This is a genomic window from Olleya sp. ITB9 (assembly GCF_001315805.1).
Taxonomy (GTDB): Bacteria; Bacteroidota; Bacteroidia; order Flavobacteriales; family Flavobacteriaceae; genus Olleya; species Olleya sediminilitoris.
This window is the reverse complement of record NZ_BCBW01000027.1, coordinates 1-50,910: the sequence shown is the minus strand read 5'-3', so window position 1 is coordinate 50,910 and position 50,910 is coordinate 1. Positions and strand designations below refer to the sequence as shown.

Sequence of the window (50,910 nt, the reverse complement as noted above, 5' to 3'; positions counted from 1 at the left end):
ATTGGGATTTTTTTAGTGATGCTATAAATAGACTTCTATTAGTTTAGCTGCTTTTGCTTGTATAGTGATATGGTTAATACAAGCAGGAATAATAATAGTTTGTCCCATTTTAAGACTGTAATCCATTGTGTCATTTTTGGCTCTAATTATAACCTCACCTTCAACACACATATAAATAACAAACGAGTCCAAAGTTGTTAGGTCTCTAGTTATAGTTTTATTAAGCTCAATAATATTGGTTTCAAAATATGGAGATTTAACTAAAGGACTTGGTGCATTAGTTGTAATATTATAATTAGTTTTATAAGTGTCGTATACATTATAATCTATAGCATCTAATGCTAAGTCTGTATGCAATTCTCTTTTTTTTCCTGTTTTTTTATCAACTCTATCATAGTCATAAATACGATAGGTAATATTAGAAGTTTGTTGAATTTCTGCTAATAAAACACCAGCTCCAATAGCATGTACACGTCCCGTAGGAATATAAAAGGTGTCTCCAGAAGTTACGGTTTCAATATTTAAAATCTTATTTAAAGTATTGTTTTCAAGATTATTGATGTATTGATCTTTTTCTACATCTTGATTAAAACCAACAATTAATTCAGCATTTTTTTCAGCTTTCATGACATACCACATTTCATTTTTTCCAAATGAGTTATGTCTTTCTTTAGCTAGCTCATTACTTGGATGTACCTGAATGGATAATGGTGTCTTGGCATCTATAAACTTTATTAATAAAGGAAAATCGTTACCAAAAGCATCGTAAACCTTTTGTCCAACAAAATCAGCTTTATAAGTTTTAATTAAATCTTTTAAAGTTTTACCTTCTAAGTTACCACTGTTTACAACCGTTTGATTGTCTTTAACGTCTGATATTTCCCAAGATTCACCAATACTATCTTGTGTGTAGGATTTATTTAAAACTGTTTTTAGTTTATCTCCTCCCCAAATTCGATAACTATAGACAGGATTAAAAGTTAAGGGATATAATTTCATATTAAGCTAGTTGTTTGATATGGCTAATAAATTTTTTAGTAATAGCTTTAAGATGAATGCGAGTGTTTTGCATAGCATCATCCAAATTTTTTGATTCAGTTATAATTTGTGAGGCATAATTAATACCCATGGTGTTTAATTGTTTATCATTAATATCAATTGCACCACAAAAAACTGCGACCTTAATATTATTTTGTGTTGATACATCTAACACACCTTGAATAGTTTTACCTGCTAAGGTCTGATTATCTAATTTACCTTCACCAGTTATTATCCAATCTGCATTTAAAATTTGATTGTCAAAATTAGATAATTTTTTGATTAATTTATTACCACTTTCAAGATTTCCGTTTAAAAATATTTTAGAAGCAATTCCCATTCCTCCTGCAGCACCAGAACCTGGTATTGTTTGAGGGTCTATTTTAAATATAAGACTAATTAATCTAGAAAAATCCTTAAGACCTTTATCTAATAGTAATATGTCTTGTTTGTTAGCACCTTTTTGAGCTGCGTAAACATATGAAGCTCCTTTTTTTCCGTATAAAGGATTGGTAACATCACATGCAATTTGAAATTCTGTTTGAAAAATTTTGGGGTTAACTTGAGAGATATCTATGGATTTGATAGAGGATAAATTTTTGCCAATCGGGTTAACGGTTTTAAATTTTTTATCTAAAAATCGGTAACCTAATGCAGTTGCCATACCAATGCCACAGTCGTTGGTAGCACTTCCGCCAATACCAAGTATGATTTTTTTTGCACCTTTATTTAAAGCATCTAAAATAAGTTCTCCAGTACCAAATGTTGTCGTGATTTTACAATCTAATTGTTCGGGTTTTAACAATTTTAATCCAGAAGCTTCTGCCATTTCTATAAAAGCAGTTTCATTTTTTGAAGCGTAAATATAACTGGCTTCAATTGCAGAAAATAAAGGATTGCTAACAGTGGTTTTAATGGTTTTTCCGTTTAGATAATACTTAACAATATCTATCGTGCCATCACCACCATCTGCTAATGGAAGTTTAATAATATTTGCATTTGGGATTTCTTTTTTGATCTGTTTTTCTACAATATCACAAAACTCTAAACTTGTTAAAGAGTTTTTAAATTTATCAGGAGCAATTACTATTTTCATATTGTTTTTTAGCTTAAAAGTCTACCAATATACGTGGCAAAAAAGACAATAAAAATAAAGTAAGATAGTAAAATTATAACTTCTTTTTTACCTGCTTTATAAACCGTTATGTCTAAACCTGGTTTGGTTTCTTTTTTAATAATTTTACTTACAATTAATGCAATAATTATAGTGATTATACACCCAATGGCATTCCACCAAAACCAAAAGATGCTTGGTACATATAACCATAAATAAATATTAAATAATACACCAGCTACAATTCCTAAATTAGCACCTAATGCATGTGTTTTTTTAGTTAAAATAGCTAAAATGAATGCTGCTAAAATAGGACCATAGAACACAGAGCTAATTTTATTAATAACCTCTATAACTGTACCTTCAATACTTCCAGCAAAAAAGGCAAAAAACAAACAAACCAATCCCCAAAAAACGGATAGAAACCTAGAATATTGGACATATTTATTATCTGGCATGTCAGGTTTAAATCGTTTAATAAAATCTTCTAAAGTGACTGCTGATAAAGAATTAACTGTAGAACTTAAAGACGACATTGCTGCAGACATTATTGCTACAATTAAAATACCTATTACGCCATTAGGTAAGTATTTAATTATAAAAACAGGTACCATTAAATCGGCTTTTTTACCTTCTAAACTTGTAATGTTACTTTGATAAATAGAGTTTAAAAGTTCTTGAAAACTAGCATCCTGAAGGATTAAAGTACCTAAGACTAGTCCCATTATACAGTAAGTCAAAGTTATAGGAAACCTAAATAGACCATTAGCTAATAATAGCCTTTTAATAGTTGGTAGTCCTTTTGCAGATAATAAACGTTGCGATTGTGTTTGATCAGTTCCGTAATAGGACGCATATAAAAAGAAACCTCCAATTATCATAGGCCAAAAACCAAACTCATCATTTTTATCGGCATTATTAAATCCCCATTTAGAAAAATCAACAGCTGTTAATCGGTCTTTATCAACTAGAGTTATAAATTTATCATAACCACCTAATTCGCTTAAACCATAAAATAGGCAAATTATTATTCCGAAAAATAGAATACACATTTGTATAACATCTCCCCAAATTACAGCTTTCATACCACCTTGAAATGAATAAATCATGGTTATAACTCCAATAATTAATATTGAAATCCAAAACTCTATTCCAATAGTGGCCTGTAATATTAGAGCCATAGTGTAAACCATTACACCTGTTGCTACAGAGCGACTTATTTGAAAAACAAAACTTATTAATAATCTAGATGAAGCATCAAAACGACGTTCTAAAAACTCGTAAACACTTACAATGCCTGACTTATATAATGTAGGTATAATAGCAATTAATAAAAATGCCATTGCTAATGGTACGCCAAACTCGTAAGTTAACCATTGTAATCCTCCACCATCTTTTAGACCTACAAAGGCTGGAGCCGAAATAAAACTTATGGCAGACAATTGGGTAGCCATAGTTGATAAACTTAACGGAAACCAACCCATAGATTGACCACCTAAAAAGTAATCTTTAGAGTTTTTGTTTTCTTTAAAAAAATAACCAATCCCTAAAAATCCTATTAAGTATAATACAATTATGATGTAGTCTATATAATTCATCTGGTTTTAATTAGTTGATTGTTTATTGGTTTATTAAATCTAAAAATAATGCAGCACTCCATGAAAAATTATGTCCTCCATAACCTGCTTTACCATCTTTATGAGCTTCTTTTCTTGGGTCAAAATATTCATAAAAGCCATTATTTTTAATAATTTCAATGGTATCTTCTTTTATTCGTTTTGCAACATCATCAAAACCATTTTGTTTTAAACCATAGTATAACATCCAGTTTAGATTAACCCATACAGGTCCTCTCCAGTATTTTTTAGGATTAAATCTGTCGCTTGTAGGATCAAAAGAAGCACAAAGGTATTGGTCTGAATCCCCAAATTTAGCCATCATAATGTCAACCATTTTTTTAGCTCTTTCTTTACTAGGTAAGTTGGCGAAAAGTGGTGTAAAAGATGAAGATGATATGTGCCTTAATAATTTTTCGTTTCTTAAATCATAATGCACGTATACACCCAATTCTGAATCGTAAAGTTTGCTATTAATAGATTCTGTTCCTTTTTTCTGCCATTTTTGAAGTTGTTCAATTTTGTCTTCATTGTTACCAATGATACCGTATAAATCAATAAGACTTTGATTAGATTTAAGTAAGACTGCATTAAACAATGGGTCTTGAATTAAAAACGGAGAAAGTTGGGCTATTTTTTGATCGTTATAATTATTTTGTTTTGCTATTTCGATGATATGTAAATAGTGATCGTATTCTCTTTTAGAGGGTCTTTGTGTAGCATCTACATGGGTTGTGTCTCGTCTTTCAAAAGTATATTCAGGAGGATTCATGGTGTCCCAAATATCGTCCCATATAGGGGAGTTGTCAGTACCTGATTCCCAATTATGGTAGATATAAACTAGACCTTCATTTTGAGGATCACGTTGGTTGTAAAAGTATTCGTGGTTTTTATACACTTTATCAATTGTACTTTCAATAAAACTTAACGTTGCTTTTTTGTTTTTACTAATACGGTATAAATCCTGAAGCACAAATCCTGTTACAGGTGGTTGAGTCATACCTGTAGATTTATATTTTTCTGAGGATTGAGGATGTAAATCTGAACGATGAAAATCTGGTCCAGGAAAATAAGAATCACTTTCTGTATGAAAAATAATATGTGGTATAAACCCATTACTCCATTGAGCGTCTAATAATGTCTCTATTTCTTTTTCTGCTTTAGGCATATCAAAATGTGCAAAACCAATTGCAATTAATCCTGAATCCCAGAACCATTGAAAAGGGTATAGTTTGGCACATGGTATGCTAAATTTGTCTTTCCAGTTATTGTTTAATACTGTAATAGCGTTGTTTTGTAAATCCTTCATATACTTTAAAGATTGTAAGTTTTTTTGATTTCGGAAAAAATAACCCATCATTTTTATAATTAAAATGATGAGTTATAAGACTAATTAATAGTGTAAATTAAAAGTTGAATGTTGCTGTTAAAAATAGACGTCTAGGTAATATTGGTCTTCCTACAAAAAACTCTCCATCTGCAGATTGACCCGCAATACCAGCTCTTGGATTACCTTCTGTAATACCAGAACTATTAAATAAATTAAATACTGATAATCCAAAACGTAACGAAGTGTCTTCGTTGGTTTGCAGTGTATATCCAGCGCCTAATCTTGCAATTGTAATAGCGTCTAACTCTACATTATTAGTATCGTCTGTAAATTTTTTACCTGTGTGGTTGATTGCAAAGCTTGCGTCAAAGACTTTATTGTCATAATTAATACCAATGTTTCCTAATAGGTTGGGTTGTCTACCAATTTCATTACCTTCATTAATCGTACTTGTTGTACCATTAACTAAATCTTCAGTTTGATTAGTTGTAATCTCGTGGTTCTGGTAAGTTAAGGTAGCAGATACATTTATATAATCTGTAAATTTATATTTACCAGTTGCTTCTAAACCTATTGTTTGTGTAGATTGTTCGCTTTTAGCTTGGTCTACTAATTGACCACCAGAAATGGCTTGATCTATTCGAATACGATCACTCAATCCAACGTAATAAGCAGCTACTGATCCTGAAAATTTAGAAACCCCAAATTTAGCACCAATTTCACCTTGTAAAATTGTTTCAGCCTCATAATTTGTATCTCTTATTCCTGGAGTAGGACCAAAGCCACGTTGTTGTGGGAAAAAGTAACCTTTAGAAAAGTTAGCATATAAGTTTGTAGCATCAGTTAATTTGTATAAACCAGCTAATGATATTGCCCAATCTGTATCTTTAATTTCACCTGTAGTAAAAGTACCATCAGCAAATTGTACGTTTTGTAAGTTAGTTGTTAATTCGGCATCTTCATAAACCTGAGTTTCTTCTAAACCACCTCTACTGAATGTTCCAGTAGTTGATTCTATTCTAAAACCAACATCAAAACGCCATCTATCAAAAACCATTTCATCTGTCAAATAAAATGCAGTTCTGCTTTGTGTTAAGTAATTATTAGCAGTCATACCAATTCTGTTATACAAGCCACCTTCAGAATAAATTACATTATTTCCTCCAGCATCTGTGTAGCTTAGGTTTACAAGTTGTGGGTTGTTATTAAATTCTGATAGTACTCTGTATTGATAATTTACATCTTCGGCTTCTGTTCTGGCTAAAAACGTTCCTGCTGTATAAGTATGTATTCCATCATCAGATTTTAATATAAAACTAGCTTCACCAGAATAGTCTGTCATTGGTCTTAACCTGTCAACGTGTAAGTTTTCTACCACCAAATCATTATCATTAATTTGGTTACCAGCTCCACCTTGATAGCTTGCACTAAAAGCGGTATTATCTGGCGCGACAGCTGCAACATAATCATTTATAGTAATAGGGTTACCATAGTCACCACTACCACCTACATATAATGCAAAATTGTGTTGGTAGCTAGCGTACTTGACTTTAGATTTAAATTTAAGATTATCGTTTAAGTTATAATTAAAATCAGCTAAAAGATAACCACCTTTAGTGTATACACCATCTTCAATAGGACTTTCATAAACTCCTCCAGGTGTTAAAAATGAAGTGTTAGCAAGTTCACCAGATAGTAATTGGCTAACCTCTTCGCCATCATTACCATTTAATCTTTCTCTTAACCCTCCATCAAGAGGTAATGGTAAGTAAAATTGTGCTTTATCATTAATGTATTGACCATGAACAGTAAAAGATCCATTCTCAAATTTTTGTTTTATGTTTCCTCTAAATTGAACTCCTTTTGTAGCTAGTCCAGTTTCAATTGGTCCATCATCTTTTCTTACAAAACCAGTAAAAGCATAGTAGGTATTAGAATCTTCACTGCCTACTTGTCCACCAGTATAGAAATCGGTTTTTAGTCTTCCATTATTTCCCCATTCAACGTTAATTAAATTTTCGTCATTAGAATCTCCTGTTTTACTAGTGTAATTAATAATACCAGCAACAGATCCTGCTCCATATAGTACAGCAGATCCACCTCTAACAAATTCTACCCCTTTAAAACCAACATCTGGTCTTGCATAAACATCGTGTGCAGATGAGTTTAAACCAAACGTGCTCATAAGTGGCATGCCATCATATTGCAAAGGGTTAAAAACATATTGTCCACCAGAGGGAAGTCCTCTCACAAAAAGGTTGGTTGCTGTTTCTCCACCACCACCTTCAGCAGTAATACCTGGTACATCTCTTAAAATATCTGCTTGACTATTGGCAGATAATCTAGTAATTTCTTTAATTCCTTTACTACTTATTGACAAAGGCGCTTGTTTTTGTGATCTAAAAGTAGAAGAAGCAGTAAGTACAATTTCATCCAAATTATTACCTTCTTCTAAAATAATATCAAGTATAATTGGGTTACCGTTTAAATTTATTTTTTTTATTAAAGTAGTATATCCAATGTAAGAAACCTGTAACTCTTTACTACCTGTAAGGTCAGATACTGTAAACTGGAAATTTCCATCAAAATCAGTTGAAGTTCCTACATTTGAGTTAATAATTAAAATGTTAGCATTAGGAATAGGTAATCCAGAATTATCTTTTACTGTTCCTGATATTTCTGTTTGTGCAAACATCGAAAAACAACAAAATAATAATAATAGAGTGGTCGTTAGTTTTTTCATTTTATTAAGAATTAGTTAATGTTATGCTAATATAAATACGAATTAATCATTTTTGTATGTAAAAAAGTATGATATTTACACGCAAACGTTTGCGAAAACGTTTGAAATTTTATTTTAAATGAAGAAAGAAGTCACAACATTAAAAAAATTAGCGCAAACGTTAGAGTTGTCAATATCAACAGTATCAAGAGCATTAAATGATCATCCAGATATAAGTATAGATACTAAAGAAAAAGTAAAAGCTTTAGCCTTAAAACTAAATTACGTTCCAAATATTTTTGCAAAAGGATTTAGAAAACATAGATCTAATATAATTGGTGTTATAGTGCCAAATATTACGCATTATTTTACCACCACTATTGTAAGAGGTATTATGGAAGAGGCAGAGAGTAAGGGGTTTAGAGTTATTATATCAGAGTCAAATAATGATATTGAAAAACAAAAGGAAATGTTTAATACAATGATTCAGTTTGGTGTGGATGGTATTTTAGCATCATTAACCAAACGCACCAGAGAGGTAGATCATATATTAGCAACCTTAAATAATATTCCAATTGTTTTATTTGATAAAGTGTCTAATAAAATTCCGTGTACCCAAATTACTATTAATGATGAGGAAGCAGCTTATAATATTGTTGAGCATTTAATTAATATTGGTAAAAAACGTATTGCAATAATTAAGGAAAGCGAATATTCTTATAATTCTGAAAAACGTTATTCAGGCTATTTAAAAGCTTTAAAAGAGCACGATATAGCGTTGGATCCTAAAATGGTTATTAGTGTTGAAGATATATCAATAAAAGAAGGAAAACGAATGACTAATATTTTATTAAGTTCTAAAGAGCGTCCTGATGCTATTTTTGCAATAACTGATGGAGCAGCAATTGGCGTGATACAAACTCTTAATAAATTTAATGTCAAAATTCCGGAAGATATAGCAGTTGTTGGATTTAGCAACTCAGTTTACTCAACTATAATTGAACCTAAATTAACGACAGTAGATCAGCCAGGAGAAAAAATTGGTCGTACAGCAGTTAAATATCTTATAAATGAAATAAATCTACCTGAAGATAATATTACCAGTAAATTAGTTGAAATAAAAAGTAATATAGTAATTAGAGATTCATCTTTTAAATCATAAAAAAACGCTATAAATGTTTTGTTTATAGCGTTTTTTGTGGAGTCGGAGAGAATCGAACTCTCGTCCAAACAAGTAACCAAAGGGCTTTCTACACGTTTATTCTTTTCTTAGGTTTTCGATTAAAAGCTGGTTAAAGACAACCCACTTTTAACTTATCTTTTTTAGTTTCGAAAAAGTATCAAAGCGCTACTTAATCTATATTGACATTTTCGATGCCTCAAAATGGAACGCCGTCAATCAAGGCTTTCCGGAGACATAAAGCTTGCTCACCTTGTGAGCCGAGGCTTAATCCTACTATAATTCAGATTAGGCAGCTAAAGCGTAGTTATTCTCGCCGATTAAAAAGTTGACTTAGCGTTTAACGAGTTCAAAATCATTACTCGACGTGCTTACCGTTTAATTAATCTCGCTGTCAAAACCAGTCGACCCCATTTTTAATTAAATTATAAGAATGCAAAATTACTAAAAAGTTTGTTTAACCATGCATTAACTCTTAATTTAGTGCAAACTTTATACCAATTATATTTAAATGAAATTCGCAATTATAAAAGAACGTAAAAATCCACCAGATAGACGTGTGGTATTTTCTCCTAATTATTTAAAGCAATTAAAAACGAGTTACCCTGAGGCTGAGTTGGTTGTAGAGGCTTCAGATATAAGAGTGTTTAATAATGACCAATATAAACAAGAAAATATTACTGTTTCTGAAGACGTTTCGGATGCAGATGTTATGTTTGGTGTAAAAGAAGTGCCAATAGAGGCACTGATTCCTAATAAAAAATACTTTTTCTTTAGTCATACAATAAAAAAACAACCATATAACAGAACATTGTTACAGGCTATTTTGAAAAAAAACATTGAGCTTTATGACCATGAAACTATAGTTAAAGAGAATGGAGCACGTTTAATAGGTTTTGGACGTTACGCAGGTTTAGTAGGTGCTTACAATGGATTTAGAGCATTAGGTTTGCGTGATGGATTATTTAAATTACCTAAAGTTGAAACTTTAAAAGATTTAGATGAGGTAAAGTCAGAACTAGATAAAATAAAGTTACCTAACATGAAAATACTATTAACAGGATCCGGAAAAGTAGCTAAAGGAGCTAAAGAAATTTTGGACCATTTAAAGATTAAGCAGGTTAGTGATGCGTTGTATTTGACGTCTCAATTTACTGAGCCTGTGTATTGCATGATAGATGTTATGGAATACGCTAAACGTAAAGACGGTAAAGTAGGAGATAAGTGGGCTTTTTATAAAGATGCATCTGGTTATGAAAGTAATTTTATGCCTTATGCAAAAGAGACAGAATTTTTTATTGCAGGTCATTTTTATGGCGATGGAGCTCCTTATTTATTTACGCGTGAAGATGCAAAGCATCCTGAATTTAAAATAAATTTAGTTGCAGATATTTCTTGTGATATTGATGGTCCTGTAGCGTCAACATTAAGAGCCTCTACAATTGCAGACCCATTTTATGGTTATGACCCAATTAGCGAAACAGAAGTTGCTTATGATGCTGAAAACGCAATAACTGTTATGGCAGTAGATAATTTACCATGTGAGTTACCTAAAGATGCCAGTGAAGGTTTTGGAGATATGTTTTTAAAACACGTTATACCTGCATTTTTTAACAACGACGAACACGGCGTTTTAAAACGTGCTAAAATGACAGAAGCTGGTAAATTAACTAAACGTTTTAGTTATTTACAAGATTATGTGGATGGTAAAGAATAAAATTTTAAGATAGGAGTTTTAATACTTGAGATGTTCTATTACTACAATAACCAAAACGATATAAATGAAAAATCTTAGATGTTTACTACCAATACTATTGTTAGTATTTGTTTTTGCTTGCGAAAAAGATAATAACACACCCTTAAATCAACAACAAGTTGATGGTGCAACTGGTAACCCCTTTTTAGAGAATTTTGGAGGATCAATATCTGCTCGTTTTATGGGTAATGTTATAAATGAAGCTGGAAATCCAATTTCGGGAGTACAAATTTCAATAGGAAATTCAATAACATTTACAGATGCTAATGGTGTATTTTCGATTGAAGAAGCTACAGTTTATGAAAAGTTTGCCTACATCAAAGCTAGTAAGTCTGGATTTATAGATGGATCAAGGTCTTTAGTACCTTCAGATGGAGTTAACCAAGTAAAAATTATGATGCTTGATGCAGAGCCTTTAACGACTATATACTCTGGACAAGAATTTAATATTGGTTTACCTGATGGAACATCAATAGATTTACCAAGTACGTATGAATACCAAAATGGGTTTGCCTATCAAGGAGAGGTTTCGGTTGTATTAAAACATCTTAATCCAGATGATGATACTATGGATTTACAAATGCCAGGAACATTAATTGCTGAAAATGAAAGTGGAGATTTACGCGTTTTAGAAACCTACGGAATGATTGCTGTAGAGTTAATTGCAAGTGATGGAGAAAGTCTTAACATTGCTGATGGTACAGAAGCAACAATAACTATACCTGTTCCTGCTAATGCTGTAAATCCTCCTTCAACAATACCATTATGGTATTTTGATGAGGTCTATGGTTATTGGGTAGAAGAAGGTTTTGCAACTTTAGAAGGTGATAAATATGTTGGTCAAGTCACTCATTTTAGTTTCTGGAATTGTGATGATCCTTTTGCTTCGTCAGAATTGTGTGTTAATTTAGTAAACCAAAATGGAGACCCATTACAAAATACTTATGTGCAATTACAACGTGAGTTAACAGACTGGAATTCTTCTTCCTCAGGTATAACTAATCAAAATGGTAGTGTTTGTGGCTTAATACCAAGTGATGAAACCTTAACGTTAGTACTACCAGATTTTGGTTGTATTGGATATGATTATATACAAAACATTGGACCTTTTTCTGAAGATACTACAATTACAGTTACTGTTGAAGATACCAATGTTATGACTACAAACCTAACAAGTGTTTTTAATAATTGTTCAGGGGAAGTAGCTACCAATGGTTATGTACAATTGTTTTATAATAATTCATCAAGTATTATACCTGTCACTGACGGGAATTTAAATTTAGTTATTGATTATTGTGATACAGATCTTGGTTTTAGTGCGCAGTTTTTTGATCTAGAAAACGGTCAAAGTTCTGATGTGGTTACAGGTACATTTACTGATCCATTAACGGACTTAGGTACAGAAATGTCATGTACAGATCTAACAGATAGCGATGCTGATGGTGTATTAGATTTTAATGAAGATTTAAACGGAAATAATAATCTAGATGATGACGATACAGATCAAGATGGTATTGCAGATTATTTAGATGAAGATGATGATAATGATGGTGTAAATACTATTGATGAAGATTATGATAACGACGGAAACCCAATGAATGAAGACAGTGATGCAGATCAAATACCAGACTATTTAGATCCTGTAGATGTGGTTGTTTTTGGTACAGAGATTTGGGCTAATAATTGTGATAGCTCTAATTTACAATATGATTTAACTGAAACTTATGGAGCGACGTATCCAAATACAGTATTTACTTATTTTGAAACTGAAGTAGATGCAGAAACAGGTGCAAACTCTATAATAAATCCTAGTTATTACAATGATTCAAATATGCTTGATGTGGTGTTTGTAGTATCTACAAATACTATTTCTGATCAATCTTATATTGGACAAATTGATTTATTAGGAATAAATACTATAGATAGTGATCAAGATGGTTTATCAGATTGTGAGGAGTTGACAGGAGTTAACAATGTTAATTCTAATTGTGATCCAAATGGTAATATTACAGATCCTAATGCAGCAGATAGTGATGGAGACGGAGTTGATGATTGTCAAGAGGCAATTAATGGAACCGATCCTAACGATCCCTTAGATTTTTAAAGGTTAAATAAGAATAAAAAAGCGTCCTAATTTAGGACGCTTTTTTTGTTTTATAAGCTGATGAGTTTGAAATGTAATAACCAACATACAAAGTTGCTCCAAATACAATCGAAAATATCCAGGCATAATTATATGTTATTGGATGTAAAATTATGGACATAATGGTTTCAATTATAGTCCAAGGTTTATTTATTATTTCCCATGAATTAAATCGTAAAAATCTACCTAAGTATACTCCAAAACCAACTAACATGAATAGTATTGGTAGACTGAATGTAACAACTCTCTTTTCGACGTAAGTCTCAAAAATTAAACACATTGTTTTTATCGATTTGTAAAACAAAATTAGTCCTGTTATCGCAAATACTATAATGATAAGTGTGTCTATCCAAAGTAAATCTTGATGGCTATATTTTAAATGAAATAAATCTGTAACTATATAAGGAGCATTAGGTAAAAATAGCAACCAAACAAAACTAATAGTCAAAAGCGACATTTTATTTATAATGTTATAAGTTGACAAATAACTGCTTATTAAATAAGGGATTCCTGCTAAAAATAAATTCCAAATTAAAAATATGAAATAATATGTGTTGGTTAACTTTATCCTAAGTAGTAGTAATAGTATGCTAAATGTTGTTAGTATAATTACTGATTGTATTGTTTTGTATTGGGTAAGTAAAATGTGCCTAATAGTTTTCATGAGTCGTGATGTAATTAATGTCAACAAAATAAATAGTTATTATACCAAGTGCATAAGCAATTAAATCTTGAACACTAAAATGACTACCAAGTATTATGGAAGTTAGTGTGTTATGTCTTAGGTCTAAATAATCTAGTAGATTTGCTAGTTGGGCAAACTCGATACTAAATGAAATTATTAATGCAATAATAGCTACAGTAATTGTGGACGTTTTAAAAATTGTTTTTATAGCGCAATACACAAGTATTGATGATAGAAAATCGCCTAGTGTAAAACGGATAAATCCACTGTTTAAGAAGTAAGCAATACTAATTTCTGTAACTAATAAAGTTATTGTTAGGGCAAAAAATATAGGGTTAAATTTTAAAGACATTATAGTTCTATTTTAGGGCCTAAAAATTTAGGCTGTTTGTTTATAATAACATCTATAATGGCTTTTGTTCTGGCTAAATATTCTCTTGCTTTAGTGCGCAATCCATATTTACCTTTTATGTCTTTTGCGTTAAAAGCAATAACATTTAGTTGGTTATTGTTGGCTAAGTAAATGGCACGTTCATTATGAAATTGTTGTGATATGATTGTAAAATTGGTTAAACCAAATACTTTATGAGCTCTGACAATAGAATCTAAAGTTCTAAAACCTGCATAATCTAATACTATTTTGTCTTCCGGAACTCCTAAATGTATTAAGTCCTGTTTGAAGGTTGAAGGCTCGTCGTAATCAATGCTACTATTGTCTCCACTAATTAAAATAAGGTCTATTTTCTTGTTTTTAAAGAGTGAAAAAGCAGCCTCTAAACGGTATTTGTAATATAAATTAACACGACTACTTTCTCCAACATATTTGCCAGCACCTAAGACTAAACCCACTCGGTTTTTAGGGATATCTTCAATATTATTAAACAGTTTTCCTTGTGCGCTATATTCAATATGAAAGTTTGCCAATATTACAGCAAGTATCATTAAAATGGTTAAGGTTAAAAAACGTTTGATGTAAGTTTTCATTCTGTTATGTTATTAGGGTTTTTAAATATGGTACTTTTTAATGTTGTTAAAGAGGTGTTTAATAAACCTTTATAGTCTAAGTTGTAAAAGGAATTAGCCTTTTTGCCAATACTATAAGATTGCTTATAATACGTCCAGTAATCTGGTAATATTATTGTTCCTATAATTATTACACCAAACAAATACAAACTGCGTTTACCATTGCCAAAGCACAGGTATTGTAAAGCAATTTCATCTTGTTCATTACTATTGTAGCCAGTTAACACGTGATAGGCATCATGACGTTCTGCTTTTGGGATTAATTCAAATCCATTTGTATCTAAAAATGCACCCAAATGGTAACCAAAGCTATGCTGAGGTAATTGTAATAATTGCTGTTTTTTGATATTCCATGGTGCATTGCGTTTAAAGTATTTTGTATATACATATTGAGTGACTTTAAATAGCCAAGCGATGATTTGTTTACGTTGTTTTATCATTTTAAAGTACTTTGTTTTTCAAAGTTAAAAGTTAAAAAAAAGGATTATTGTTTTTTAATTAGTTTTTCAAGCGCATTAATATGCTTTTTAAATTCGGCTTGACCTAATTGGGTTACACTATATCTTGTATTAGGTTTTCGATCTATAAATTGTTTTTCAACAATTATATATTCTGCTTTTTCTAAAGCTTTAGTATGACTTGCTAAATTTCCATCTGTTGCGCCAAGTAGTTCTTTTAGTGTTTTAAAATCTGCATACTCGTTAACCATTAAAACAGACATGATACCAAGTCTAATTCTGTGGTCAAATACTTTATTGATGTTAGTAATTATGTTCATTTATTTAATTTCTGCCTCCGCTAAAATATTACTTATTTTTTACATCATATTTAAAGTGCATATATGTACCGTAAACAATATGCATTATTCCAAAACCAATAACCCATAACCAAAACCCATAACCAGGATAAAGGGTTGCGGTTAGTCCTAAAATAATTTCGGCAAAGCCCAAATACTTTATTGTACCAATGCTATATTTTGATGCGCTAACTAATGCTAAACCATAAAAAATAAGCATTAAACCACCAGTTTGTCCATAGCGTCCTTGACTAAGTATTATTAAAATATATAATCCTCCAGCTATTAACGGAATTAAAAAATTAAAGATTAACCGTTTTGAGGAGCTATCCCAAATACTTTCTCCGTTTTGTTTTGCCTTTTTTGTAGTTAGATACACTCCAGTTATAAAGCTTAAAACAGCTACCATTATTAAAATTAAAAATACACTTCTAAATACCCAACCATCTAATATTAACGTTCCGTAGCTATATTTTGTAACCAAATAGTAAGTAGCTGCAGCACCAATTAATGCATATATACCTGCTAGAATCCCAGAAAGACCGCTTAATGAAATAAATCTTGAAGATTTATTCATTAAATTTTTAATCTCGCTAATGTCTTTTAAATAATCTGTATCGCTCATGGTAAAAGTACTTTGAATTGCAAAGTAAATTTAATTTGTTTTAATACACAAGTTAAAAGTTTCTTAATATTCATTTTAACATTTGTGCTTTTGTGCGGTTTATTTTCATAAATTTATCCTTTAACCAATTAAAAAAATAAATTATTATGGCATTAACAGGATTACTTTTAGACATCGCAAACATCTCAGGAGGTGTGTTATTAGGATTAGCAACACTTGATAAATGGGATGGTGACGCTAACTTTTTTAATAAAATTGCAGGTGTTTTAGCTCCTTTTCAGACGGTAATTGGAGGCGCATTAATAGTGCTACCAATACTTGGGCTTTTATCTGGCGGTTTTAGTATTTACGGGATTGTAAGTATTATTGGTGGATTATTATTGTTAACTCACGTGTTTGGAAAAGTACCAGCTTTAGAAGAAACCTTAAAAAAAGTATCTGGAAAATTAATGCCTTTTAAAGCTATTATTGGAATTGCTTTATTAGCTATTGGTGTGTTAAGTTTACTACATATTTTATAGTATAGCTATTGAATCCTGCTGAAGATTATATAATAAAACAACCAAAACCGTATCGTTCTATTTTGTTGCATTTGCAGGTTATTATAGAATACACAATAACAGATTTTGAATTAAAATACAAATGGAGCATTCCGTTTTACTATGTAAACGGAATGCCTTTTTGTTATTTAAACGCTAGTCATAAAAAGCAATTTGTAGATTTAGCTTTTGTAAAAGGAACACAAATTACTGCATATAAGTCTCATCATATTACTGAAAACAGAAAGAAAATGATGTCTTTAAGGTATCAATCTGTAGATGAAATAAAGGATACTGTAATTATTACTGTTTTAAAGGATGCATTGACTTTGTATTAGTTTTTATAATCTAAAACGTCCACCAATTGAAAATACACGTTGTAAAAACCAAAAGTGTTGTGAAGCACTTTCATTAGCATTACTAGTTGTTCTAATATCTGGCATGTTTATATAGCCACCTCTTAAATCGGTTTGAATAAAAAAGTATTTAAAAAAGGTGAAGTTTAGCCCTATACTTGCTGAAACTCCGTAACCAGATAAATGAAACTCATCATAAGTATCTTTACCTAAAAGCGTCGTATTGGTTTTTGGATACAAAGCACCTGCACCAAGACCTTCTGTTATATTTAATTGAAACTTGTCTGTATTATTTATTTTAAATATAGACGATATATCATCAAATCTATTGACTTCTACATACACATAATTTAATCCATTGGTGTGTTCAAACTTTAAGAAGTCCTCAGATACAACATATTCACTGCCATCAAATTCTTGGTTAAATACACTCCCTTCTTCATCTGCAGGAAGGTTAACATAACCGGTTACATTTTGGTTTCGGTTTCTGTTCATTACATATTTCATATGATCCACACCAAGTGATATATTGTATTTGTCAGAAATAAAATACCCAGCTTTAAAATTGGTTTGTGGTATGGTCATTCTAGTTGGATTAATATAGTCTACATGCCAACCTTTAGGTTTGTCTTCTGCAGTAGCGTTTTTAATAGTAAAGTCGTAACCATCACCTTGAAACCTGATGTCAGATTCAGAAAACGTCTCTCTGTTTCCTCCCCAACTGATATAAAATTTTCCTTTATTATTAGCAGTGTATCTCTGCGTGTCGTTGTTATTTTGGGCAAACGCTAGTGTTGAAAATAGCGTAAGACTTAGTAATGCTAAATGTTTTAGCGTTAAATTTTTCATTATTTAAAAAAGAAATTTTGGTAATTATAAACTATTAATAGTTTTTCTGATAGCTACTAGATTGCTTAGTAAATTTTCAAGATTATCTAAGTGTAACATATTTGCTCCGTCACTTTTAGCATTAGCAGGATCAAAATGTGTTTCTATAAACAAACCATCTACATTATTTACAATTCCAGCACGTGCAATAGTTTCAATCATGTCTGGACGTCCACCAGTAACACCAGCACTTTGATTTGGTTGTTGTAAAGAGTGTGTTACATCTAAAACAGTAGGAGCAAATTGACGCATTGTAGGTATACCTCTAAAGTCTACAATCATATCTTGATAACCAAACATTGTACCTCTATCAGTAATCCAGGCTTTGTCACTTCCAGCATCTTTTACTTTTTGTACTGCATGCTTCATAGCTTCAGGACTCATAAATTGACCTTTTTTAAGGTTAACAACTTTTCCTGTTTTTGCAGCAGCAACAACAAGATCTGTTTGTCTAACTAAAAAAGCTGGTATTTGTAATACATCTACATATTGTGCAGCTTTAGCAGCATCACTAGCTTCGTGTATGTCTGTAACCGTTGGTACATTAAATTTTTCTGAAACTTTAGCTAATATTTCTAAAGCTTTTTCATCACCAATTCCTGTAAAACTATCAATTCTACTTCGGTTTGCTTTTTTAAAACTACCTTTAAATACATAAGGGATTTCTAGCTTATTGGTAATTGTAACTACTTTTTCAGCAATTCTAAAAGCCATGTCTTCGCCTTCAATAGCGCAAGGTCCACATAGCAAAAAAAAGTTTTTACTATCAGTATGTTTTATTTTTGGTATATCTTGAAGTGTCATTATTTTAAATAAATTAGGCAACAAAGATACGTTAATTTTCAGTAGTTAATAAGCTTGTGTTTGGTCTTAACATTTGCTGGATTTTACTATTGGTATGTTTACGATAATATACAGCCAAACCAATAAAAATTATAATACTTATAATAATAAGGTAAGCAATGGTAATTAATGTACTGTCAACTTGTAAAATTTCTAAATAAGGAGCAATCCAAAACTTACATCCAATACTGATTAGTAAAGCAATGATAATTGAAATACCTAAGATTTTAAAAGCTATTTTATGATATACTTTAGCTATCTGAACTTTAGAATATCCTAAAAAATGAAGCTGTGTTATGGTCTGTTTGTTTTTTAATATCAGTAGGTTAATGTTAGTAACTACTAAATAAATGGATAAAAATGTGATTAACAATCCAATTGCTAAAACCACGCTTAATATTAATTTTAATACATAGCCTAATTTTGAGTTTTGTACATCGTTTGATAAATAATTGTAGTTTTTTGATGCTAAAAACTCTAGTAATTTTGGGTCAGATGGGTTGATAACATCTAATATTATTCGAGAAATTTTGCTAGCTTTATTTGGACTTAGCGTTTTATTAGTATGATTTAAAAACGATTCTGGTACTAATATCGAATTTATTTTTTCTGATGCATCTAAAATGTAAGCTGGATACATTTTGGTTTGACTTGTACCAGTTAGTTTAAGTTCGATTGGGATTTGTCGTATAATTTTTTCATTAATTTGAGGCATTCCAGTACTTGCTGCATATCCAAAATTATAAAGGTTTATATAATTTTTAGGAATTATAATAGGGACTTCTCTGTCTCCTGGTTGCCACGACCAATCAGTACTTTTGATGTCAATAAATTGGTCACCAACAGCTTCTAAAAACATTTCGGTTGAAATACCAGTGTAATTAGGCAGTGTTACACTTGCTAAAACACGGTAAGTGCCATGTGTAAAGCCACCTGTTTTATTAATAAAAGGTTGTTGTTGTAATTCTTTTATTTCTTGGTCTGTAAAAGCATTATCACGTCCTAAATCTTTATAAATTATTAGATTTTGATTGCCTAATAAATCGTTTTCAGAATTAAAAACTGAGCGTGTATCAATAAATAATTGAATAACGATTAATAAAATTGCTAAGCCTAAGCTAGAGCTTAAAGCAAAAAAGATAAGTTGAGATTTATCAACTTGTTTTTTTAATAATGTATCAATCATAATAATAAAGTTTTAGTATAATTGATGTTATAAGTGTCTCCTAAACTAGCTACAATAAGGGTTGCTTGATTGGCTTCTACTTGTTGGTTAACCAAATTAACTGCATTTGTAATTTGTGCTTTATCAATATGACTAAAAGGCTCATCAAGTAGTAATAGCTCAAAAGGTTGGCATAAAGCTCTAACAATTGCTACACGTTGTTGCTGTCCATAAGATAACGTGTCTGCTTTTTTATTAGCTAATTGATCGATGTCTAATTGCGCTAACATTGCTAAGATTTCGGTTTCAGTTTTATGATTAGTTAAAGTGTTTTTAAGTTGAATATTCTCCATAGCTGTTAATTCTGGAAACAAACGTAAACCTTGAAACACAATTGCTATTTTGTTTCGTCTTAAAGACGTCCAGTCGTTTTCTGATAATGAAGCTATAGCCGAATTATCAAATTGTATGGTACCCGAAAATCGATTATTTAATCCATAAAGGAAGTTAAAAAAAGAACTTTTCCCGCTTCCTGAAACTGCTTTAACTAGATATTTTGAATTTGGAAGTAATTCAAAATTTTTACTCCAGACTTCTGACGAAGCTGGAGTAAAAAAATCTGGTGTAATAGATTGTATGTTTATATGCACTTAGGCTTGTGTTAGTTAGTTGTTTCTTCAACTTCTTCTATCTCAATTATCTCTTCAATAACCTCTTCATTCACTTCTTCTTCTTCTTCTTCTTCTTCTTTTAGGTCATCTTCAAATGTACTCATAGTTTTAGCCAATTCGTCACCATATTTGATAGATTGTATTAACGAGTTTTTACCACCTTTGGTGTATAAGAAAGATTCACTACCATCAACATCAACAAAATAATGAATTTCACCATAATATTTTTCATATAGTTCATTACTTGTTTCTGATAATTTACTCATAGCATTATTACTATCATAGGCGTTATAGCGACCATAAGGATTGAACATGTTAGTTAATGAACTTGAAAAGTCATTAGTAATTGCTCCAATGTTTCCTTTAGAATACACATACATTGAGTGTGATAATTTGTCTTTATGTTTAAAATCTGACAAGTTATTAGTTAACTGACCATTGTTTTTCATTTGGCTAGCACGTTCTTCATCATTAGTAATCAAAATTAAATCGTCAGTAATTACCACAAAAGCTTCGTTGTCTACTCTATAATAATCTTTACTAATTTCTTGTAAAGGCGCTCCTTTTTCTTTAATAAGGCTTAAAAAGTTTGAAACTTTAGATTTATCTTTAATAGCAATTGCACCATACATATTTGGTACTTTTTTTTCTATTAATTTATAAGACTCTTCTCCTGAATAATAATCATAACTGTAAACCGAATCTTTTACTGTTTTACCTTCTGTTAAGGCAAACATTATTGTTTCGTCAAATAACGCAGTAAAGTCAGAAGTAGTCATACCAATTTCTTTGGACGCTTCACGATCTGATCTTTCCATGTTTTTTTTAAGTTCTTCTCTAATTTGAACTGGTAATAATTTATTGTCTTGAAGGCTAACAATATGCTTATAAAACGCTTCAAAATCTATTGACATTTTTGTTACAACCAATGGGTCGTTAGGTAATGCATTTAACATAGATTTGCTATATGATGTAGTCATCCACTTGTCATAAGCTATTAAAGATTTAATGTCATTATTTAATTTTAGCTTAGTGTCTGTATGTAAGTGGTCGTTTTCAAAACTTCCGTAGTAAGTAATGTTATTGTTTTCTAAATCAATATCAAATCCAGAAAAAGCATTTAATATACCATCAAAAGTATCTCCTAAAGGTGTAGATGTTACATGCACACCAATGTCTTGCTTTGTGTCAAAAAAGTCATCAAAATAGTTGGTTGCCAAAATAGACTCTTGTCTTTCTAGGTCTGTTAGATCTTTTAATTCTGCAGCAGCATAATTATTAGCTCCAATAATTAAAGCAGTTTTATCATTATAACCAATAGCAAACTCTCTGTCAGAATACACTGTGTAAGCATTGTCTTTACCAACATTGTCTTCTTTTTCTAGATTACCTAATTTGTCTATCATTGGCTTAATAAAGGCTTCAAATGATGCAGCATCTTTGATAGGTAATATTAAACCACCAACTCCAGACATTCTTTTAAAAGACCCAAAACCTAAGATGTATTCTTTTCTAAAAGTGTTGTTAATATTGTCTTGCGTCATTAACTGATTTACAAAGTCTTTGATTTCTTCAGGTGCTTTGTCTTCAATTATTGTGTTTATACTTAGTTTGCTAAAGTCTAAATCTTGACTTTTTTTAGATAAAGACTCTAAGTTAATATACATTACACCAATAGCGTCTTTAGGTACAAGGTAAGCTTCGTCAATGGTTTTGCTACAACTTGCAAATAAAAAGGTGATGGTAAGAAGGGATAATAGTTTTTTCATTTTTTAAGAATAAAATTTGGATATTGATTAATATGTCAACAAAGCTAATGATATAATATTTTTAACAAAATAAATATCAAACCATTACCTTAAGTTAACATAACTATCTGTGTGTCTTCTTATAAAAATGTTACATTTATTTTTAAAAATTTATCAAAAAAAAAATTAAGCTGTTTTTTCGATAAAAATTAAGTACATTTGCACGCTTAAAATAAGGCACAATTATGGCTAATATCAAAAACATTGCAATTATTGCACACGTTGACCACGGAAAAACAACGTTGGTTGATAAAATTATGTACCACTGTCAATTGTTTCGTGAAAACGAAAATACAGGAGACTTAATTTTAGATAATAACGATTTAGAACGTGAAAGAGGAATTACAATTACTTCTAAAAACGTTTCTGTTATATACAAAGACACTAAAATTAATATTATTGACACACCTGGTCACGCCGATTTTGGAGGAGAAGTAGAGCGTGTATTAAACATGGCAGATGGTGTTGTGTTATTAGTTGATGCTTTTGAAGGACCAATGCCTCAAACGCGTTTTGTATTACAAAAAGCGATTGACTTAGGTTTAAAACCATGTGTGGTTGTAAATAAAGTAGATAAAGAAAACTGTACTCCAGACGAAGTACATGAAAAAGTATTTGACTTAATGTTCGAGTTAGGAGCAGAAGAGTGGCAGTTGGATTTTCCAACAGTTTACGGTTCGGCTAAAAATAACTGGATGAGTGAAGATTGGAAAGTTGAAACTGATAACGTTGAGCCATTATTAGATATGGTTGTAGAGCATGTACCTACACCTAAGTTTGATGAAGGAACAACACAAATGTTAATTACATCTTTAGATTTTTCTTCTTTTACAGGTCGTATTGCGATTGGTAGATTACAAAGAGGTGAATTAAAAGAAGGGCAACAAATCTCTTTAGTAAAAAGAGATGGTACTGTTGCTAAAAGTAGAGTTAAAGAACTTTTTATATTTGAAGGTTTAGGACGTAAACGTGTAGAAAGCGTACAAGTAGGAGATATTTGTGCAGTTGTAGGTATTGAAGGTTTTGAAATTGGAGATACTATTGCAGATATTGAAAACCCAGAAGGTTTAAAATCTATTGCAATTGATGAGCCTACAATGAGTATGTTGTTTACTATTAACGATTCTCCTTTCTTTGGAAAAGACGGTAAATATGTAACTTCTAGACACATTAAAGATCGTTTAGAAAAAGAATTAGAGAAAAACTTAGCGCTAAGAGTAGGTGAAACTGATACTGCTGATAAGTTTATGGTTTTTGGACGTGGTGTATTACACTTATCTGTTTTAATCGAAACAATGCGTCGTGAAGGTTATGAGTTACAAATTGGACAACCACAAGTAATCATTAAAGAAATTGATGGTGTTAAATGTGAACCAGTTGAAGAATTAACTATTGACTTGCCAGAAACAGTATCTGGAAAAGCTGTAGAATTTGTAACATTACGTAAAGGAGAATTATTAAGTATGGAAACTAAAGGAGATCGTATGATCTGTGAGTTTTTAATTCCTTCTCGTGGTATTATAGGTTTACGTAACCAATTATTAACAGCAACTGCAGGTGAAGCTATTATGGCACACCGTTTTAAAGAGTACCAACCATTAAGAGGTGATATTCCTGGACGTATATCAGGATCATTAATTTCTATGGAAAACGGTAAAGCAATTCCTTATTCTATTGATAAATTACAAGATAGAGGTAAGTTTTTTGTTGAACCAGGAGAAGATATTTACGAAGGTCAAGTAATCGGAGAAAACTCTCGTCAAGATGATATGGCTGTAAACATTACTAAAGCTAAAAAGCAAAGTAACGTACGTAGTTCTGGAGCAGATGATAAGGCTAAAATTGTACCAGCTATCAAGTTTAGTTTAGAGGAAGCTTTAGAATACATACAAAAAGATGAGTATGTTGAAGTTACACCAAATCACTTACGTTTACGTAAAATCTGGTTAACAGAAAACGATCGTAAAAGAAACAAGATTGCATAACATTTGAAACCAATACAGTTACCAAATCCAACACTTAGACGTGTAGTACACTCTAAATATATTGATATTGTTGGTGTGGTTTTGGTAACTGTTATCTGTTTTTACAGAGGTTTTCATGAAACTATATATTATCAAGGAGGTATCCAATTTGGGATACCTCTTTCTAGTTTTAGTGACTACATATCTAAAGGCGCTTTTCCAATTGGTTTATTATCTACATTAGGAGCTGTGGTGTCTTTACTAGCAGCAAGAATGATTGTTAAACAACAAAATCTAGGTAATTTAATAGGTGTTTTTACAACCGTCAATTCCGGAATAATAGATTATTTGTTTGGTAATCACTCTGCTATTATTACCTATCCATTAACTTTTATTATTGCTATTTTAGCTACAAAAAAATGGAGCGAAGGTGAACAAGTAAAAAAAGCAGATGCTAAGTATTGGCTGCTAATTGCTTTGGCTTTTATAGTGTCTTATACACTTGTATTTTTAGGTTTTTATTGGTTTGGAACTAATATTAAAAATCAGTTTTTTAAGCATACAGTAGCTATAATATTTGGTATATCATTGGTTGGAAATATAAGTACAGCCTTTAAATATGAGCAAACCTTTTTAACTTGGTCCTTTTATAATTTAGCACAAATTATAAAAAATGTAATTCAAGGTAATATTGCAAATATTGTAAAATATGTATTTTACATTATAAACTCAACCCTTACTTTTTTTGATTGGCGTTTAAATGGAGATATAAAACAAAATCCAAACGTTAAATAGTATCTATTTTTTAAAAGCACTATTACATTGTTTATATTTACAAAAAACAAACAATGTATAGTCTTTATTTTGATCCAGGTTTAGGTGCAATGATTATTCAGTCTATTGTGGCAGCAGTAGCAGCAATCCTGCTATTTTCAAAAAACATTTTGTATAAAGTTAAAGCCTTTTTTGGGTTAGCTAAAAAAGATAATGATGATTTGTTTGACGATATAAATGTTAAAGAATCTGATACAGATAACACAAGTAACTAGTGACCAATATAATTAATCATACTGCGTCCTATAAAGATCCTTCTGGTTTTATTTTTGTTGAAGAAGGAGTTGTTAAAAGACAAATTAACCCTATTTACTTTAAGCAATATCAAGCCTTAAATGAATCTGGTTTTTTTAAACAGTTATTTGATAATCAATTACTAGTTAAACACGACGAAGTTTTTTCGTCTTCAGAAAAGATAGTTTTACAGCCAGAGCACATCTCTTTTATTACCTACCCTTATGAGTGGAGTTTTAATCAATACAAAGCTGCAGCATTATTAACTTTAAAGCTTCAAAAATTTGCTATTGAGCATGGATTTACTTTAAAAGACGCTTCTGCATTTAATGTTACTTTTAATAAGGGTAAAGCTGTTTTTATAGACACGTTGTCTTTTGATTTTTATATAGAAAACTCACCTTGGAGAGCTTACAAGCAATTTGTAACTCATTTTTTAGGACCATTAGTTTTAGCACATTATCATGGCTCACAGTCTTTAAAACTTCTTAATAGTTTTATGGATGGCATTCCTCTTAAAATGTTAGCTTCTATGCTTCCGTTTAAGACTAAATTGAATCCTTTTTTGTATTCAAATATTCATCTTTTAGCCAAGTTTGAAGATAAGCATAACCAAGATTATAAAGGAGAAACAAAAGCAAGCACATTAAGTAAAAAAGCACAGTTAAATATTGTACAAAGCCTGTTTGATTATATAAGAAAGCTGAATTTAAAAGAAAGTAGCGAATGGGGTAATTACTATAACAAGATTAATTATAGTGATAGTTCATTCGACTTTAAGTCAAAAATAATTAACCAATGGGTTGATAATTTAAACACTAAAACACTTATAGATATTGGTGGTAATGATGGCACTTTTGTTAGAAAAATAAAAGCATCATTGCAACATGCTTTAGTTTGTGATATAGATAATAATGCTGTAGACCACAATTTTAAACTTATAAATACAAATAAAGATAGTTACATCACGCCTTTTGTTTTAGATGTTTTAAATCCTTCAGCAAGTATAGGTTTTAATAATTTTGAGCGATTTTCGTTTTTAAAAAGAATCAAAGACTTTGCTCCTGATACGACGTTGGCTTTAGCTGTAATACATCATATGTCATTAAGCGGAAATGTTAGTTTTGACATGTCTGCTAGGTTTTTTGCTTCGTTTTCAAAAGATTTTATTATTGAATTTCCTAAAAGAGAAGATTCTTGGGTACAGCGTTTATTAAACAGCAAAACCGATTTTAAAGCGTATTTTGATTTTTATAATGAAGATAATTTTGAAAATAGTTACAAAAATTATTTTCAAATTATTGAAAAACAACACATCACAGGCACACATCGTGTACTGTATTTAATGAAAGTTAAATGAAAAAACGTATTCTGAAATTTGTAAATAGTGAAGCAGATTACCCTGTTATTACAGGTTTAGCTTCAGGATTGTATCCAATGTTTTACTATTATAATTCAAATTTCACTCAGGTTAATTCATTTTATCAATTTTTCTTTTTTTTGCTAGTTTATTTGGTCATTCCAGTAATTGTAATGCTAAGTATTTCTTTTCTTTTAACAAAAATAACTTTTTTAAAGACATATAAAAAGCAGTTATATTTAGGGGTTAATATCTCATGGTTTGGCTATTTATTAATGATTAGTACGATTGGGATTAGTGCTAAATATTTGTTTTTTATTGCTTTTTTATCAATAATTTGTGCAATAGCTTTTTATAATTTTTTTAAAAAAATAGTAGTGTTTCAATTGCTATTAGGATTACTGTCAAGCGTTATGTTAGTGCCAATACTATTCAGACATTTTTCTTATAGCAATCAGTGGTTAGATCAACCAGATGCTATTAAAAATGTGATTTTTAAAACTAAGCCAAACATTTATATGATTCAAGTGGATGGTTATGTAAATGTAGAGGTTTTAGATAAAGGGTATTATGATTTTGATAATTCAAATTTTAATAATTATCTAAAAACTAATGGTTTTAAAAACTATAAAAATTATAGGAGTAATTATTTCTCTACTCTAAGCTCGAACAGTTCTCTTTTTGCAATGAAACATCATTATTATTCTGAACCTGTAAAAGCCTTTAATGAATTGATTAATGCTAGACAGGTAATAGTGACTGATAATCCTGTTTTGCAAATTTTTAAAAAGAACAATTATAAAACTCATTTATTGTTGGAGCATCCTTACTTTTTAGTAAATAGACCAAAAATGGGATATGATTATTGTAATATTAATCCTAGTGAGATTGCCTACAATGACAAAGGTTTTTCAGTTAAAAAAGAAGTTTTAAAAGATTTGCAGCAGGTGTTGTCCCAAGAATTGGTGTCACCAAGTTTTTATTTTATTGAAAAACTTTTACCATCACATATAACTAATATGTCTGCAGATTGGGCTAATAAAAAGTCAGAAAGAATAGCTTATTTAAATCGTTTAGAAGAAACTAATCTTTGGCTAAAAAATGCTATTGAAATAATAGAAAACAAAGACAAAAATGCATTAATTATAATTAGTGCAGATCATGGAGGATTTGTTGGCTTTAATAATACCAAGGAGTCAGCAACAAAGATGGAAGATAAAGGGTTAATTTATTCTATTTATAGCGCTATGTTGTCAATAAAATGGAATGATCAATCACCTGATTTTGATTATAAATTTAAAACACCAGTTAATTTTTTTAGAATATTATTTTCTCATTTAAGTCAAGATAAAAAATATCTTAATTCTTTAGAAGAAGACAGTAGTTATATAATTATAGATAAAGGCGCTCCATTTGGAGTCTATAAATATATTGATGCAAAAGGAAATACCGTGTTTAATCCATTATCTAACTAAAAGTGATTTAAATGAAGATTAATTAGTATTTTCGATTACTTAAAAAAAACAGCTATTATTTACAATATACAACCATATAATCAAGAGCACTATGCAATTTGGAATAGGTTTGTTTCAAAGTCAATAAATGGAACATTTCTTTTTAATCGTGACTTTATGGAATATCATAAAGATAGATTTACAGATTTTTCTTTAATGATTTATAAAAACGAAACACTAGTAGCATTACTTCCTGCTAATAAAAGTAATGATAGTATTTATTCTCATCAAGGTCTAACTTATGGAGGCTTGGTGTTTGCAAATAAAACTGAGATGAATTTTGTTTATGAGGTTACAGAGTCATTAAAAACGTATTTTAAATCACAACAAATTAATTGGTTTTATTGTAAATTAATTCCTCAAATATATTATAAAGTTTCAGCTAAATATTTAGATTATGTATTGTCTAAAAAAGCGATGTTAAAAAATAGAGCGTTAGTATTGGCAATAGACTATTCTCAACCATTACAAATACATAAAACTAAACTTAAACATTATAGAAAAGGTGAAATTTATAACTTTGATATTGTAGAAACAAAATCATACACCTCGTTTTGGAATACAGTTTTGTCGCCAAGATTAATAGAAAAACATAATGTAAAACCTGTTCATACATTAAAAGAAATTGAAAATTTAAGTAATAAATTTCCTGATAATATCAAGCAGTTTAATATAATTAAAGACGGAGAATTATTAGCAGGAATAACAATTTTTGAAACACAAACTGTGGTTAAATCTCAATATGGAGCAACTACAGTTTTAGGTGAAAAATATAGAGCGTTAGATTATCTTTTTTTGTATTTAATTAAAAAATATAAAGTCGAAGGAAAGCAATACTTCTCAATGGGAACTGTAATGGATAATAGTGTACTTGGTGTAAATGAAGGACTTTTAAAACAAAAGGAAGAGTTAGGTTGTCAGATATATTTTCAGGATACTTTTAAGATGAATTGTAATGATTAAATTTTTAGACTTGCATAAAATTAATCATCGATTTGAAACCGATTTTAAAAAACAATTTACATCCTTCTTAAATTCTGGACATTATGTTTTAGGTGAAGGTGTTTCAAATTTTGAATCTCAGTTTGCAACGTATTGTAACACTAAACACTGTGTAGGTGTTAGTAGTGGTTTAGATGCTTTAATATTAATTTTCAAAGCCTATATTCAATTAGGAAAATTACAAGTAGGAGATCAGGTTTTGGTACCAGCCAATACGTATATAGCATCAATAATTTCAATTTTAGAAGTTGGATTAACTCCTGTTTTTGTTGAGCCAGAATTAGCAACGTTTAACTGTAGTGCTAATCAATACAAACAACACATCACAAAAAAAACAAAAGCTATTTTGATGGTTCATTTGTATGGACAATTAGCAAATGCTAAAGCTATTTTAGAATTAACAGAAAATAATAATTTATTATTAATTGAAGATGCTGCACAAGCACACGGAGCAAAAGACAGTAAAGGAGGTTTAGCAGGCAGCTTAAGTCATGCTGCAGCATTTAGTTTTTACCCAAGTAAAAACTTAGGTGCTTTAGGTGAAGCAGGTGCAATAACTACAAATGATAACACATTAGCTGTTGTAGTTAAGCAACTTCGTAATTATGGCACAATATCTAAATATAATAATGAAAGATTAGGTGTAAATAACAGATTAGATGATGTACAAGCACGATTTTTGTCTGTTAAATTACAAGCCTTAGATCAAGACAATCAAAATAGAAAAGCAATAGCAAAACGTTATTTAGCTAATATCAAAAACAGTAAAATTACTTTGCCTTATTATGATGGTTCAGATAATCATGTATTTCATTTGTTTGTCGTTTTAGTGGAGAATAGAAAAGAGTTTATGGACTATCTTGAAGCTAATTTAGTACAGTCAGCAATACATTATCCAGTGCCACCACACAAGCAAAAAGCACTTGGTCGATTTAATGATTTAAAACTTCCAATAACAGAAAAAATTCACGACACTTGTGTTAGTTTACCAATTAGTCCAGTGATGAGTGAAGATCAAGTCAAAAAAGTAATAACACTAATTAATAATTATTAATTGAAAAAAATCCTAGAATACATAAGTAATAATGTTCTGGTTAGAGTTGCTTCACTTAACTCAGTATCTGTTATTATAAAAATAATAGCTGGATTTTTAACTTCTAAGTTTATTGCAATTTATGTTGGGTCAGAGGGTATGGCTTTGGTCGGTAACTTAAGAAACTTTGTTGGATCTGTACAATCATTATCTATTTTGGGTTTGTACAAAGGGGTTGTAAAATATATAGCAGAGTTTAAAAATGATGTTGTACAACTTAGTAAAACCTTATCGACTGTTTTTTACTTGGGATTTATAATGTCCCTGTTAACTTGTTTTGTTGTGTATTTTAAGGCAGACTATATAAATGAGTTAATATTTACAGAGGATAACAATTATGCTTATGTCATTAAGATTTTTGCGGTAGCATTACCGTTTTATGCGTTAAATATGTTTGCTTTTTCAATACTAAACGGGTTTTCTAAATATAAATATTTAATAATATTCAATATTTTCGGTCAAGTTTTAGGAGCAATAGTTACAATATTATTGATTTGGTTAGAGCAGATTGATGGAGCGTTAATAGCTGTTGTTACAACTGAATCCTTAATATTTTTAATTACTTTAGTGGGTATTTTAAATCGACGTAATGTGGTAAAATTAATTAGAGCTAGTAACTTTAGTTTTAGTTTTGCTAAAAAATTAGGGTCTTATTCTGGTATGGCTTTGTTTTCTGCAATAATATTGCCAGTTGTCGCTATTTTAATTAGAACTTATATTATAGATAATATTGGTTTGAAAGAAGCTGGATTTTGGGAAGCAATGAACCGTATATCTAAGTATTATTTATTGTTTATCAGTTCGTTATTAACTTTATATATTTTACCAAGATTTTCTGAAATTGATAATATTAAGGAATTTAGAAAAGAAGTTTTTAGTTTTTATAAAACAATTATTCCAATTTTCGCATTAGGGTTAATTGTAATTTACTTTTTGAGACATTTTATTGTTAGAGTTGTTTTAACAGAAGAATTTTTGCCTGTTAAGGAATTGTTTTTTTGGCAATTATTAGGTGATTTTATTAAGGTGTTGTCTATTGTTATAGCCTATCAGTTTTTAGCAAAACGTATGTTTTGGCATTATATAATAACTGAAGCATTTTCAGTAGTAGTGCTTTATTTTACAAGTAAAATTTTAATAGACGAGTTTGGATTAGTTGGTGCTAATATGGCACATTTTGTAACTTATGTATTGTATTATGCAATCATATTATTAATATTTTACTCGTCGTTATTTGGTGTTATACCAGAAAAAAATGAATTATAATACGTTAAGCATTTTTCCAAGTCTGTACGTATTGCTTAGCTATAGTTTTATAGTCATGATTTTTAAGTACAAAAGCACGTGCGTTTTTTGAAATAGTTTCAATTTGATTAGGGTTTAGTATTAACCATTCTAATTTTTGTACTAAATAATCTACATCAGGAAGTGCATTTATTGCAATTGTGTTAGCTTCAATATTATAATAATCTAACCATTCTTTTTCTGCACCTGTAAAGACAACTTTACCTTTAGCCATAGCTTCTAATGCGTTGTAGCCTTGATCAAAACCAAACACTTGATCTAAAATAATGTGTGCACTATTGTAAGTGTTAATATAAGTTTTGTAGGGTACGTTTTCACTAGATAAGATTGTTACTTTATCAGGGTATTTGGATTTAATAATAGTTAGTGCTTTTTCAAAATAAATATTTCCTTTTTTAATTTTTGATAATTTATTTATACCATGAAAAATCACAATTTTACCTTTAGTATTTATAGGATGATAATTAACAATATTTATGTTTATAGGATTAGGAATCAATCCTAAATAATGTTGATGAGATTGCATGGGTAAATGATAGTCAATATCTGTTGCAATAGTACCATAGCTATTTTTTATAATAAAATCATGTAATTTTTTATAAGAATCTGAAAGGTATTTAAGTGAGTAATTATATTTTCCTTTCAACGATTTATCTTCTAAATATGGCGTTAAAATAGAATATTTAATTGTGTTTTGTAAGTAATACTTTATAGTAATATAATCATCTCCGCAGCAGAGTAAAAACAGTTTTTTATTTTGATTTTTTAATTGCTTTAAAAGTCTAATTTGTTGTTTAGGATTGATATGCAATGCGTCTTCATTAATTAACTGTACTACATCGTAGTTTTTTAATTTTGGAAGTTGTTTTTTAAAACGATAAGCATTTTCAATTGCTATAAAATTGAGTCTAAAGAATCTGGTGAACATTTTATTTAAAAATGAAAATAGTCGTACATTTTTAAGTTTTGAAGAGATGTCAATATCAACATCATAATTTTTAAATCCATCACCAGAAGCAATTATTGTAACTTCATGCCCTAAAGCGACCAACCCTTCTTTTAAAGAGTTATGGAGTCTACTGTATTCCCCAACTAATAAAATCTTCATTTATATTTTATACATTTGTTTCAAAGATAATTTTTAATGGGTAATGCTGAAATAAAAGATGTTAATTTAGAGTTGCTAATTGCAACAATGAATCGGTCCTCTTTACATTTTTTGGTAGATTTGTTTCCGTTTAGTGACTACAAAAAATTTAATATTTTAATAGTTAATCAAACTACCGAAGCTAACCTATTACACTCAGATATAGAAAACATAAAGGTTGTTAATAGTTTTGAAAAGGGTTTGTCCAAAAGTAGAAACCTTGCAATTTTAGAGGCAACAGGAGATATTTGTTTGTTTGTAGACGATGATGTTAAATTCAAATCTAATTTTGATTATTTGATTTTAGAAGCTCATATACAAAATATGCAAGCTGCTATTATAACTTTTAAAATGGAAAACTTTGATGGAGAGTTGTTCAAGGCTTATCCAAAAGTTTTGAAACATGATTTGAACTCTATTCAATCCGTAAATTCTGTAGTGATTTCCTTTAAAAGAGAAAAAATATTAGCAAGTAATTTATTGTTTGATGTCAATTTTGGTTTAGGATCAGTATTTGAAACAGCAGACGAGTACATCTTCATGCGTGATGCTTTAAAACTTAATCTAAAACCTCGATTTAAACCTGAATTAATTTTATCGCATCCAGTATTTAGTTCCGGACAATTAGATGCTACTGATAAAAATATTTTTGGAGTGAGTGCCCTATTTTGTAAGTATTATGGAGTTTTTTCATATTTTAAATTAATACATCACCTATATTTACTTTTTCATCAAAATAAAATTAATACTAGTCAAATTTTTAGAAAATTTAAAGTAGGTTTATCAGGAATAAAAAAATATAAATCGCTAAAAAAATAAATATGGCTAATAACGATGATGTTGTTGTAATAGAAATTCCTAAAGTGAAAGACGCTAGAGGAAACTTAGCTATTGTTGAAAAAGATATTTTACCTTATAAAGTAAACCGTGTTTATTATTTATATGATGTACCTAGTGATGCGTTTAGAGGAGGTCACTCTCATAAAGCACAATATGAGTTTTTAATTCCTGTAAGTGGTAGTTTTGATGTTATTTTAAAAGATGGTAGTACGACCAGAACTATAACTTTAAATAAGCCTGACAAGGGGTTGTTAATAGTACCTGGTATTTGGAGAGAACTTGAAAATTTTTCATCAGGATCCGTTTGTCTTGTATTGGCTTCTGATGTTTATGAAGAGTCCGACTACATAAGAGATTTTAATCATTATTTATCACTTGAAGGCTGATAAATAAATGTTGTTTTTTATTAATAAATCTTGAAAACGTTTTAGCACTATTAATATAAATCTAGGACATTGTAATACCAAACGTTGCTTTATGTTAAGATGGTTTTTATCGATGTTTTTAATTAGCATTTGGGCTTTGTCGTAATCTTTATTAAATCTGTATCTTATAGCTAATGCGTAGCGTTTTATATCTAAATAGCTTTTTAAATCTGGGTTATTTTTTTCATTCTCTTTATACTGATTTATTAAATATAACCTATTGTCATTTAAGTTGCTGTTTGATAGGCTATTTGGGTCATAAAAATTATAAAGCATTGTAACAGTAGGATTAAATGCAATTTTTCCGTTTAGACCAAATCTAATCCATAAGTCTATATCTTGACCAGTTATTAAAGAATTGTTATATGCGCCTATTTTAAAAAAGACCTCTTTTTTAAATGCTACAGAAGACGAGTGAGGTATATAATTAATAACATTTGCCTCGAAAAAATTATCGATTAACAGGCAGTCAGTGTCGTATTTAAAATTAAATCTTGCAGGTGTTATAAATCCGTCATTTCTTTTTATTTCATAATTATTACAAAATAGAATGGCATCTTTATATTTAGTAATTGTTTGTTTTAATGCCTCAAGATGATTATTTCTCCATAAATCATCAGCATCTAAAGTTGCTATGTAATTCCCCTTTGATAATTTTATCGCATTATTTCTAGCAACAGAAACACCTTGTTTTTCTTGATGTATCAACTTAATTTTATCGTTGGCTAGGTTATTTACAATATCAACGCTATTGTCTGTTGAACCATCATTTACTATGATAATTTCAAAGTCTTGAAACGATTGGTTTAATACGGTTTTAAGGGTCTTTAAAATGTATTTTTCTTTATTATAAAGCGGAATAATAACAGAAAAGAAAGGACTCATTTTTTACGATTTATATAACAAAAATAGCTAATTCTAAATAAATCAAATAGAAATAATGAAGGGTGTTTGGACGTTAAATTACGTTTTGTAATGGTTTTTATTAATGGGAAGCTATAGGCTAATAGGTAGTTGACTTTAAGACGATTTAAAGTTGTGTAATAATTTAAAAACGGAATAAATTCTATTTTAATCAAATCTGTTTTGTAAATATAGTTAAGATTTTCTAGCCCTTTTTTTGTTTTATCTATAAATACGTTGCTAATATCAACATCGCCATGTAAAATAGGGTTGTCTATATGCTTTATGTTTGCTTTTATTAAGCTTGCTTTATAAGCAAACAGTGTGTCTTCATGACCATATTGTGATAATGTTTTTTCAAAACCAATAGCTTTAAAAATAGTTTTGGTCATTAATGTATTGTTACAAAACATACATTTGTATTGGTTTTGACTTCTTTGTTTTGCAGTTAAATCTTCTCGTTGTTTACCGTATTTCCATCTTAATTTACGTTTGTTTTGGACTTGTTCTGGATGTATACGTCCACCATAAATAATATCTGAATTGTCACTTATACTTTTGTAAAAGTTTACGATGTACTGATCAGAAATGATTAAGGAATCTCCATCAATAAATAATAAGTATTCATATTGTGCAGCCTCTGCTAATAAATTTCTGTTGTTGCTTAAACCTACATTAGTAACAAGACTTTTAAAAGTAACATTTTCTAATGTATTTAGGGTATCATTAATTAATATTGTTTTACCTTTAGATCCATCATCATAAATAATAATTTCAAAACAATTTTTATGTGATATAAGTTGTTGGTGTAAGCTATTAACCAACTTTGTGACATCGTAATTATAAGTTGGGATTAATACAGATAACATGTAAACTTTAATTAAGATTTACGTTGTACAACCTCATAAACCTTATTGTCATCACATTTTAAAGTCTTACTTGGGTATTTTAGCAATAATGCATAATCATGAGTCGCCATTAAAATGGTATTACCATTTTTATTAATGTCTTGTAGTACTTCCATAACTTCAATACTAGTTTGTGGATCAAGATTACCAGTTGGCTCATCAGCCAAAATAAGCTCAGGATCATTTAACAAAGCACGTGCAATAGCAACACGCTGTTGTTCTCCACCAGATAATTCATGCGGAAATTTAAAACCTTTGGTTTTCATATCTACTTTATCCAATACAGAAGTAACACGTTCATTCATTTTAGTTTTATCTTTCCAACCAGTAGCTTTTAAGACAAATAATAAATTATCGTTTATTGTACGATCTGATAGAAGTTTAAAATCCTGAAATACAATACCAAGTTTTCGTCTCAAAAACGGAATTTCTTTTTCCTTTAATGTCGGTAAATCAAAGTCTACAATATACCCTTTACCTTGTGTTAGTTTTAAATCACCATAAAGTGTTTTCATAAAACTACTTTTTCCAGAACCAGTTTTACCAATTAAATATACAAATTCTCCTTTTTTAACTTCTAAGTTAACATCAGATAATACAAGACTTTTACCTTGAAATATTGAGGCATTTTTTAATTCTAAAACTGTGTTTGACATAAAGTGAGTTATTGTTTGGTAACGCTTTTTTGAAGCAAAAAATTGTATCTGCCAAAGTAAACAATTAATAAATAATAAGGAAAATAATTAGCATCATTTATGACTTAATTAGCATAGTTAATTTAATTATTAACATCATATTTAGTAGGTCCATTTATAATTATTAGTTAAATCTAACGTTAGACTTATAGATTAATTTATATTTGATTTTGAATTTAAAAATAGTATCAATGTCATTAAAAAAACAGTTTACATTTTTTATTACATTAGCCTTTTGTCTACAATTATTTGCACAGCAAACCGCTGTTTATACAAGTGATTTAGCAAATTACCAAAAAGCTCTTCAGCTTTATAATAGCCAACAATATTTGGCTTCTCAAAATTTGTTTACACAAATTAAAAAAGAATCTCAAGATCCTAACATACAAAGTAATTGTGCGTTTTATATTGCTAATGCAGCTATAAGATTAAACCAGCAAAATGCTGATGTGTTAATAGAGCGATTTGTGGAAGATTATCCAACAAGCACAAAAAAAAATACTGCCTTTGTAGATGTTGCAGAGTATTACTTTGTAAATGGTAAATATGCTTATGCTCAAAAATGGTATGCTAAGGTTGACGAGTCTTCTTTATCAAGAACAGATCGTGAAGGCTATAATTTTAATAATGGTTACGCATCATTCGTTACTAAAAACTATAAAGACGCTAAAAAATATTTAACACGTGTAGAGACGTCTCAAAAATATGGGTCTCAAGCCAAGTATTATTTGGGTTTTATGTCTTATCAAGGCGATGACTATGATGGTGCAAATAAATATTTTGAGCAAGTTAGTGATCAAGAAAAGTACAAAGAAAAACTAAGCTATTTTCAAGCAGATTTAAACTTCAAACTAGGTAAATTTGAAAAAGCTATTCAATTAGCCAAACCTAAATTAGAAACCAGTGATCGTAATGAAGTTTCAGAACTTAACAAAATAATAGGAGAAAGTTATTTTAATTTAGAACAGTACGATAAAGCTATTCCGTATTTAACGGAATATAAAGGAAAAAAAGGAAAATGGAGTAATACAGATTACTACCAAATTGGTTATGCTTATTACAAACAAAAAGAGTACGATAAAGCAATATCAGAGTTTAATAAAATTGTAAGCGCAGATAATAGTGTAGCCCAAAATGCTTATTACCATTTAGGAGAAAGTTATGTAAATGTAGGTAAAAAACAAGAGGCATTAAATGCCTTTAGAAATGCATCACAAATGGATTATGATTTAAAAATTCAGGAAGATGCATGGTTAAATTACGCTAAAATTAGTTACCAAATTGGTAACGCATATCAATCTGTACCTCAGGTTTTAAATACTTATTTAGAAAAATATCCTGAAACCGAGTATAAAGATGAAATAGAAACACTATTAATTGACTCTTACATAACTTCAAAAAACTATAAGGAAGCTTTAGTGCTACTAAAAAATAAAAATAGTTTTGAAAGTAAAGTAGCTTATCAAAAAGTAGCGTTTTACAGAGGTTTAGAATTGTTTAATGAAAGTAAATATCAAGATGCAGAAGCAATGTTTGATAATTCTTTAAAAGAACAACAAGATCAAAAGTTTACTGCAAGAGCAATATTTTGGAAAGCCGAAACGGATTACAACCTAACAAATTATGACGACGCTTTAATTGGTTTTAAACAATTTGCACAACATAGTGAAGCTAATGTGACTACCGAATATCAAAACCTTGACTACAACATCGCATATACCTATTTTAAGCAAAAAAACTACGATCAGTCAACCACGTATTTCAATCAGTTTATTCAAAAAAACGCAACAGATAAAGTTAGATTAAACGATGCGTATTTAAGATTAGCCGATGGTTACTTTGTGTCAAGTAGTTATAACAAAGCTATTGCAGCATATGACCAAGCCATGCAAGTAGGAACTATAGAGAGTGATTATGCCTATTTCCAAAAAGCCATGAGTTATGGTTACATTGGTAATCAAGACACACAAACCAGTAAATTAGAACAATTTATTGCTAAATATCCAAAATCTAAATTACGTGATGACGCTATGTATGCTTTAGGTAATAGCTATGTAAAAGCAGGTCTTGATGATAAAGCAATTGGTATTTATACACAATTAAAAAAAGAATATCGTACAAGTCCATTTACAAGCAAAGGTCAATTGCGTCAAGGTCTGGTATATTATAACGCAAATCAAAACCAGCAAGCTTTAACCGTTTTTAAAGCAGTAGCAAAAGACTATCCAAACACACCAGAAGCCAATCAGGCAGTATCTACAGCACGATTAATATATATAGATTTAGGTCAAGTAGATCAATATGCAACTTGGGTAAAAACATTAGATTTTGTTGAAGTTACAAATGCCGACTTAGACAATGCAACTTATCAAGCAGCAGAAATCCAGTATTTAGATGAAAACGTTAATTCTGCAATCAAACAATTTAATGGCTATTTAAATCAATTTCCAAGTGGCTTACACGCAACACAAGCGCATTTTTATTTAGCTCAGTTGTATTTTAAAAAGGATTTAAAATCTAATGCAAAACCTCATTATGCTTATGTCGTAACACAAACACAAAGCGAGTTTTCAGAAGAAGCATTACTGCGTCTATCACAAATTCAGTTAGATAACAATAATTGGACAGAAGCTATTCCGACTTTACAACGTTTAGAAACCGAAGCTAATTTCCCACAAAACAGCTTGTTTGCACAATCCAATTTAATGCAAGCCAATTACCAATTAGATAATTATGATCAAGCAGTCGCTTACGCGGAAAAAGTGCTTGCTAAGAATAATTTAGACAATAAAGTTAGAAGTGATGCCTATGTGATTATTGCAAGATCAGCAATTAAAACTAATGATATGGCTAAAGCTAGAACTGCCTACACACAAGTAGAAACTTTTGCGACAGGCGAAACAGCAGCCGAAGCTTTATATTACAATGCTTATTTTAAAAATAAAGACGGTTTGTATGCTGAGTCAAACACAGTAACACAACGTTTGGCTAAAGATTATTCAGGTTACAAATACTATGGAGCCAAAGGATTGGTAATTATGGCTAAGAATTTTTATGCTCTTGGTGATGCCTTTCAGGCGACCTATATTTTAGAAAGTGTAATTAAAAACTTCAGCAATTTTGAAGATGTTAAAACAGAAGCAAAAACCCAATTAAACTTAATCAAAGCAGAAGAAGCTAAAACAAACTCTTCAGTAATCACTGAAGACTAAAATACATCAATCCAGACGTCGTAATTCATAAATATAAATTATGTTTAGAACAAAAAAACAAATCATATTAACAGTAATATCATTAGTAGTAACCCTAATTACATTTGCTCAAGAGCGTGAAGGAGATACTATTCAAACAGGAGTGATAGACGTTGTTAAACCATATACACCAACCATTTCAGATGCGTTTAAAGTAAAAGAAACGCCATCTTTAGATGACAATGAAACTTCTGTGAAAAAAGAAGTAAAATATAATATTTTTTCATTTCCAGTTGCTTCAACCTTTACACCTGCAAAAGGTAAAGCAGCAGTTGTAGATAAAGCAAAAAAAGTAAAATTGTATAATAATTATGCGACTCTTGGTTTTGGTACTTATACCACTATTTTAGGCGAAGCATATTTAAATCAGCAATTAGGTCGTGATGAGGTTGTAAGTGCTTATTTAGGACATCATTCATCTATTGGAGATGTAGAAGATGCTTTAACAGATAGTGGATTTTCAGATTCAAAAATTAATTTAAACTATACAAAAACAGATCGTGATTATACTTGGTCAGCATTAGGCGGTTTTCAATACCAAACGTTTAATTGGTATGGTTTACAACAGCCTCTGTTTGATCAAGAAATAGCAGATGCTTTGGATGTTGGACATAGCTTTATAAACGGATATATTGGAGGAGATATTATGTTTGAAGATGCCACAATAACATCAGCTAATATTTTGTTTAGACATTTTGGTGACGATTATGGATCTGGAGAAAATAGGTTAAAAGCTGTTGCTACAGGAACAATAAATATTCAAGATAATGATGTGGATATAGAAGTTTTTGCAGACTATTTAGGAGGTAGTTTTGAAAAAGGATATTTCTCAGATCAAGCTTTAGATTATGGTAATTTCTTATTTGGTGTCTCTCCAAAATTTCAGATAAAAGAAGATGACTTAACTGTAGATTTAGGTGTAAAAGCTGTCTATTTTAATGATACAGAAGCTGGTAAAAGCAAATTCTTTATTTATCCAAATATTGCAGCAAGTTATAGATTGGTAGACGAAGTTTTAATTGTTTTTGGAGGTGTTACTGGTGGATTAAATCAAAATTCGTATTACGATTATGCACAAGAAAATCCGTTTGTTTCGCCTAACTTATTTATAACTCCAACAGATCAGCAATATAAAGCATTTGCTGGATTAAAAGGGAAGTTAACAAATACAATGAGTTATTCGGTAAGTGGTAATTATAGTTCAGAAAAAAATAAAGCTTTATTTGTAAATAACGATATTACTCAAACAACAGAATCTTATACCTTCGGAAATTCATTTGGAATAATATATGACGATATTACAACTTTAAGTGTGTCTGCAGAGCTTAATGTAGACGTAAACCGTAACATCACTTTAGGTGTCAAAGGAGAATATTTTAATTATGACACTAATAACGAAACTGAAGCTTGGAATTTACCAAATTTAAAAGCTTCTGTCTTTTTAGATTATCAAATTACAGAACAGTGGTTTGCAGGTGCTAATTTATATTTTGTAGGCGAGCGTAAGGACCAATTTAATGTGCCAAGCTTAATAACACCAACGTCTGGAGAAGTTACATTGGATAGCTATTTTGATGCCAATGCACATGTAGGATATCATATAAACGATCGTTTTTCAGTTTTTGCAAAAGCTAATAATATTGCTGGAGAAGAATATAACAAATGGCAAAACACACCTGTTCAGGGTATTCAATTTTTAGCAGGAGCTACTTACAAATTTGATTTTTAGTCTATACTAAATAATTTCATCTTAAGATATAACAATAAAAAGCCTCTGTTTAGAGGTTTTTTTTATTCTTATATTTGTTTAAAAATATCTAACCATGAAATTATTAAAAATAGCATTGTTACTTTGTATAGTAGCCTCATGCTCAACTAACAAAACCGATGTCGACACCATAGTAACTAACGCTAATGTTTATACTGTTGATGCAACGTTTGCTAAAGCAGAAGCGTTTGCAATTAAAGACGGAAAATTTGTAGCTACAGGAACAACAAAAGAAATTACAAATAAGTACTTGTCAACTAATATTATTAATGCAAATGGTCAGACAATTGTACCAGGATTTATAGATGCACATTGTCATTTTTATGGACTAGGATTAAACCAATTAAATGTGGACTTAAGAGGGACGACTAGTTTTGATGATGTCATGAAAAAAACTATTGACTTTTATAATAATAAACCAACTAACTTTATAATAGGTAGAGGTTGGGACCAAAACGATTGGGAAGACAAAAAGTATCCTAATAAATTGTTGCTGGATAAACTATATCCAAACACACCAGTCGCTTTAACTAGAGTAGATGGTCATGCTATGTTATGTAATCAAGCAGCTTTAGATTTAGCAGGAATAACAGTAGATTCTAAAATCGATGGTGGTGAGATTTTAAAAGAAAATGGAAAATTAACAGGTGTATTAATTGACAATCCAATGGAGTTGGTAGAGGCTGTTTTTCCTGAGCAAACAGTTCAGCAACAAATTGACGCCTTATTATCTGCTCAAAAAATATGTACAGATTTAGGTTTAACAACAGTGTCAGATGCAGGATTAGATAAGCAAGTTATTCAGTTAATTGATAGCTTACAAAAAGCAGGTAAATTGGATATGCGTGTGTATGCTATGATTAGTAATAAAAAAGAAAATTTAGATTATTATTTAACTAAAGGAAAAGTAAAAACAGATCGTTTAAACGTCCAATCTGTAAAGGTTTATGCAGATGGAGCATTAGGGTCACGTGGTGCAGCTTTAAAACAAGAATACACAGATCAACATGATCATTTTGGAGCTCTAGTTATTGGTACTGACGCTTATAAGGATTTAGCTGAAAGAATAGCAAAAGCAGATTATCAAATGAATACGCATGCTATTGGAGATTCTGCCAATAGATTTGTATTACAAACCTATGAAAAGACTTTAAAAAATGAAGCAAATAGACGTTGGAGAGTAGAACATGCTCAGGTAATTACTGATCATGATTTTGATTATTTTAAAAACGAAAATATTATTCCTTCTATCCAACCTACACACGCTACAAGTGATATGTATTGGGCGGCAGACCGATTAGGGAGTAAGCGTATAAAAGGCGCTTATGCTTATAAAACATTATTAGAAAAAAGCGGAAGAGTGGCCTTAGGTACAGATTTTCCAGTAGAAAAAGTAAGTCCATTTTTAACCTTTTATGCTTCGGTTTCTAGACAGGATTTAAAACAATTTCCTAAAGGTGGTTTTAATATAGAAAATGGGTTGTCAAGAGAAGAAACATTACGCGGAATGACCATTTGGGCTGCTTATGCTAACTTTGAAGAACAAGAAAAAGGAAGTATAGAAACAGGTAAGTTTGCCGATTTTATTATATTAGATAAAGATATAATGACTGTGGATCAAAATGAAATCCCAAATATAACAGTTAAAGAAACTTACATTAACGGAGTGGCACAGTAGTTGCTATTTTGTAAATAACTAATTATACAAACTAATTAAAATGAAAAAAATAATCACAATATTTTGCTTTTTAGTCATTGGTACATCAGTCTTTGCTCAAGTAGATCAATACAGTAAAGATGTTAAAACGTGTATTAAAAGTAACGGAACATATAGTTATTATGAAGGTGTTATAGAACAAATGTATACGATGCTAGAAGAGCAGTTTGTGACTCAAAAAGTGCCAGCAACTGTTTGGGCAGACTTAAAAAAAGGTAACTCAGAAGCAATGGACGAGTTGTCTCTAATGATTGTTAGTGCTTACAAAGCGCATTTTACACATGAGGATGTTAAAAACATGAATAAATTATATGCAACCAAAGCTGGTAAAAACATGTTTAAAACAGATGCTTTAACCGAAGGTGATAAAGTTTTTTTAAAAGAATTTTATCAAAGTGAAACAGGACAAAAAATTGTTAGCTCTCAAGAATCTATGAATTCATCTATGAGTGATATTTCTGTAATGTGGAGTGGTAATTTATATAAAAGCGTTATCTCAAAATTATCAGAAAAAGGGTACGATCTTTAGACAGATATCTTTGCTAAATAATCATAATGCTCGCCTTCCGCGAGCATTTCGCATTTTAAACCAACAGCTTGACAAGCAGTAAGCAGTAAATTAAAATCTAAGTATAACCATTTCATAGGGTCTTCTTTTTCATTTTTATAGCTTAAAAAGTAATCCAATTCACCATAATAATTGGCATTAATATCCTGCCAAAAACCACCATCTTCATCTAAATACATATATTGTATGTCACTTGAGTCTATTAGTATCTGACCATTGGTATTTAATAAAGACTTAAGATGTGTTAAATATGCAGAGACTTGTTTTACAGTTTGAAAAATACCAGTACCATTCATTAATAATAATATGGTATCAAAAGTTTCAGTTTCATCTAATAAGCCTTTTAACTCAGCGTTTAAAACACCTCTTTGTTTACAAACGGTAATAGCACCTTCAGAAATGTCAATTGCTTTAACTTGTAATCCTTTGTCTTGAAGGTATAAAGTGTGGCTTCCTGAGCCACAACCAACATCCAAGATATTACCTTTAGATAGTTTTAATGCATGCTGCTCTAATTTAGGCATGTCTTTAAAACTTCTAAATAAGTAGGGAAGTGGTAGTGCATCGTCATCAGATATGTTGGTAGATGTTATAAGATCTACTGTATAATTACCATTTTGATAATCTAATAATGCTTTTCCGAAAAGGTCTTTCATTTAAAATACTATTTTTGCACTATGGAAGCATTTTTAAATAATCTACCAAAGCTTGCCAAAGATAAGCATAAGGAAAACAAAACCTTTTTTACAAAGCTAAAAAAGAAACCACCAAAGCAATTGGATTATATTATGCAAGAATTGCATGAAGAGGAGTTTGAAACTACAGACTGTTTGACATGTGCTAATTGCTGTAAAACTACTGGACCTTTGTTTACAGACAAAGATGTGCAGCGTATTGCTAAATATTTTAGACAAAAGCCACAACAGTTTATTGATCAATATTTACGTGTGGATGAAGAAAATGATTATGTCTTAAAGTCTGTACCTTGTACTTTTTTAGGTCCAGATAATTACTGTTCTATTTATGATGTCAGACCTAAGGCCTGTGCCGAATTTCCGCATACTGATCGTAAAAAATTTCAACAAATATCTAATTTAACGTTAAAAAACGTTGCCATTTGTCCTGCTGCTTATAATATTGTAGAAAAGATGAAATCTAGAATTAAATTGTAATTCTGCTTAAATAATATCTATGAAAAAAATAGTTGTCCTTATAGCCTTTGTTTTATGTTCTATAAATAGTACCATAGCTCAAGAATGGTTGACTTCTTATACGTTAGCTAAAAAATTAGCATTGGTTAAAAATAAAATGATGTTAGTTATTTGGGAGGATGCTGCTAATTATTCTTATCCTTTATTGGTGGATACTAAAGAGGGTTCTCAAATTGTTGTAGAGTTATTTGAAAGTGATAAAATAAAACAGTTGGTCTGGGAGTATTTTGTACCAGTTATAATTAACGAGTCTAATTATGATAAACTTTATCATGGTGGAGTTAAAAACAGGAGAGTTAGTTATATTGAAAGGTTTAATGATGACAAATTAAAAGTAATGGATCCCAATGGAAACATATTAAATCTATCTGAAAGAGATGATTTTAGTATGACTAACATGTCGCTTTTAATACAGAAATACGCGCTAGACACTTCATTTTTATCAAATGAAATGAAGCAATATTTTGAACATAAAAATTATGCTTCAGCGTTTAGATTAGCTAATAGATATCTTGATTTTGCAATGTATGCAGAAGATTTTGTTAAAGAAGAATTAATAGCTTTATCAGATTTATATATGGATGAAGCTACAGATTTATTGAAGCTTAGCGATATAGAACATAAAGAGGCTTTACATCAAAAACAAGAGTTATTGAAAATTGAAGGTTTTTTAATAATAGGTAAATTTAAAAAGGCGCGTCGTTTTCTTAAAAAACATGAAACTGAATCAATTGACGACTTAAATCAATCTTTGTTTTCGTTTTTAAATTATGTAACTTTTAGAGGCTTGGATGATATGGATCAAGCTATAAAATGGCGTGATAGTTTATCACAATCTGATTTAAATAAAGTTGAATTGTTATTGAAAAAATAATTAATAATTCTCAATAGGCTATGCTTCTCTTTTTTTAGAATAATTTTGTTTACACTTCATTTTGTTGTTGATTTTGTAGTTTATTGTTCTTTTTGTTGAAGTTTTGTTGTAAATCATTGTTTTTTTTATTTAAGTTATTGATAGTCAGGTTAAATGTCTGTTCATCGGTTTTTTGTGCATTTTGACTAAAAATGTATAACTTGCATTATGATTAGTGTGAAATATCTAGATTTCATAATACTTTTGGAATCCTCTTAAACTGACTTTTAGCGTAACAATTAATTATACAATTATGATTAGGCAAAAAATAACATTAGTATTAGTTTTTACTTTTCTATTAACCACTTCAATGTTTTCTCAAACAAGAAGTAAAACAACCATTGTCGAAAATGTAAATGCTACCAAAGCAGGACTTATTCACGGGCTTAATAAAACAGGAGACACTATTGTATTAAAAAGTAATAAAGACATTTATAGGTTTACTTTTTTGTTTCATAATAAAAAAGAATCTATAATGATGGATTTAGGTAGTAAGGAAGCTAAAATTCCATTACACCATTTTAATGTTGGTCGATATACTGTTGTGGCTTATCGTGAAGATGCTGTATATCCAATATCTTTAAATCGTATTCAAGATATTGCAAAACCAACTAACGCTGTAACAGATTTAGAAGAAGATGTTTTACGTGCTAGTTTATCTAAAGAAGAACAACGTAAACGTAGTATTACGCCAAGAGCATCTATTAATAAAGATACACGTTTGGCTAGTGCGACTATTGAAGAAGATGAAATTTCTTTTGAAGAAAAATTGGCTAAAGAGCGTAAGTTAGTTGTCCTGAGACAGAGAGAGTATAATGCACGCATCAAACGTGAAGTAGAAGCAAAGTCCATGAAAGATCAAGTATTTGCTCAAGCTGAAGTTAATAAAAAAGTATCAGAACAAGAAAAATTAGCAAAAGAAGAAGCGCAAAGAGAAGCTAAACGTCTTGCAATTAAAGAAAAAGAAGCTAATACTGTTGCTGCACGTTACAAACGTAACCAACGTATTTTAAAACAGCATGCAGCTACTTTAGCTAGCTCAAAAAAAAAAGTTGATACTAAAGAGGTGAAATACAATATTTCTGAAATAAATAATAACAGTCTAGAAAAACAAACTAGAGAAGAATACAGAAAACAAAATTTAAGACCAAACGGATTACCTTACGAAGATTAATTGTATAATAAGTAAGGTTTACGTTTAATCATAAAATCATTCAAGCCACTTGTCCAAGTGGCTTTTATTTTGTCTTCACTCCAACCAGCTTCAATTTGTTCTTGTAATTTTTTTGTTCCAGCTAATTTTGTAAAAAAGCCATTCTTAATAAAAAATGCGCCTTTATCATTGGTGCTATTATATGCATTTATAAGATAGCTTAGGTTAAGCTTAGATAAAGGTTTGTTACCACTTAAATTATATCCATGACATATTTTGTTTTCATGCTTAGGGTATTTTGCTCCAGCATTAGATTTAGGGGTAAAGCTATACGATGTCTGAGGTAAAAATGGAGAACCATAAACTTGAAACTGTAAATCTGTACCACGACCAGCACTAACATTAGTCCCTTCAAAAAAACATAAACTTGGATATAAATTTATAGCTTGAGCATTAGGTAAATTTGGAGAGGGTTTAATAGGTAGATCATACGTCATTTGTCTGTTGTAGTTTTTAATAGTTATAACTTCTAACATACAAGTTACCTTATTTTTTAACCAATGCTCACCATTAATCATTTGTGCATACTCACCAATTGTTAGGCCATGTACAACAGGTATTGGATGCATACCGACAAAACTAGTGTGTTCTTTTTCTAGAATTGGACCATCAATATAATGGCCATTTGGGTTTGGTCTGTCTAATACAATTAAAGTTTTGTTTTGTTCAGCACAAGCTTCCATGACATAATGTAAAGATGATATGTAGGTGTAAAAACGCGCACCTACATCTTGAATATCAAAAATTATAATATCAATGTCTTGTAATTGTGCAACGCTTGGTTTTTTATTTTTTCCGTATAATGATACAATAGGTAAGCCTGTTTTAGTATCTATACCATCTTTAACCACTTCACCTGCATCTGCTTGACCTCTAAAACCATGTTCTGGTGCAAAGACTTTTTTTACAGTTACGTTTAAATCTAAAAGACTATCTACTAAATGTGTATATGTTTCGTTTTTAAAAACTACACTTGTTTGATTAGCTACCACACCAACACGTTTGTCTTTTAGCAAAGGTAAATAGGCTTTGGTTTGATTTGCTCCAACAATAATTGACTTATCTATAGAGTTATCAGTAGTAATTTCGGCTTTAGCCAAAATAACAGTTGTTTCAGTAATATTGTTTTTCGTTTTATAAGCACAAGAATTTAGTACCATAACAAATAATAAAACTGTATTTTTGAAAACATTAAATCGCATAATCTAGTTTGAATTTCGAGTTTTTTATAGCTAAACGCATAATTGATAGTAAAGCGTATAAAAGTAGTATATCAGCACCAATAATAAAAATTGGTATTGTAGCAATTGCTTTGGGAATTATTGTAATGATGATTGCTATAGCAACTGGTATTGGGTTGCAACAAAAAATCAGAGAAAAAGTAATTGCTTTTAATGGACATAGTATCATTCAAAATTACGATAATAATCAGTCCGAAGAAAGTATACGTCCAATATCTACCAATCAGGATTTTTATCCAAATTTTTCTAGTGTTCCTGGTGTGACTCATATTCAGGCTACAGCAACTAAATCTGGGATAATTAGGTTAGAAAACGATTTTGAATACGTCGTTATAAAAGGTGTTGGTCAAGATTATGATTGGCAATATTTTAAAGAGTTTTTAATAGAAGGAGAACTGCCAAACTATACAGACGGATTAAATCAAGACATTTTAATTTCTCAGTATTTAGCCAACAGACTTAAGCTAAAACTTAAAGATCGTGTAAATACTTATTTTTTAAGAGAAGACACAACAAAACCACCAAGAAGTATAACTTTTAATATTGTTGGTATTTATAATTCTGGTCTACAAGAAATGGATCAACTGTATGTCATTGGAGACATCAATCATATTAAGCGACTAAACAAATGGGATGACGACCAAGTTGGACGTTTTGAAGTTTTTATAGACGATTATGATAATCTAGAAACCACAGGAAATGCTATATTTATAGCAGTACCATCAACTCTAAATGCAAAAACAGTAGACAGAGAATATCCATTCATTTTTGATTGGATAAAAATTTTTGACAATAATATCTATGCTATAATAGGTATCATGATTTTAGTAGCAGGTATAAACATGATAACAGCTTTGTTGGTTTTAATTCTAGAACGTACCCAAATGATAGGTGTTCTAAAAGCATTAGGAAGTGCCAATACCAGCATACGTAAAATCTTTTTATACAACGCAAGTTATCTAATATTAAAAGGTCTGTTTTGGGGTAATTTAATAGGATTAACCTTATTGTTTTTACAAAAATACTTTGGACTTTTTCCTTTAGATCCACAAACCTATCACGTCTCTGCAGTACCTGTGTATATAAACATAGGTTACATAATAGCATTAAATATTGGGACCTTTGTATTATGTCTATTAATGCTATTAATACCATCTTACATTATCTCAAAAATATCTCCAGTAAAAGCTATTAGATTTGATTAAATAATTTGGGCGTTACCTTTAACTTGATAAAAAAAATCAAGTCAAAGGTCGCGTCATCCACTATATCTTTTTTGCGCATAAGCGCGCACAAAAAAGGATGTCGTTACTACTGCTAACGCAACCTATCCTAAGGCAAGTAATTAAAATAAAGTACAGCTTAAACTTAAGGTTTTAGTAGTTATCATAATGTTAAAATTATGAACTAAAAATAACAGTTTATTAAGTGTTCAATCAAATGGAACATAAAACAAAAAGATTACTTATTTTTGCAAAATAAAATAAAAAGTAAAACATGCAATACGCAAACAATATACTAGAAACCATTGGAAACACACCATTAGTAAAATTAAACAAGCTAACTGAAGAGCTACCATGTTTAGTACTATCTAAATACGAAACCTTTAACCCAGGAAACTCTGTTAAAGATCGTATGGCATTACAAATGATTGAAGATGCAGAAGCAGATGGACGTTTAAAACCAGGAGGAACTATTATAGAAGGAACCTCAGGTAACACAGGAATGGGATTAGCGTTAGCAGCAATAATCAAAGGTTACAAATGTATATTTGTAATGGCAGACAAACAAAGTAAAGAAAAAGTAGACATACTAAAAGCAGTAGGAGCAGAAGTAGTCGTATGTCCAACAGCAGTTGAGCCTGAAGATCCAAGATCTTACTATTCTGTATCAAAAAGATTAAGCACAGAAATAGAAAACAGTTGGTACGTAAACCAATACGATAATCCAAGTAACGCAAAAGCACATTACCAAAGTACAGGACCAGAAATTTGGAAACAAACTGAAGGTAAAATAACACACTTTGTTGTTGGTGTTGGAACAGGAGGAACCATATCTGGAGTAGGTAAATATCTAAAAGAACAAAATCCTGATATCAAAGTTTGGGGAATAGATACTTACGGATCAGTATTTAAAAAATATCACGAAACAGGTATTTTTGATGAAAACGAAATCTATCCATACGTAACAGAAGGAATCGGAGAAGATATCTTGCCAAAAAATGTTGACTTTGATATTATTGACGGATTTACAAAAGTAACAGATAAAGATGCTGCAGTTTATACTCAGAGACTATCCAAAGAAGAAGGAATGTTTTTAGGTAATAGTGCAGGAGCAGCAATAAAAGGAGTATTACAATTAAAAGAACACTTTACAAAAGATGATGTTGTTGTGGTGTTATTTCATGATCATGGAAGTCGTTATGTTGGTAAAATGTTTAATGACGACTGGATGCGCGAAAAAGGATACATTGAGTAGTTTTAAGCTCCAATAATTAATATAAAAA

General features: G+C 30.2%; 46 protein-coding genes and 1 other RNA gene. 24 read left to right on the top strand and 23 right to left on the bottom strand.

Going from position 1 to position 50,910, the window contains the following annotated elements; genetic code table 11:
• Positions 1-21 precede the first annotated feature (21 nt).
• The 5 genes from ITB9_RS07830 to ITB9_RS07810 form a co-directional block, all read right to left on the bottom strand.
• Positions 22-999 carry a type I phosphomannose isomerase catalytic subunit gene (locus ITB9_RS07830; protein ID WP_054851790.1) on the bottom strand — a complete coding sequence of 326 codons (978 nt, stop codon included), beginning with the start codon at positions 997-999 and terminating at the stop codon, positions 22-24.
• Position 1,000: 1 nt separating this feature from the next.
• Complete coding sequence (locus ITB9_RS07825) at positions 1,001-2,134, bottom strand: glycerate kinase (RefSeq protein ID WP_054851789.1); 1,134 nt, start codon at positions 2,132-2,134, stop codon at positions 1,001-1,003.
• An 8-nt stretch (positions 2,135-2,142) separates the two neighbouring features.
• Complete coding sequence (locus tag ITB9_RS07820; RefSeq protein ID WP_054851788.1) at positions 2,143-3,750, bottom strand: sodium:solute symporter; 1,608 nt, start codon at positions 3,748-3,750, stop codon at positions 2,143-2,145.
• Positions 3,751-3,772: 22 nt separating this feature from the next.
• Positions 3,773-5,077: a trehalase family glycosidase gene (locus tag ITB9_RS07815; RefSeq protein ID WP_054851791.1), complete on the bottom strand. Its 1,305-nt coding sequence runs from the start codon at positions 5,075-5,077 to the stop codon at positions 3,773-3,775.
• 97 nt (positions 5,078-5,174) lie between these two features.
• On the bottom strand, positions 5,175-7,841 hold the full coding sequence (locus ITB9_RS07810) for a TonB-dependent receptor domain-containing protein (RefSeq protein ID WP_054851787.1): 2,667 nt from the start codon (positions 7,839-7,841) through the stop codon (positions 5,175-5,177).
• 118 nt (positions 7,842-7,959) lie between these two features.
• Here ITB9_RS07810 and ITB9_RS07805 point away from each other — a divergent pair, with 118 nt between their 5' ends.
• Positions 7,960-8,982, top strand: coding sequence for a LacI family DNA-binding transcriptional regulator (locus ITB9_RS07805; protein ID WP_028291455.1), 1,023 nt, complete (start codon positions 7,960-7,962; stop codon positions 8,980-8,982).
• Positions 8,983-9,016: 34 nt separating this feature from the next.
• Here the strand turns inward: ITB9_RS07805 and ssrA are convergent.
• Positions 9,017-9,412, bottom strand: a transfer-messenger RNA (tmRNA) gene (gene ssrA, locus ITB9_RS15350).
• A 99-nt stretch (positions 9,413-9,511) separates the two neighbouring features.
• On the opposite strand from ssrA, the gene ITB9_RS07800 reads away from it, so the two are divergent.
• Positions 9,512-10,717, top strand: coding sequence for an NAD(P)-dependent oxidoreductase (locus ITB9_RS07800; protein ID WP_054851786.1), 1,206 nt, complete (start codon positions 9,512-9,514; stop codon positions 10,715-10,717).
• Positions 10,718-10,781: 64 nt separating this feature from the next.
• The gene (locus ITB9_RS07795) at positions 10,782-12,860 is read left to right on the top strand and encodes a carboxypeptidase regulatory-like domain-containing protein (protein WP_148638410.1); all 2,079 of its coding nucleotides are present in this window, start codon (positions 10,782-10,784) and stop codon (positions 12,858-12,860) included.
• Positions 12,861-12,891: 31 nt separating this feature from the next.
• On the opposite strand, the gene ITB9_RS07790 is transcribed toward ITB9_RS07795, so the two are convergent.
• From ITB9_RS07790 to ITB9_RS07765, 6 genes are read right to left on the bottom strand one after another with little or no spacing between them, the layout of a single operon-like run.
• Positions 12,892-13,563, bottom strand: coding sequence for a DUF1361 domain-containing protein (locus ITB9_RS07790; protein ID WP_054851784.1), 672 nt, complete (start codon positions 13,561-13,563; stop codon positions 12,892-12,894).
• Positions 13,550-13,936, bottom strand: coding sequence for a DUF2809 domain-containing protein (locus ITB9_RS07785; RefSeq protein WP_054851783.1), 387 nt, complete (start codon positions 13,934-13,936; stop codon positions 13,550-13,552). The genes ITB9_RS07790 and ITB9_RS07785 overlap by 14 nt, the downstream gene beginning before the upstream one ends.
• Positions 13,936-14,568, bottom strand: a complete 633-nt coding sequence (locus ITB9_RS07780; RefSeq protein WP_054851782.1) for a vancomycin high temperature exclusion protein — start codon at positions 14,566-14,568, stop codon at positions 13,936-13,938. Before ITB9_RS07780 ends, ITB9_RS07785 begins: the two co-directional genes overlap by 1 nt.
• The gene (locus tag ITB9_RS07775) at positions 14,565-15,047 is read right to left on the bottom strand and encodes a hypothetical protein (RefSeq protein WP_054851781.1); all 483 of its coding nucleotides are present in this window, start codon (positions 15,045-15,047) and stop codon (positions 14,565-14,567) included. The genes ITB9_RS07780 and ITB9_RS07775 overlap by 4 nt, the downstream gene beginning before the upstream one ends.
• A 44-nt stretch (positions 15,048-15,091) precedes the next feature.
• Positions 15,092-15,385 (bottom strand): transcriptional regulator, encoded by a 294-nt coding sequence (locus tag ITB9_RS07770; protein WP_054851780.1) that lies wholly within the window; start codon positions 15,383-15,385, stop codon positions 15,092-15,094.
• Positions 15,386-15,413: 28 nt separating this feature from the next.
• A complete protein-coding gene (locus ITB9_RS07765) occupies positions 15,414-16,028 on the bottom strand; it encodes a hypothetical protein (protein ID WP_054851779.1) in 615 nt (204 codons plus the stop codon).
• Positions 16,029-16,174: 146 nt separating this feature from the next.
• Between ITB9_RS07765 and ITB9_RS07760 the strand changes: the two genes are divergently transcribed.
• On the top strand, positions 16,175-16,549 hold the full coding sequence (locus ITB9_RS07760; protein ID WP_028290343.1) for a hypothetical protein: 375 nt from the start codon (positions 16,175-16,177) through the stop codon (positions 16,547-16,549).
• An 8-nt stretch (positions 16,550-16,557) separates the two neighbouring features.
• Positions 16,558-16,905, top strand: coding sequence for a DUF1801 domain-containing protein (locus tag ITB9_RS07755; RefSeq protein WP_054851778.1), 348 nt, complete (start codon positions 16,558-16,560; stop codon positions 16,903-16,905).
• A gap of 3 nt (positions 16,906-16,908) precedes the next feature.
• Here ITB9_RS07755 and ITB9_RS07750 read toward each other — a convergent pair whose 3' ends face one another.
• From ITB9_RS07750 to ITB9_RS07730, 5 genes are read right to left on the bottom strand one after another with little or no spacing between them, the layout of a single operon-like run.
• Positions 16,909-17,772, bottom strand: coding sequence for a hypothetical protein (locus tag ITB9_RS07750; RefSeq protein WP_054851777.1), 864 nt, complete (start codon positions 17,770-17,772; stop codon positions 16,909-16,911).
• 24 nt (positions 17,773-17,796) lie between these two features.
• Complete coding sequence (gene kdsA, locus ITB9_RS07745) at positions 17,797-18,615, bottom strand: 3-deoxy-8-phosphooctulonate synthase (protein ID WP_028290340.1); 819 nt, start codon at positions 18,613-18,615, stop codon at positions 17,797-17,799.
• Between the two features lie 31 nt (positions 18,616-18,646).
• Positions 18,647-19,840: a hypothetical protein gene (locus ITB9_RS07740; protein WP_054851776.1), complete on the bottom strand. Its 1,194-nt coding sequence runs from the start codon at positions 19,838-19,840 to the stop codon at positions 18,647-18,649.
• On the bottom strand, positions 19,837-20,469 hold the full coding sequence (locus ITB9_RS07735; RefSeq protein WP_054851775.1) for an ATP-binding cassette domain-containing protein: 633 nt from the start codon (positions 20,467-20,469) through the stop codon (positions 19,837-19,839). Before ITB9_RS07735 ends, ITB9_RS07740 begins: the two co-directional genes overlap by 4 nt.
• Before the next feature lie 11 nt (positions 20,470-20,480).
• Positions 20,481-22,259: a DUF4836 family protein gene (locus ITB9_RS07730; protein ID WP_054851774.1), complete on the bottom strand. Its 1,779-nt coding sequence runs from the start codon at positions 22,257-22,259 to the stop codon at positions 20,481-20,483.
• 224 nt (positions 22,260-22,483) lie between these two features.
• Here ITB9_RS07730 and typA point away from each other — a divergent pair, with 224 nt between their 5' ends.
• From typA to ITB9_RS07690, 8 genes are all read left to right on the top strand, one after another.
• Entirely contained in the window at positions 22,484-24,283 is a 1,800-nt protein-coding gene (typA, locus tag ITB9_RS07725) for a translational GTPase TypA (RefSeq protein ID WP_028290336.1), read from the top strand.
• A gap of 3 nt (positions 24,284-24,286) precedes the next feature.
• On the top strand, positions 24,287-25,057 hold the full coding sequence (locus ITB9_RS07720) for a nicotinamide mononucleotide transporter family protein (RefSeq protein ID WP_054851773.1): 771 nt from the start codon (positions 24,287-24,289) through the stop codon (positions 25,055-25,057).
• Positions 25,058-25,110: 53 nt separating this feature from the next.
• A complete protein-coding gene (locus tag ITB9_RS07715) occupies positions 25,111-25,311 on the top strand; it encodes a hypothetical protein (RefSeq protein ID WP_054851772.1) in 201 nt (66 codons plus the stop codon).
• Positions 25,311-26,690 carry a hypothetical protein gene (locus tag ITB9_RS07710; RefSeq protein WP_054851771.1) on the top strand — a complete coding sequence of 460 codons (1,380 nt, stop codon included), beginning with the start codon at positions 25,311-25,313 and terminating at the stop codon, positions 26,688-26,690. The genes ITB9_RS07715 and ITB9_RS07710 overlap by 1 nt, the downstream gene beginning before the upstream one ends.
• Positions 26,687-28,165, top strand: coding sequence for a sulfatase-like hydrolase/transferase (locus ITB9_RS07705; RefSeq protein ID WP_054851770.1), 1,479 nt, complete (start codon positions 26,687-26,689; stop codon positions 28,163-28,165). The genes ITB9_RS07710 and ITB9_RS07705 overlap by 4 nt, the downstream gene beginning before the upstream one ends.
• Before the next feature lie 156 nt (positions 28,166-28,321).
• Entirely contained in the window at positions 28,322-29,167 is an 846-nt protein-coding gene (locus ITB9_RS07700; protein ID WP_261975584.1) for a FemAB family protein, read from the top strand.
• The gene (locus ITB9_RS07695; protein ID WP_054851768.1) at positions 29,160-30,260 is read left to right on the top strand and encodes a DegT/DnrJ/EryC1/StrS aminotransferase family protein; all 1,101 of its coding nucleotides are present in this window, start codon (positions 29,160-29,162) and stop codon (positions 30,258-30,260) included. Before ITB9_RS07700 ends, ITB9_RS07695 begins: the two co-directional genes overlap by 8 nt.
• On the top strand, positions 30,261-31,565 hold the full coding sequence (locus ITB9_RS07690; RefSeq protein WP_054851767.1) for an O-antigen translocase: 1,305 nt from the start codon (positions 30,261-30,263) through the stop codon (positions 31,563-31,565). It begins immediately after the preceding gene.
• A 4-nt stretch (positions 31,566-31,569) separates the two neighbouring features.
• Here the strand turns inward: ITB9_RS07690 and ITB9_RS07685 are convergent, their stop codons facing one another.
• Positions 31,570-32,712: a glycosyltransferase gene (locus ITB9_RS07685; RefSeq protein ID WP_054851766.1), complete on the bottom strand. Its 1,143-nt coding sequence runs from the start codon at positions 32,710-32,712 to the stop codon at positions 31,570-31,572.
• A 36-nt stretch (positions 32,713-32,748) separates the two neighbouring features.
• Here ITB9_RS07685 and ITB9_RS07680 point away from each other — a divergent pair, with 36 nt between their 5' ends.
• Both ITB9_RS07680 and ITB9_RS07675 read left to right on the top strand, forming a co-directional pair.
• Complete coding sequence (locus ITB9_RS07680; RefSeq protein ID WP_054851765.1) at positions 32,749-33,570, top strand: glycosyltransferase family A protein; 822 nt, start codon at positions 32,749-32,751, stop codon at positions 33,568-33,570.
• 2 nt (positions 33,571-33,572) lie between these two features.
• A complete protein-coding gene (locus ITB9_RS07675; RefSeq protein ID WP_054851764.1) occupies positions 33,573-33,977 on the top strand; it encodes an FdtA/QdtA family cupin domain-containing protein in 405 nt (134 codons plus the stop codon).
• On the opposite strand, the gene ITB9_RS07670 is transcribed toward ITB9_RS07675, so the two are convergent.
• The 3 genes from ITB9_RS07670 to ITB9_RS07660 are packed head-to-tail and all read right to left on the bottom strand — an operon-like array spanning position 33,963 to position 36,483.
• A complete protein-coding gene (locus ITB9_RS07670) occupies positions 33,963-34,901 on the bottom strand; it encodes a glycosyltransferase (RefSeq protein ID WP_054851763.1) in 939 nt (312 codons plus the stop codon). The genes ITB9_RS07675 and ITB9_RS07670 overlap by 15 nt on opposite strands.
• Complete coding sequence (locus ITB9_RS07665; RefSeq protein ID WP_054851762.1) at positions 34,898-35,788, bottom strand: glycosyltransferase family 2 protein; 891 nt, start codon at positions 35,786-35,788, stop codon at positions 34,898-34,900. The genes ITB9_RS07670 and ITB9_RS07665 overlap by 4 nt, the downstream gene beginning before the upstream one ends.
• Positions 35,789-35,799: 11 nt before the next feature.
• Positions 35,800-36,483, bottom strand: a complete 684-nt coding sequence (locus ITB9_RS07660) for a cell division ATP-binding protein FtsE (protein ID WP_054851761.1) — start codon at positions 36,481-36,483, stop codon at positions 35,800-35,802.
• Between the two features lie 230 nt (positions 36,484-36,713).
• On the opposite strand from ITB9_RS07660, the gene ITB9_RS07655 reads away from it, so the two are divergent.
• The 4 genes from ITB9_RS07655 (at position 36,714) to ITB9_RS07640 (ending at position 43,787) form a co-directional block, all read left to right on the top strand.
• Positions 36,714-39,734: a tetratricopeptide repeat protein gene (locus ITB9_RS07655; protein WP_054851760.1), complete on the top strand. Its 3,021-nt coding sequence runs from the start codon at positions 36,714-36,716 to the stop codon at positions 39,732-39,734.
• 40 nt (positions 39,735-39,774) lie between these two features.
• Positions 39,775-41,502: a hypothetical protein gene (locus tag ITB9_RS07650; RefSeq protein ID WP_054851759.1), complete on the top strand. Its 1,728-nt coding sequence runs from the start codon at positions 39,775-39,777 to the stop codon at positions 41,500-41,502.
• A 94-nt stretch (positions 41,503-41,596) separates the two neighbouring features.
• Positions 41,597-43,219, top strand: coding sequence for an amidohydrolase (locus ITB9_RS07645; protein WP_054851758.1), 1,623 nt, complete (start codon positions 41,597-41,599; stop codon positions 43,217-43,219).
• Between the two features lie 40 nt (positions 43,220-43,259).
• Positions 43,260-43,787 carry a DUF2059 domain-containing protein gene (locus tag ITB9_RS07640; protein ID WP_054851757.1) on the top strand — a complete coding sequence of 176 codons (528 nt, stop codon included), beginning with the start codon at positions 43,260-43,262 and terminating at the stop codon, positions 43,785-43,787.
• Here ITB9_RS07640 and ITB9_RS07635 read toward each other — a convergent pair.
• Positions 43,784-44,482 carry a bifunctional 2-polyprenyl-6-hydroxyphenol methylase/3-demethylubiquinol 3-O-methyltransferase UbiG gene (locus tag ITB9_RS07635; RefSeq protein WP_054851756.1) on the bottom strand — a complete coding sequence of 233 codons (699 nt, stop codon included), beginning with the start codon at positions 44,480-44,482 and terminating at the stop codon, positions 43,784-43,786. The two genes, ITB9_RS07640 and ITB9_RS07635, sit on opposite strands and share 4 nt — an antisense overlap.
• 21 nt (positions 44,483-44,503) lie before the next feature.
• Here ITB9_RS07635 and ITB9_RS07630 point away from each other — a divergent pair, with 21 nt between their 5' ends.
• The 3 genes from ITB9_RS07630 (at position 44,504) to ITB9_RS07620 (ending at position 47,124) form a co-directional block, all read left to right on the top strand.
• The gene (locus tag ITB9_RS07630; RefSeq protein ID WP_028290318.1) at positions 44,504-44,998 is read left to right on the top strand and encodes a YkgJ family cysteine cluster protein; all 495 of its coding nucleotides are present in this window, start codon (positions 44,504-44,506) and stop codon (positions 44,996-44,998) included.
• Positions 44,999-45,017: 19 nt separating this feature from the next.
• Complete coding sequence (locus tag ITB9_RS07625; protein WP_054851755.1) at positions 45,018-45,911, top strand: hypothetical protein; 894 nt, start codon at positions 45,018-45,020, stop codon at positions 45,909-45,911.
• A 292-nt stretch (positions 45,912-46,203) separates the two neighbouring features.
• Positions 46,204-47,124, top strand: a complete 921-nt coding sequence (locus ITB9_RS07620) for a hypothetical protein (RefSeq protein ID WP_054851754.1) — start codon at positions 46,204-46,206, stop codon at positions 47,122-47,124.
• On the opposite strand, the gene ITB9_RS07615 is transcribed toward ITB9_RS07620, so the two are convergent.
• Positions 47,121-48,365 carry an exo-beta-N-acetylmuramidase NamZ domain-containing protein gene (locus ITB9_RS07615; protein ID WP_082396113.1) on the bottom strand — a complete coding sequence of 415 codons (1,245 nt, stop codon included), beginning with the start codon at positions 48,363-48,365 and terminating at the stop codon, positions 47,121-47,123. The two genes, ITB9_RS07620 and ITB9_RS07615, sit on opposite strands and share 4 nt — an antisense overlap.
• An 8-nt stretch (positions 48,366-48,373) precedes the next feature.
• Between ITB9_RS07615 and ITB9_RS07610 the strand changes: the two genes are divergently transcribed.
• Together ITB9_RS07610 and ITB9_RS07605 are read left to right on the top strand one after the other, a co-directional pair.
• Positions 48,374-49,609, top strand: a complete 1,236-nt coding sequence (locus tag ITB9_RS07610) for an ABC transporter permease (RefSeq protein WP_054851752.1) — start codon at positions 48,374-48,376, stop codon at positions 49,607-49,609.
• Positions 49,610-49,901: 292 nt separating this feature from the next.
• Entirely contained in the window at positions 49,902-50,882 is a 981-nt protein-coding gene (locus ITB9_RS07605) for a PLP-dependent cysteine synthase family protein (RefSeq protein WP_028290313.1), read from the top strand.
• Positions 50,883-50,910 lie beyond the last annotated feature (28 nt).

Coding starts and splice junctions, on each gene's coding strand:
- kdsA (WP_028290340.1), bottom strand. CDS start 18,615: ATGACACTTCAAGATATACCAAAAATAAAACATACTGATAGTAAAAAC.
- ITB9_RS07695 (WP_054851768.1), top strand. CDS start 29,160: ATGATTAAATTTTTAGACTTGCATAAAATTAATCATCGATTTGAAACC.
- ITB9_RS07650 (WP_054851759.1), top strand. CDS start 39,775: ATGTTTAGAACAAAAAAACAAATCATATTAACAGTAATATCATTAGTA.
- ITB9_RS07780 (WP_054851782.1), bottom strand. CDS start 14,568: ATGAAAACTTACATCAAACGTTTTTTAACCTTAACCATTTTAATGATA.
- ITB9_RS07815 (WP_054851791.1), bottom strand. CDS start 5,077: ATGAAGGATTTACAAAACAACGCTATTACAGTATTAAACAATAACTGG.
- ITB9_RS07730 (WP_054851774.1), bottom strand. CDS start 22,259: ATGAAAAAACTATTATCCCTTCTTACCATCACCTTTTTATTTGCAAGT.
- ITB9_RS07765 (WP_054851779.1), bottom strand. CDS start 16,028: ATGAGCGATACAGATTATTTAAAAGACATTAGCGAGATTAAAAATTTA.
- ITB9_RS07830 (WP_054851790.1), bottom strand. CDS start 999: ATGAAATTATATCCCTTAACTTTTAATCCTGTCTATAGTTATCGAATT.
- ITB9_RS07635 (WP_054851756.1), bottom strand. CDS start 44,482: ATGAAAGACCTTTTCGGAAAAGCATTATTAGATTATCAAAATGGTAAT.
- typA (WP_028290336.1), top strand. CDS start 22,484: ATGGCTAATATCAAAAACATTGCAATTATTGCACACGTTGACCACGGA.
- ITB9_RS07675 (WP_054851764.1), top strand. CDS start 33,573: ATGGCTAATAACGATGATGTTGTTGTAATAGAAATTCCTAAAGTGAAA.
- ITB9_RS07790 (WP_054851784.1), bottom strand. CDS start 13,563: ATGAAAACTATTAGGCACATTTTACTTACCCAATACAAAACAATACAA.
- ITB9_RS07785 (WP_054851783.1), bottom strand. CDS start 13,936: ATGTCTTTAAAATTTAACCCTATATTTTTTGCCCTAACAATAACTTTA.
- ITB9_RS07660 (WP_054851761.1), bottom strand. CDS start 36,483: ATGTCAAACACAGTTTTAGAATTAAAAAATGCCTCAATATTTCAAGGT.
- ITB9_RS07620 (WP_054851754.1), top strand. CDS start 46,204: ATGATTAGGCAAAAAATAACATTAGTATTAGTTTTTACTTTTCTATTA.
- ITB9_RS07680 (WP_054851765.1), top strand. CDS start 32,749: ATGGGTAATGCTGAAATAAAAGATGTTAATTTAGAGTTGCTAATTGCA.
- ITB9_RS07665 (WP_054851762.1), bottom strand. CDS start 35,788: ATGTTATCTGTATTAATCCCAACTTATAATTACGATGTCACAAAGTTG.
- ITB9_RS07820 (WP_054851788.1), bottom strand. CDS start 3,750: ATGAATTATATAGACTACATCATAATTGTATTATACTTAATAGGATTT.
- ITB9_RS07740 (WP_054851776.1), bottom strand. CDS start 19,840: ATGATTGATACATTATTAAAAAAACAAGTTGATAAATCTCAACTTATC.
- ITB9_RS07775 (WP_054851781.1), bottom strand. CDS start 15,047: ATGATAAAACAACGTAAACAAATCATCGCTTGGCTATTTAAAGTCACT.
- ITB9_RS07805 (WP_028291455.1), top strand. CDS start 7,960: ATGAAGAAAGAAGTCACAACATTAAAAAAATTAGCGCAAACGTTAGAG.
- ITB9_RS07625 (WP_054851755.1), top strand. CDS start 45,018: ATGAAAAAAATAGTTGTCCTTATAGCCTTTGTTTTATGTTCTATAAAT.
- ITB9_RS07670 (WP_054851763.1), bottom strand. CDS start 34,901: ATGAGTCCTTTCTTTTCTGTTATTATTCCGCTTTATAATAAAGAAAAA.
- ITB9_RS07770 (WP_054851780.1), bottom strand. CDS start 15,385: ATGAACATAATTACTAACATCAATAAAGTATTTGACCACAGAATTAGA.
- ITB9_RS07645 (WP_054851758.1), top strand. CDS start 41,597: ATGAAATTATTAAAAATAGCATTGTTACTTTGTATAGTAGCCTCATGC.
- ITB9_RS07685 (WP_054851766.1), bottom strand. CDS start 32,712: ATGAAGATTTTATTAGTTGGGGAATACAGTAGACTCCATAACTCTTTA.
- ITB9_RS07800 (WP_054851786.1), top strand. CDS start 9,512: ATGAAATTCGCAATTATAAAAGAACGTAAAAATCCACCAGATAGACGT.
- ITB9_RS07640 (WP_054851757.1), top strand. CDS start 43,260: ATGAAAAAAATAATCACAATATTTTGCTTTTTAGTCATTGGTACATCA.
- ITB9_RS07605 (WP_028290313.1), top strand. CDS start 49,902: ATGCAATACGCAAACAATATACTAGAAACCATTGGAAACACACCATTA.
- ITB9_RS07795 (WP_148638410.1), top strand. CDS start 10,782: ATGAAAAATCTTAGATGTTTACTACCAATACTATTGTTAGTATTTGTT.
- ITB9_RS07810 (WP_054851787.1), bottom strand. CDS start 7,841: ATGAAAAAACTAACGACCACTCTATTATTATTATTTTGTTGTTTTTCG.
- ITB9_RS07705 (WP_054851770.1), top strand. CDS start 26,687: ATGAAAAAACGTATTCTGAAATTTGTAAATAGTGAAGCAGATTACCCT.
- ITB9_RS07655 (WP_054851760.1), top strand. CDS start 36,714: ATGTCATTAAAAAAACAGTTTACATTTTTTATTACATTAGCCTTTTGT.
- ITB9_RS07630 (WP_028290318.1), top strand. CDS start 44,504: ATGGAAGCATTTTTAAATAATCTACCAAAGCTTGCCAAAGATAAGCAT.
- ITB9_RS07750 (WP_054851777.1), bottom strand. CDS start 17,772: ATGAAAAATTTAACGCTAAAACATTTAGCATTACTAAGTCTTACGCTA.
- ITB9_RS07700 (WP_261975584.1), top strand. CDS start 28,322: ATGGAATATCATAAAGATAGATTTACAGATTTTTCTTTAATGATTTAT.
- ITB9_RS07825 (WP_054851789.1), bottom strand. CDS start 2,134: ATGAAAATAGTAATTGCTCCTGATAAATTTAAAAACTCTTTAACAAGT.
- ITB9_RS07760 (WP_028290343.1), top strand. CDS start 16,175: ATGGCATTAACAGGATTACTTTTAGACATCGCAAACATCTCAGGAGGT.
- ITB9_RS07615 (WP_082396113.1), bottom strand. CDS start 48,365: ATGCGATTTAATGTTTTCAAAAATACAGTTTTATTATTTGTTATGGTA.
- ITB9_RS07715 (WP_054851772.1), top strand. CDS start 25,111: ATGTATAGTCTTTATTTTGATCCAGGTTTAGGTGCAATGATTATTCAG.